Annotated in this window: 57 protein-coding genes and 3 tRNA genes (2 of these 60 only partly in view); 19 read left to right on the forward strand and 41 right to left on the reverse strand. The window is 72.2% G+C overall.

Annotated features, from left to right (window positions below):
- The 4 genes from purF to amcA form a co-directional block, all read left to right on the forward strand.
- A protein-coding gene (gene purF / locus ABNF97_RS05230; RefSeq protein ID WP_130461440.1) for an amidophosphoribosyltransferase crosses the window boundary here: on the forward strand, positions 1–406 show its end. 1,160 nt of this gene lie to the left of the window's left edge; the window shows 406 of its 1,566 coding nt (coding positions 1,161–1,566); the start codon falls outside the window, past its left edge; its stop codon occupies positions 404–406.
- A 148-nt stretch (positions 407–554) separates the two neighbouring features.
- Positions 555–1,700, forward strand: a complete 1,146-nt coding sequence (gene purM / locus ABNF97_RS05235) for a phosphoribosylformylglycinamidine cyclo-ligase (protein ID WP_349337801.1) — start codon at positions 555–557, stop codon at positions 1,698–1,700.
- Between the two features lie 202 nt (positions 1,701–1,902).
- Entirely contained in the window at positions 1,903–3,006 is a 1,104-nt protein-coding gene (amcB, locus tag ABNF97_RS05240) for a cyclophane-forming radical SAM peptide maturase AmcB (protein ID WP_349337854.1), read from the forward strand.
- Entirely contained in the window at positions 2,975–3,214 is a 240-nt protein-coding gene (amcA, locus tag ABNF97_RS05245; protein WP_130461443.1) for a multiple cyclophane-containing RiPP AmcA, read from the forward strand. The genes amcB and amcA overlap by 32 nt, the downstream gene beginning before the upstream one ends.
- Before the next feature lie 290 nt (positions 3,215–3,504).
- On the opposite strand, the gene ABNF97_RS05250 is transcribed toward amcA, so the two are convergent.
- Both ABNF97_RS05250 and ABNF97_RS05255 read right to left on the reverse strand, forming a co-directional pair.
- Complete coding sequence (locus ABNF97_RS05250; RefSeq protein ID WP_130461444.1) at positions 3,505–3,720, reverse strand: DUF3073 family protein; 216 nt, start codon at positions 3,718–3,720, stop codon at positions 3,505–3,507.
- A 344-nt stretch (positions 3,721–4,064) separates the two neighbouring features.
- The gene (locus tag ABNF97_RS05255; protein WP_349337802.1) at positions 4,065–5,147 is read right to left on the reverse strand and encodes a Glu/Leu/Phe/Val family dehydrogenase; all 1,083 of its coding nucleotides are present in this window, start codon (positions 5,145–5,147) and stop codon (positions 4,065–4,067) included.
- A gap of 290 nt (positions 5,148–5,437) precedes the next feature.
- On the opposite strand from ABNF97_RS05255, the gene ABNF97_RS05260 reads away from it, so the two are divergent.
- The gene (locus ABNF97_RS05260) at positions 5,438–6,277 is read left to right on the forward strand and encodes a DUF8083 family protein (RefSeq protein WP_130461446.1); all 840 of its coding nucleotides are present in this window, start codon (positions 5,438–5,440) and stop codon (positions 6,275–6,277) included.
- Positions 6,278–6,542: 265 nt separating this feature from the next.
- Positions 6,543–6,752, forward strand: a complete 210-nt coding sequence (locus ABNF97_RS05265; protein ID WP_007073996.1) for a BldC family transcriptional regulator — start codon at positions 6,543–6,545, stop codon at positions 6,750–6,752.
- An 81-nt stretch (positions 6,753–6,833) separates the two neighbouring features.
- On the opposite strand, the gene ABNF97_RS05270 is transcribed toward ABNF97_RS05265, so the two are convergent.
- The 7 genes from ABNF97_RS05270 to ABNF97_RS05300 form a co-directional block, all read right to left on the reverse strand.
- Positions 6,834–7,547, reverse strand: a complete 714-nt coding sequence (locus tag ABNF97_RS05270) for an ABC transporter ATP-binding protein (protein WP_349337855.1) — start codon at positions 7,545–7,547, stop codon at positions 6,834–6,836.
- A gap of 86 nt (positions 7,548–7,633) precedes the next feature.
- Positions 7,634–8,614 carry an ATP-binding cassette domain-containing protein gene (locus ABNF97_RS05275; RefSeq protein ID WP_130461447.1) on the reverse strand — a complete coding sequence of 327 codons (981 nt, stop codon included), beginning with the start codon at positions 8,612–8,614 and terminating at the stop codon, positions 7,634–7,636.
- Between the two features lie 25 nt (positions 8,615–8,639).
- Positions 8,640–11,399, reverse strand: coding sequence for an FtsX-like permease family protein (locus ABNF97_RS05280; protein WP_349337803.1), 2,760 nt, complete (start codon positions 11,397–11,399; stop codon positions 8,640–8,642).
- A 101-nt stretch (positions 11,400–11,500) separates the two neighbouring features.
- On the reverse strand, positions 11,501–14,710 hold the full coding sequence (locus ABNF97_RS05285; protein WP_349337804.1) for an FtsX-like permease family protein: 3,210 nt from the start codon (positions 14,708–14,710) through the stop codon (positions 11,501–11,503).
- Positions 14,711–14,985: 275 nt separating this feature from the next.
- Positions 14,986–15,234, reverse strand: coding sequence for a hypothetical protein (locus tag ABNF97_RS05290; protein ID WP_349337805.1), 249 nt, complete (start codon positions 15,232–15,234; stop codon positions 14,986–14,988).
- Between the two features lie 171 nt (positions 15,235–15,405).
- Positions 15,406–16,041, reverse strand: a complete 636-nt coding sequence (locus tag ABNF97_RS05295) for a hypothetical protein (RefSeq protein ID WP_349337806.1) — start codon at positions 16,039–16,041, stop codon at positions 15,406–15,408.
- 155 nt (positions 16,042–16,196) lie between these two features.
- Positions 16,197–17,573 (reverse strand): ABC transporter substrate-binding protein, encoded by a 1,377-nt coding sequence (locus tag ABNF97_RS05300; protein ID WP_349337807.1) that lies wholly within the window; start codon positions 17,571–17,573, stop codon positions 16,197–16,199.
- A gap of 170 nt (positions 17,574–17,743) precedes the next feature.
- On the opposite strand from ABNF97_RS05300, the gene ABNF97_RS05305 reads away from it, so the two are divergent.
- Both ABNF97_RS05305 and ABNF97_RS05310 read left to right on the forward strand, forming a co-directional pair.
- The gene (locus ABNF97_RS05305; protein ID WP_349337808.1) at positions 17,744–18,133 is read left to right on the forward strand and encodes a hypothetical protein; all 390 of its coding nucleotides are present in this window, start codon (positions 17,744–17,746) and stop codon (positions 18,131–18,133) included.
- Positions 18,134–18,218: 85 nt separating this feature from the next.
- Positions 18,219–18,929, forward strand: coding sequence for a DUF2786 domain-containing protein (locus tag ABNF97_RS05310; RefSeq protein WP_130461453.1), 711 nt, complete (start codon positions 18,219–18,221; stop codon positions 18,927–18,929).
- Between the two features lie 64 nt (positions 18,930–18,993).
- Here ABNF97_RS05310 and ABNF97_RS05315 read toward each other — a convergent pair whose 3' ends face one another.
- From ABNF97_RS05315 to ABNF97_RS34095, 3 genes are all read right to left on the reverse strand, one after another.
- Positions 18,994–19,515: an SRPBCC domain-containing protein gene (locus tag ABNF97_RS05315; protein ID WP_130461454.1), complete on the reverse strand. Its 522-nt coding sequence runs from the start codon at positions 19,513–19,515 to the stop codon at positions 18,994–18,996.
- A 155-nt stretch (positions 19,516–19,670) separates the two neighbouring features.
- On the reverse strand, positions 19,671–20,348 hold the full coding sequence (locus ABNF97_RS05320) for an excalibur calcium-binding domain-containing protein (RefSeq protein WP_349337809.1): 678 nt from the start codon (positions 20,346–20,348) through the stop codon (positions 19,671–19,673).
- Between the two features lie 268 nt (positions 20,349–20,616).
- The gene (locus ABNF97_RS34095) at positions 20,617–20,865 is read right to left on the reverse strand and encodes a PIN-like domain-containing protein (protein WP_502930443.1); all 249 of its coding nucleotides are present in this window, start codon (positions 20,863–20,865) and stop codon (positions 20,617–20,619) included.
- 138 nt (positions 20,866–21,003) lie between these two features.
- Between ABNF97_RS34095 and ABNF97_RS34100 the strand changes: the two genes are divergently transcribed.
- Positions 21,004–21,423, forward strand: a complete 420-nt coding sequence (locus tag ABNF97_RS34100) for an NUDIX hydrolase (RefSeq protein ID WP_502930453.1) — start codon at positions 21,004–21,006, stop codon at positions 21,421–21,423.
- Positions 21,424–21,557: 134 nt separating this feature from the next.
- On the opposite strand, the gene ABNF97_RS05330 is transcribed toward ABNF97_RS34100, so the two are convergent.
- The 8 genes from ABNF97_RS05330 to crtI form a co-directional block, all read right to left on the reverse strand.
- Complete coding sequence (locus tag ABNF97_RS05330) at positions 21,558–22,007, reverse strand: hypothetical protein (RefSeq protein WP_349337811.1); 450 nt, start codon at positions 22,005–22,007, stop codon at positions 21,558–21,560.
- Positions 22,008–22,547: 540 nt separating this feature from the next.
- A tRNA-Phe gene (locus tag ABNF97_RS05335) sits at positions 22,548–22,621 on the reverse strand.
- A 106-nt stretch (positions 22,622–22,727) separates the two neighbouring features.
- Positions 22,728–22,804, reverse strand: a tRNA-Asp gene (locus ABNF97_RS05340).
- Between the two features lie 38 nt (positions 22,805–22,842).
- Positions 22,843–22,915, reverse strand: a tRNA-Glu gene (locus ABNF97_RS05345).
- A 138-nt stretch (positions 22,916–23,053) separates the two neighbouring features.
- Positions 23,054–23,857, reverse strand: a complete 804-nt coding sequence (locus ABNF97_RS05350; RefSeq protein ID WP_130461456.1) for a polysaccharide deacetylase family protein — start codon at positions 23,855–23,857, stop codon at positions 23,054–23,056.
- 90 nt (positions 23,858–23,947) lie between these two features.
- Positions 23,948–24,871, reverse strand: coding sequence for a MerR family transcriptional regulator (locus tag ABNF97_RS05355; protein ID WP_349337812.1), 924 nt, complete (start codon positions 24,869–24,871; stop codon positions 23,948–23,950).
- On the reverse strand, positions 24,861–25,604 hold the full coding sequence (idi, locus tag ABNF97_RS05360) for an isopentenyl-diphosphate Delta-isomerase (protein WP_502930444.1): 744 nt from the start codon (positions 25,602–25,604) through the stop codon (positions 24,861–24,863). The genes ABNF97_RS05355 and idi overlap by 11 nt, the downstream gene beginning before the upstream one ends.
- Positions 25,601–27,088, reverse strand: a complete 1,488-nt coding sequence (crtI, locus tag ABNF97_RS05365) for a phytoene desaturase family protein (RefSeq protein WP_349337813.1) — start codon at positions 27,086–27,088, stop codon at positions 25,601–25,603. The genes idi and crtI overlap by 4 nt, the downstream gene beginning before the upstream one ends.
- Positions 27,089–27,255: 167 nt before the next feature.
- Here crtI and ABNF97_RS05370 point away from each other — a divergent pair, with 167 nt between their 5' ends.
- Positions 27,256–28,230 (forward strand): phytoene/squalene synthase family protein, encoded by a 975-nt coding sequence (locus tag ABNF97_RS05370; RefSeq protein ID WP_486484530.1) that lies wholly within the window; start codon positions 27,256–27,258, stop codon positions 28,228–28,230.
- Here the strand turns inward: ABNF97_RS05370 and ABNF97_RS05375 are convergent.
- The 3 genes from ABNF97_RS05375 to ABNF97_RS05385 form a co-directional block, all read right to left on the reverse strand.
- Positions 28,220–29,107: an ABC transporter permease subunit gene (locus ABNF97_RS05375; RefSeq protein ID WP_130461460.1), complete on the reverse strand. Its 888-nt coding sequence runs from the start codon at positions 29,105–29,107 to the stop codon at positions 28,220–28,222. The two genes, ABNF97_RS05370 and ABNF97_RS05375, sit on opposite strands and share 11 nt — an antisense overlap.
- Positions 29,108–29,120: 13 nt before the next feature.
- Complete coding sequence (locus tag ABNF97_RS05380; RefSeq protein ID WP_349337814.1) at positions 29,121–30,077, reverse strand: carbohydrate ABC transporter permease; 957 nt, start codon at positions 30,075–30,077, stop codon at positions 29,121–29,123.
- 116 nt (positions 30,078–30,193) lie between these two features.
- Positions 30,194–31,570, reverse strand: coding sequence for an ABC transporter substrate-binding protein (locus ABNF97_RS05385; protein ID WP_349337815.1), 1,377 nt, complete (start codon positions 31,568–31,570; stop codon positions 30,194–30,196).
- 219 nt (positions 31,571–31,789) lie between these two features.
- On the opposite strand from ABNF97_RS05385, the gene ABNF97_RS05390 reads away from it, so the two are divergent.
- The 4 genes from ABNF97_RS05390 (at position 31,790) to ABNF97_RS05405 (ending at position 36,733) form a co-directional block, all read left to right on the forward strand.
- On the forward strand, positions 31,790–33,232 hold the full coding sequence (locus ABNF97_RS05390) for a dihydrolipoyl dehydrogenase family protein (RefSeq protein ID WP_502930445.1): 1,443 nt from the start codon (positions 31,790–31,792) through the stop codon (positions 33,230–33,232).
- Positions 33,233–33,284: 52 nt separating this feature from the next.
- Positions 33,285–34,286 carry a substrate-binding domain-containing protein gene (locus ABNF97_RS05395; RefSeq protein ID WP_130461461.1) on the forward strand — a complete coding sequence of 334 codons (1,002 nt, stop codon included), beginning with the start codon at positions 33,285–33,287 and terminating at the stop codon, positions 34,284–34,286.
- Between the two features lie 130 nt (positions 34,287–34,416).
- Positions 34,417–36,051 (forward strand): alpha-amylase family glycosyl hydrolase, encoded by a 1,635-nt coding sequence (locus ABNF97_RS05400; RefSeq protein WP_130461462.1) that lies wholly within the window; start codon positions 34,417–34,419, stop codon positions 36,049–36,051.
- A 97-nt stretch (positions 36,052–36,148) separates the two neighbouring features.
- Positions 36,149–36,733, forward strand: a complete 585-nt coding sequence (locus ABNF97_RS05405; RefSeq protein WP_130461463.1) for a pyridoxamine 5'-phosphate oxidase family protein — start codon at positions 36,149–36,151, stop codon at positions 36,731–36,733.
- A gap of 91 nt (positions 36,734–36,824) precedes the next feature.
- Here ABNF97_RS05405 and ABNF97_RS05410 read toward each other — a convergent pair whose 3' ends face one another.
- The 4 genes from ABNF97_RS05410 to ABNF97_RS05425 form a co-directional block, all read right to left on the reverse strand.
- Positions 36,825–37,592 carry a crotonase/enoyl-CoA hydratase family protein gene (locus tag ABNF97_RS05410; protein ID WP_130461464.1) on the reverse strand — a complete coding sequence of 256 codons (768 nt, stop codon included), beginning with the start codon at positions 37,590–37,592 and terminating at the stop codon, positions 36,825–36,827.
- A gap of 69 nt (positions 37,593–37,661) precedes the next feature.
- Positions 37,662–38,201: a DUF402 domain-containing protein gene (locus ABNF97_RS05415; RefSeq protein ID WP_130461465.1), complete on the reverse strand. Its 540-nt coding sequence runs from the start codon at positions 38,199–38,201 to the stop codon at positions 37,662–37,664.
- Between the two features lie 75 nt (positions 38,202–38,276).
- Complete coding sequence (locus tag ABNF97_RS05420; RefSeq protein WP_349337816.1) at positions 38,277–38,654, reverse strand: nuclear transport factor 2 family protein; 378 nt, start codon at positions 38,652–38,654, stop codon at positions 38,277–38,279.
- Positions 38,655–38,679: 25 nt separating this feature from the next.
- Positions 38,680–39,648, reverse strand: a complete 969-nt coding sequence (locus ABNF97_RS05425; protein ID WP_349337817.1) for an NAD-dependent epimerase/dehydratase family protein — start codon at positions 39,646–39,648, stop codon at positions 38,680–38,682.
- A gap of 107 nt (positions 39,649–39,755) precedes the next feature.
- On the opposite strand from ABNF97_RS05425, the gene ABNF97_RS05430 reads away from it, so the two are divergent.
- Complete coding sequence (locus ABNF97_RS05430; protein WP_349337818.1) at positions 39,756–40,604, forward strand: Rieske (2Fe-2S) protein; 849 nt, start codon at positions 39,756–39,758, stop codon at positions 40,602–40,604.
- 24 nt (positions 40,605–40,628) lie between these two features.
- On the opposite strand, the gene ABNF97_RS05435 is transcribed toward ABNF97_RS05430, so the two are convergent.
- Both ABNF97_RS05435 and ABNF97_RS05440 read right to left on the reverse strand, forming a co-directional pair.
- Positions 40,629–41,828 (reverse strand): LysM peptidoglycan-binding domain-containing protein, encoded by a 1,200-nt coding sequence (locus ABNF97_RS05435; RefSeq protein ID WP_349337819.1) that lies wholly within the window; start codon positions 41,826–41,828, stop codon positions 40,629–40,631.
- 15 nt (positions 41,829–41,843) lie between these two features.
- The gene (locus tag ABNF97_RS05440; RefSeq protein ID WP_349337820.1) at positions 41,844–42,296 is read right to left on the reverse strand and encodes a pilus assembly protein TadG-related protein; all 453 of its coding nucleotides are present in this window, start codon (positions 42,294–42,296) and stop codon (positions 41,844–41,846) included.
- Between the two features lie 51 nt (positions 42,297–42,347).
- Between ABNF97_RS05440 and ABNF97_RS05445 the strand changes: the two genes are divergently transcribed.
- Entirely contained in the window at positions 42,348–43,139 is a 792-nt protein-coding gene (locus ABNF97_RS05445; protein WP_349337821.1) for a methyltransferase domain-containing protein, read from the forward strand.
- 83 nt (positions 43,140–43,222) lie between these two features.
- Here the strand turns inward: ABNF97_RS05445 and ABNF97_RS05450 are convergent, their stop codons facing one another.
- The 10 genes from ABNF97_RS05450 to ABNF97_RS05495 all read right to left on the reverse strand — a co-directional run bounded on the left by ABNF97_RS05450 (position 43,223) and on the right by ABNF97_RS05495 (position 51,084).
- Complete coding sequence (locus ABNF97_RS05450) at positions 43,223–43,771, reverse strand: TadE/TadG family type IV pilus assembly protein (RefSeq protein ID WP_130461471.1); 549 nt, start codon at positions 43,769–43,771, stop codon at positions 43,223–43,225.
- Entirely contained in the window at positions 43,768–44,184 is a 417-nt protein-coding gene (locus ABNF97_RS05455; RefSeq protein WP_349337822.1) for a TadE family protein, read from the reverse strand. Before ABNF97_RS05455 ends, ABNF97_RS05450 begins: the two co-directional genes overlap by 4 nt.
- A gap of 3 nt (positions 44,185–44,187) precedes the next feature.
- A complete protein-coding gene (locus ABNF97_RS05460; protein WP_130461472.1) occupies positions 44,188–44,436 on the reverse strand; it encodes a hypothetical protein in 249 nt (82 codons plus the stop codon).
- A 36-nt stretch (positions 44,437–44,472) separates the two neighbouring features.
- Positions 44,473–45,345 carry a type II secretion system F family protein gene (locus ABNF97_RS05465; RefSeq protein WP_349337857.1) on the reverse strand — a complete coding sequence of 291 codons (873 nt, stop codon included), beginning with the start codon at positions 45,343–45,345 and terminating at the stop codon, positions 44,473–44,475.
- Between the two features lie 61 nt (positions 45,346–45,406).
- Positions 45,407–46,309 (reverse strand): type II secretion system F family protein, encoded by a 903-nt coding sequence (locus tag ABNF97_RS05470; protein ID WP_486484534.1) that lies wholly within the window; start codon positions 46,307–46,309, stop codon positions 45,407–45,409.
- A 121-nt stretch (positions 46,310–46,430) separates the two neighbouring features.
- Complete coding sequence (locus ABNF97_RS05475) at positions 46,431–48,086, reverse strand: TadA family conjugal transfer-associated ATPase (protein WP_349337823.1); 1,656 nt, start codon at positions 48,084–48,086, stop codon at positions 46,431–46,433.
- On the reverse strand, positions 48,076–48,879 hold the full coding sequence (locus ABNF97_RS05480) for a CpaE/TadZ family protein (RefSeq protein WP_349337824.1): 804 nt from the start codon (positions 48,877–48,879) through the stop codon (positions 48,076–48,078). The genes ABNF97_RS05475 and ABNF97_RS05480 overlap by 11 nt, the downstream gene beginning before the upstream one ends.
- A gap of 2 nt (positions 48,880–48,881) precedes the next feature.
- The gene (locus tag ABNF97_RS05485) at positions 48,882–49,541 is read right to left on the reverse strand and encodes an SAF domain-containing protein (RefSeq protein ID WP_130461474.1); all 660 of its coding nucleotides are present in this window, start codon (positions 49,539–49,541) and stop codon (positions 48,882–48,884) included.
- Entirely contained in the window at positions 49,538–50,452 is a 915-nt protein-coding gene (locus ABNF97_RS05490) for a hypothetical protein (protein ID WP_349337825.1), read from the reverse strand. Before ABNF97_RS05490 ends, ABNF97_RS05485 begins: the two co-directional genes overlap by 4 nt.
- Positions 50,453–50,523: 71 nt before the next feature.
- The gene (locus tag ABNF97_RS05495; RefSeq protein WP_349337826.1) at positions 50,524–51,084 is read right to left on the reverse strand and encodes a hypothetical protein; all 561 of its coding nucleotides are present in this window, start codon (positions 51,082–51,084) and stop codon (positions 50,524–50,526) included.
- 735 nt (positions 51,085–51,819) lie between these two features.
- On the opposite strand from ABNF97_RS05495, the gene ABNF97_RS05500 reads away from it, so the two are divergent.
- The gene (locus tag ABNF97_RS05500; RefSeq protein ID WP_349337858.1) at positions 51,820–52,515 is read left to right on the forward strand and encodes a prepilin peptidase; all 696 of its coding nucleotides are present in this window, start codon (positions 51,820–51,822) and stop codon (positions 52,513–52,515) included.
- A gap of 51 nt (positions 52,516–52,566) precedes the next feature.
- Here the strand turns inward: ABNF97_RS05500 and ABNF97_RS05505 are convergent, their stop codons facing one another.
- Positions 52,567–53,139, reverse strand: a complete 573-nt coding sequence (locus ABNF97_RS05505; RefSeq protein WP_130461477.1) for a CGNR zinc finger domain-containing protein — start codon at positions 53,137–53,139, stop codon at positions 52,567–52,569.
- A 59-nt stretch (positions 53,140–53,198) separates the two neighbouring features.
- Entirely contained in the window at positions 53,199–55,397 is a 2,199-nt protein-coding gene (recD2, locus tag ABNF97_RS05510) for an SF1B family DNA helicase RecD2 (RefSeq protein ID WP_349337859.1), read from the reverse strand.
- Positions 55,398–55,647: 250 nt separating this feature from the next.
- Here recD2 and ABNF97_RS05515 point away from each other — a divergent pair, with 250 nt between their 5' ends.
- On the forward strand, positions 55,648–55,950 hold the full coding sequence (locus tag ABNF97_RS05515; RefSeq protein ID WP_130461478.1) for a hypothetical protein: 303 nt from the start codon (positions 55,648–55,650) through the stop codon (positions 55,948–55,950).
- A gap of 82 nt (positions 55,951–56,032) precedes the next feature.
- On the forward strand, positions 56,033–56,177 hold the 5' end (the start) of the coding sequence (locus ABNF97_RS05520) for an ATP-binding cassette domain-containing protein (RefSeq protein WP_349337827.1). Its footprint extends 731 nt past the window's final position; 145 of the gene's 876 nt are visible here — the first part of the coding sequence; it begins with the start codon at positions 56,033–56,035; its stop codon lies off the right edge, out of view.

The raw sequence follows: 56,177 nt of genomic DNA on the forward strand, positions 1-56,177 counted from the left end.
CGGCGCCCTGGAGGTGCACGTCAGGATCTCCTCACCACCGGTCAGCTGGCCCTGTTTCTACGGAATCGACTTCGCCACCCGGGCGGAGCTGCTCGCCAACGGGCTGGACAACGAGGGCATCCGGCGGTCGATCGGGGCCGACAGCCTCGGCTACGTCTCCCTCGCCGGACTCATCGCCGCCACCGAGCAGCCGAAGACCCGGCTCTGCCGAGCCTGTTTCGACGGGGAGTACCCGATCGAGCTGCCGGCAGGGAACCTGATTGGCAAGCACCTACTCGAAGGGGTTGACCGCCGGGTCGCCGGCGCCGGGGCGGAGGAGGTGGTCTCGACCGGGGCCACCCGCGGTCCGGGCGGTCAACCGTTCGTCAGCAATTCCAGCGGCGGCGAGGTGTCGTCGCACGCGTAGGCACCACGCCGGGCACGGCTGATGGGCACGGCGCCCGGCGGCAGGACCGGCCCGACCGGGTGGCTACATCCGGCCGGGCAGCACGGAGTCGAGCGATCCTCGACCGCTACCGACGCGGCCAGCCGCGAGAACCACTAAGGGGAGAACCGTGACGCACGTGACCGAGCGCAGTGGTGCAGGAAGCGGCCCGAGCGGCACCCATCAGCCCTGGACGGCGGGGATGGGCCGGTCCGGCCGCAAGCGCACCGTGTCGTACGCGGACGCCGGCGTCTCGATCCACGCCGGCGAGCGCGCGGTCGAACTGCTCCGGCCGAAGGTACAGGGCACCCGGCGCCCCGAGGTGATGGGCGACCTCGGCGGCTTTGCCGGCCTGTTCCGGCTGGACACCCAGAAGTACCGCAACCCGATCCTCGCCTCGTCGACCGACGGGGTGGGCACCAAGCTGGTCATCGCGCAGCAGATGGACATCCACGACACCGTCGGCATCGACCTGGTGGCGATGGTCGTGGACGACCTGGTCGCCTGCGGCGCCGAGCCGCTCTTCCTGCTCGACTACATCGCCTGCGGCGAGGTCGTCCCGGACAAGGTCGCCGAGATCGGCGCCGGCATCGCCGACGGCTGCCGGTACGCCGGCTGCGCGCTGCTCGGCGGCGAGACCGCCGAGCACCCCGGCGTGCTCCGCCCGGACGAGTACGACGTCTCGGCCACCGGCGTGGGTGTGGTGGAGGAGAGCGAGATTCTCCGCCCGGAGCGGGTCGAGGTCGGCGACGTCGTGATCGCGATGGGCTCCTCCGGCCTGCACTCCAACGGCTACTCCCTGATCCGGCACGTACTGCTCGGCGCCGGCCGGATGCGGCTGGACACCGTGATCGAGGACTTCGGCAGGCAGCGGACCCTGGGTGAGGAGCTGCTGACCCCGACCAAGATCTACGCGCAGGACTGCCTGAAGCTGATCACCGAGGCCGAGGTTCGCGCCCTGGCGCACGTCACCGGCGGCGGAATTCCCGGCAACCTGGTCCGGGTGCTCCCCGACCACGTCGACGCGGTGGTCAACCGGGCCACCTGGCGACCGCAGCCGATCTTCGACCTGGTGCAGGCCAAGGGCCGGATCGAGGACCAGGACATGGAGTCCACCTTCAACATGGGCGTGGGCATGTTCGCCATCGTGTCGGCCGAGGACGCCGACCGGGCGCTGGCCTGCCTGACCGGCCGGGGTGTCGAGGCCTGGCAGGCGGGTGAGATCATCGAGGGCACCGGCGAGGTGCACATGATCGGCCAGCACACCCGGGGCTGACCCGGACGCGGCCCGGCAAGCCGGGCATGCGACGCTGGGCCGAGTACGAAAAGGCGTCAAAACCCGTATCCGCGATATTGCCCGTGATTCTCGGCATACCTGGTCAGGACTTCACCGGGGTGGCTACCGCCACCTAGCCTGAGGGGCACCTCACAGGCGGGGGAGGAGGGCCATGGCTGTCCGTGGACAGGAGTTTTCCGGCATGCGGGGGATCGCCGCGGTCCCCAGCTACGTGGTTATGCAGCCGACCACGCTGTGCAACCTCGACTGCGCGTACTGCTACCTTCCGCTGCGGGCGACGGACCGTCGGATGACGGTACCGGTGGCGGCCGCGGTAGCCGGCCCGGTCAACGGCTGGGCGCGGCACGGGCGGTTCTCGGTGGTCTGGCACGGGGGCGAGCCACTCGCCGCCGGACGGGAGCACCTCGCGGCGCTGCTGGCGCCCTTCGACCCCGCGGTCGAGCACCACGTGCAAACCAACGCGACGTTGATCGACGACGCCTGGTGCGAGTTCTTCGCCGCACACCGGATCCGGGTCAGCGTCAGCGTCGACGGACCCCGGGACCGCAACCGGGAGCGGGTCGGCCGGGGCGGCCAGCCGTCGTACGACCGGATCATGGCCGGCGTCGAGGCGCTACGCCGGCACGGGATCGGGTACTCGGCGCTCTGCGTGGTGAGCCGGCCGGAGCCCGGTCTCGCCACCGAGCTGTACGACTACTTCCTCGGGCTCGGCTGCGACGTGCTCGGGATCAACATCGAGGAGACGGAGGGGGTCAACACCCGGCGCAACGCCCATCCGGCGGAGCTGGTCGGCGGCTTCTGGGCCGAGCTCGTCACCGCCTGGCGCCGGGATCCCCGGATCCACCTCCGGGAGATCGAGTGGTCGCTTCGGTACGCCGCGGCGGTCCTCGACGGCGCCGAGGACGACGTCCTGCCCCGCCAGCTCGACCCCATCCCGACCATCGGGTACGACGGCTCGGTGGTCCTGCTCTCCCCGGAGCTGGCGGGCTTCTCCGACCCGCACTACGGCGACTTCACCAGCGGGAACGTCCTGGAGACCCCGTTGGGGGACATTCTCGGCAGGGCCGCACAGACGCCGTGGGTGACGGAGTTCCTGACCGGCGTGGAGAGTTGCCGCGCCCGCTGCCCATACTTCGGATTCTGCGGGGGCGGACACGCCGCCAACCGCTACTTCGAGCATGGGCGCTTCGATGGTACGGAGACCGACCACTGCCGCAACAGCAAGATCCGTCTACTAGAGGGAGTGTTGGATCATGCCCGAGACCACGAGCCAACCGCCGCCTGAGCCGGTCGAGGCCGGAGTGCACGATCCGGTGGCCACCCGGGTCCTGGGTGCTCGGGCCGGGCTCACCACCCTGCTGCGGGAGGCGGCGGAGGCGCGACGGCTCCGGGCCGAGGTGCCGGCCGGCGGGGACGGGGCGAGCGCGGTCTGCGCCTGGAACCACTTCGAGAACATTCCGACGTTCTACAACTGGAACAATCGCCCTCGATGAGTCTCGCCCCGGGCGGGCGGGTGGGCGGAAACCGACCTGATGGGCGGGCCGTCCCGTCCGTCCGCCTGGTGCTCGGACGTCCCGCCGTGTCGCTGATGGACGGGCGGGCCTTACCCGACGCCGGAGCGACGACGGGCCACAGCCAGCGGTAAGGACCTGCTGGTGGGCTGGAGACAGACTCCGGCCCGGCAGGTCCTTACCGATTGGCACCCCGACCGGCGGTACGGCCCGCAGGCACTCGGACACGCGTGAGCACGCGGTGTTACCGCGTGCTCAGATGTGACCAGAGATCAGCGGGCTGAGACCCAGTTACCCGGGTCGTCGTCCGCGTCGTGATCCTCGTCATCGTCGTCGACATACTCTTTGTAGTCGTCGTCGAAGTCGTGGTCCGACTTGCGGCTGCCGCCGAGTTCTCGCTGCAAGGCGGCGAGGTCGGTGTTCGGGGAGTGGTACTTCAACTCCCGGGCGACCTTAGTCTGCTTGGCCTTAGCACGGCCGCGCCCCATGGCTCGACCCCCTCGCACAGAATTCGGGGCAGCCCGAAGGCGGGCCCCGATGACGTCAGGCATCTCTCGTGGCTCTTACGGTACATGGGGATGCCCCGGTTCGGCACCTCGGGTTACCACCGCCCATGCCCGCGCGTCGCACCGACATCGACGGGCGGTCCCATCCTACTCAGTAAGGAGCGCCGACCCGGCCCAGTCATGACGCGTTTGTCGTCTCCAGACCCATCAGTCCAGTACAACGTACTTTCTACCTGATTACCCGGCAATCGACCGGACGTCCGTCCGGCCCGGGGCACGGAGCCGGTACCCATCGACTCCGGCCCCGAAGCCGTCGGAGCCGACGCTCAGCCCAGGTGGATCGTGCGCAGCCGACCCACGTCGGCCATCCGGCGCTCGGCGAGCCGGTCGGCGGCGACCGCCGGTGGCACGCCCTCGGCGTCGGCCAGCCGCAGGATCTCCCGGGTGGTGTCGTAGATCCGGGTGGCCCGCAGCTTCGCGCGCTCGAAGTTGAAGCCCTCGATCTCGTCGGCGACCTGGATCACGCCGCCCGCGTTCACCACGTAGTCGGGGGCGTACAGCACGCCCCGGTCGGCGAGCAGTTTCTCGATGCCCGAGTGCGCGAGTTGGTTGTTGGCCGCGCCGACCACCACCGAGGCGCGCAGCGCCGGCACGGTGGTGTCGTCCAGAGCGCCACCGAGGGCGCAGGGGGCGTACACGTCGATGTCGGAGGTGATCAGGGCCTGGGTGTCGGCGACCACCTCGACCTGCGGGTGAGTCTGCCGGACCCAGGAGAGCGCCCTGGGGTTGACGTCCGTCGCCACCACCGCGGCGCCGTCGTCGACCAGGTGGCCGGTCAGGTGCTTGCCGACCTTGCCCAGCCCGGAGATCCCGACCCGGCGCCCGGCCAGGATCGGTGACCCCCAGGTGTGCTCGGCAGCGGCCCGCATCCCCTGGAAGACGCCCCAGGCGGTCAGCACCGACGAGTCCCCGGCGCCGCCGTGCTCGACGCTGCGGCCGGTCACGAAGCGGGTCTCCCGGGCCACCACGTCCATGTCGGTGACGTAGGTGCCGACGTCGCAGGCGGTGTAGTAGCGACCGCCCAGCGACTCGACGAAGCGCCCGTACGCCCGCAGCAGCGGCTCGGTCTTGATCCGCTCCGGGTCGCCCCAGATGACCGCCTTGCCGCCGCCGAGGTCCAGCCCGGCGAGTGCGTTCTTGTACGCCATGCCCCGGGACAGGTCGAGTACGTCGTGCAGCGCCTCGGCCTCGGTCGCGTACGGGTAGAACCGGGTGCCGCCGAGCGCCGGTCCGAGTGCGGTGGAGTAGATGGCGATGATCGCCCTGAGCCCGGTCTGCTTGTCCTGGCAGAACACGACCTGCTCGTGGCCGTCGGAATCCGGCCCGTCGGTACTGGCGAATACGTCCATGTCGCGCTCCTGATCTCCGATGGGCATCCTCGTGGGATGCGGCGGGAAGGGGGGTTCCCGATGTGCCGGCGGGGGATGTTGCCGGCCTGCTCCGAGCCTAATCGTGATCGGCCCGGGTGTGGATCGTGGCCGGCGCGCGCGACATTGATTGAACCTTTTTCAACCTGAACCGCGCGGCGCTCACACACCGCGTCCGACCTTGCGCTCCGACGGACCGCAAGGGGAGGTTGAAGAAGGTTCATCGGAGACGCCGGGGACAGTCGGCTCCCGTTTCGTGGGAGGATCGCGCCGTGCCGTCGCTCTTCGCTTCCTACCTGCGGGTGTACGAGCCGTTGACCGCCTTCGACCGGGACCGGCAGATCTTCTGGCGTCGCTACGTCAAGGAGGGCAGGGCGGTGGCCCCGCTGGAGGGACCGGTACGGCAGCGGACGGCGGTGATCGAGGCGCTCGGTGCCGGCTGGACCCGGCTGCCCGACCTGCCCGAGGAGGCGTACGTCCTGGAGGCCGACGACACGCTGCTGGTCTGCCCCTGGAACCTGCGCGTACGGGTGGCCGAGGCGGCGCTCAGCGCCCGGGACGGCGTACCTCCGGTGCTGGCCGACGCGTTCGTCCCGCCGGTGCTCGCCGGCCAGGCGAAGGCCGTGGTGGAGGACTGGCGCAGCGGGGCCCGGGTGCTGGAGCACGGCGTGCCGAGGCTGCACGAGCAGATCGCCACCTGGGGGGTGCCGCTGCGCTGGTTCGTCTTCGTCGACCCGGAGGAGCGCGAGCTGACCACCCGGCCGGATCGGCGGGTGCTGCGCTACCGCACCGAGATCTCCAAGGCCCGGCGGCGGGCCTCGCGGGGCCTGTCGGTGCTGCGCAAGTCGGTCGGGGACGCGCCGATCACCGAGGCCGTCGAGGAGGGGGCCCGGTGGCTGGAGGAGTTCCATCCCCGGTCGGTCGTGGAGCTGGACTACGGTGGGCTGGTCGACCTGCTTCCGGACGAGGCGCTGGCCGCAGACGACTCGCCGGAGCTGGTCGCGGCCGGATTGGCCGGGCTGTCGAAGGGGGACGCGGAGGCGGCCACCGAGGCGTACGAGAAGCTCGTGGCACGCTGGCGGGCAGTCCAGTTACTGGAGCGTTGCAATTAGCGAATGATGCGGGTCAGGGCTGAATGGGAGCGCGCACAGGTGAATGCCCCTCGTAACATCGACGTCACCAGGGGCAATCGGCCGTCCGGTTAAGTCTTTTTCTGGCATAAAAAAGGACCATATATCGGTCATTGTTCATCCGTCCATCCAGGGACCTTCGGCCGTTCGGCCCATGTCGGACATCGGGGACTAGCCGGACCATGGGAGACGCGTCGGCCGGCGGGACCCCGGCCGATGTCTATAGGCACCTGTGGAGGAGTGACCGATGGCATCGCGTACGCATGAACCTGAGCCGCTACTCACGCCGGCAGAGGTCGCGTCGATGTTCCGTGTCGACCCGAAGACCGTGACCCGGTGGGCTAAGGCGGGGAAGCTCAGCGCGATCAGAACGCTGGGCGGGCACCGCCGTTACCGCGAGTCGGAGGTTCGTGCCCTGCTGCAGGGCCAGATCCCCCAGCAGCGGCAGGGCGACTGAGACTCGAAACCCGCACCTCGGATCAGGGGCGAGGGCTCGTACGGGCGTACGAATCCCCGTCCCTGAATCGTGTCCGGAGAGTCAACTCCCGGCCAGTGCCACGTCTTCCAGAGCCGCCCCGTCCACCAGCCGGCCGTCGCGCAGCGTCAGGACCCGGTCCGCCAGGTCGATCAGGGTCGGGTCGTGTGTGGCCACCAGCGCGGTCATCCCCCGGGCGTGTACCAGCGCGCGGAGCAGATCCATGATCGAACGCCCGGTCTCCGAGTCGAGCTGCCCGGTCGGCTCGTCGGCGATCAGCAGCGCCGGATCGTTCGCCAGCGCCCGGGCCACCGCCACCCGCTGCTGCTGGCCGCCGGAGAGCTCGTACGGGCGCTGCGCCGCCTGAGCACCCAACCCGACAAGTTCGAGCAGCATCGTCACCCGCTCCTCCCGCTCGGCCCGGCGCCGCTTCACCAGCCGCAGCGGCACCCCGACGTTCTCCGCCGCCGAGAGGATCGGGATCAGCCCGAACGACTGGAAGACGAAGCCGATGGTGGAGCGGCGCAGCTCCAGCAGCTCGTCACCGCCGGCAGCGGTGATCTCGTGCCCGGCGACGTGGATTCGTCCGTAGCTCGGCCGGTCCAGACCGCCGATCAGGTTCAGCAGGGTGGTCTTGCCCGCACCGGACCGGCCCCGGATCGCCACCAGCTCGCCCCGGGCGGCGGTGAACGAGACCTCCCGGACCGCGTGCACCACCCGGTCGCCGGCGGCGTAGTCCCGCCCGACCCCCTCGACCCGGACCAGTTCCTCGCCCATCAGCGGCCCTCTCTCGCCGTACCCGCCCGTCTCCGGTCGCCCCGCCCCGCCGGTCATGGCCGCTTCCTGTCGCCCCGCCCCGCCGGTCATGGCCGCTCCCCGTCGTTGCCGGGCCGGACCTGCACGTGATCCGGCTCCAGGTTGAGCCGGACCCGGTCGCGCAGGCTCAGCGCGTCGACGAAGCCCGCCGGCAACTGCATCCGGCCAGACCGGTCCAGCAGCGCGTACTCCTCGGTGACCAGCTCCTCGACGCCGTCCGCGCGCAGCCGCGTGGAGCGGCGTACCTCGGAGGCGGTCCGCCCGTCGCGGATCGCGACCGTCCGGCGGACCTGGGACGAGACCGCGTGGTCGTGCGTCACCACCACGATGGTGACGCCCAGCTCGGCGTTGATGGTGCGCAGCGCGCCGAAGACCTCGGCCGCGGTCGCCTCGTCCAGCTCGCCGGTCGGCTCGTCGGCGAAGAGCACCTCCGGATCGTTGGCCACCGCGACCGCCACCGCACAGCGCTGCTGCTCGCCGCCGCTCATCTGGTCCGGGCGGCGGTCGGCGCAGTAGCCGACCCCGACCATCTCCAGCAGCTCGGTCGCCCGCCTGCGGGCCGCCCGGCCGCGCAGGCCCCGGGCCAGCCGCATCGGCAGCTCCACGTTCTCCCGGGCGGTCAGGTACGGCAGCAGGTTGCGGGCGGTCTGCTGCCAGACGAAGCCGACGGTGTGCCTGCGGTACCGCAGCCGGCGCTTCGGCGACATCGCCAGCAGGTCGAAGTCGGCCACCCGGGCGATCCCGGCGGTCGGCACGTCCAGTCCGGAGAGGATGTTCAGCACCGTCGACTTGCCCGAGCCGGAGGCGCCGACGATGGCGAGCAGCTCACCCCGGTCGACCACCAGGTCCAACCCCTGTAGCGCGACCACCTCCACGCCCTCGGTCTTGAAGATCCGGACCAATCCGTCGCAGACGATGTGCCCACGCAGCCGGTCCTCGCCGCCGGCCCGGGCCGCCGCCCGCTCCGCGGCCCTGCGCTGGAGTACGGCGAGATCGGGCACCGCGGCGGTAGTCGTCGGACTCGCCATCAGTTTTCGTCCCCTCTCCGAGCCATCAGTTCTCCTCTCCGAGCCGGAGCACCTCGCCGAGGCGCATCCGCCGGTTGATCAGATTTTCGAGGCCGAGGGCGACGACCAGCGCCACCGCCACCAGCAGCAGTACGCCGACCATCAGCAGCGGATCCAGGTGGATCCGGGCCGGCAGGCCGCCGGTGAACCCGGACAGCCCCAGCGCCGGCCCGAGCAGCCGGGGCAGGGCCACCCCGACCAGTCCCCCGGCCAGCACCCCGACGCCGACCAGCGGCACCAGTTCGTATACGAGCAGCCCTCGGCCCTGCCGCCCGGAGAGCCCCATCGTGCGCAGCCGGGACAGCATCCGGCCCCGGCCGGGCGCCTCGGCGAGTACGGCGAAACCGACCGCCAGCAGTGCCAACGCGGTCGCCCCGGCCACCCCGGTGCCGAAGGTGAAGCTGAGCAGCCGGTTCACGCCGCTGCGCTCCAGCGCCTGCCGGTGCTGCTGCCAGGTGGTGATGCTGACCGACGTCTGCGGTCGTACCTGCTCGACCGGCTGGCCCAGTACCTTCGCCAGGTACTCCCGCTGGGCGGCGTCGACCGTCGCGATCAGTTCGGCGCTGGCGAAGTCGTCCCCGGCCACCAGGAACTGGTTGGGCCGGATCGGCTGGAACTCCGGCACCGGCATCGCCTGCCAGGGAAGTACGACGAACCGGCGGACCTCGGCCGCCAGCCCCGGGAAGCCGGACGCCACCTGGTCGACCCGGAACTCGTACCGCCGGCCCTGCACCTCGGTGACCGCACCGGCGCCGACCGCCTCGGCCACCTCCGGCGAGACCAGCGCCGGCACCGGGCCGTCGATCCGCCCCGACGCGGCCAGCCCGGCCGGCACGGTGACGTCGACACCGCTGGCCGCCAGTACCCGGGCCAGCGACGGACCGTCCACCACCAGTACCTGGGTCTGGCCGAGGTCACGCCCGCCGAGCCGGTCCGGGGTGGGTGAGCGCAGCGGCTGGCCCACCTCGACGGCCACCGGGCTGACCGCGTCCACTCCGGACAGCGCGTCGAGCCGCTCGGCGGTGGCCTGGTCGGAGTAGGAGCCGAGTATCCGGGCGTCGGCGCCGACCTCCTGGTCGGTCACCCGGTCCCGGGCCTGCGCGACCGTGCTCGTCACGACGCTGGTGAAGACCCCGGTGGCGATCGCGACGACGAGCACCGCCAGCGGCCCGACGGTCACCGGCGCACCCCTTCCGGCCCGGGCCAGGCCGACGAACGGCACCACCGTACGGGCCCGGGCGGCGATCCGGCCCACCTGGCGCAGCGGCCACGGCACCAGGCGCAGCGCCAGCAGGGCGGCGGCCACGGCCAGCAGTACTGGCACCGACACCAGGTACGGGTCGACCCTTTCCTGGCTCAGCCCGCGCCGTTGCAGCAGTACCACGCCGAGCACCGCGAGCAGCAGGACGAAGAGTTCGGCGGTCAGCCGGCGGACCGACGGGCGGTGGCGCACCAGGTCCCGTCGCCGGCCCACGAAGCTCGCCCGGCGCTGGCCGAGCGCCGCCAGCAGTGGAATGGCCAGGGTGGTGCCGACGGCGATCAGCGCGACCCCGAGCGGTTCGGCCCCGGCCGGGCGACCCGGCGCGAGCCGGCCGAGCAGCCAGCCGGCGAGTACCGCGACGGGCAGCACCGCGACGGTCTCCCGCAGCGTACGGGCACCGATCTCCAGGGCCGTCGCTCCTCTGGCCCGGAGCAGGGTGAACTCCTCCCGGCGACGCTGCACCGCCAGGCCGGCGGCCAGGGCGACCAGCCCGAGCAGGGTGGCCAGGATGCCGGCCTGCACCACGGCGAGCAGCGCCTGCACCGCGCGGAGTTGACCGTCGAACCTGGTCAGGCCGCCGTCCAGGCCGGTTGTCAGTACCAGGCCGCTGTCCAGGCCGGTCGACCTCGCCAGGCGGTCGCCCGGCGGTGTCCGCCGGGTCGCCGCGACCGCGGTCAGCACCTGCGGGATGTCGGCGGTGGTCATCCGCTCCTCGTCGACCCGGTAGCGCCACTCGAATCCGATCCCCAACACCCCTGCGGCGGTGGTGACCCCGGCCAGGTCGGTCAGCAGCGCCGCCCGGTGCGTGGTGCCCTCGGTCGGGTTCGGGCAGGCCACCTCGGCGATCCGGATCGCGTCCCAGGTCGGCGCGGTCGGATCGATCGGGTCGTACAGGCCGACGATCCGGACCCGGACGGAGCCCTTGTCGTCACCCGCGTCGCCGAGCACGACGGTGGTGCCGACCCCCAGTCCGAGGATGCCGGCGGCCTCCCGGGACAGTGCCGCCTCGACGCCGCCTCCGGACGCCGGCCAGCGCCCCTGCACGACCCGGAGCTCCCGTTCGATGCCTGCCTGGCCGCGCAGTTGCAGTTCCGGCCGGCAGCTTCCGCGCAGCGACGGCGCGTCACCGGCCACGGCCAGGTCCTTCGGGCCGATCCGGCCGGCGAACCACTGCTGGCCGACCAGTCCCGGCAGCGGCCCGGGTAGCTGCTCCCGGAGCCGGTCGAGCCACCCGGCCGCCACGGCGGCGTCCGGACCCTGGACGGCGCGCATCGAGGCCGTGAACGTCAGGTCCCGGACCTGGTACGGCAGCTCGCGTACGTCGTGCCGCATCCCGTCGTCGGCGAACTCGTTCGCCAGCCGGGGTGCACCGGTCACCAGCAGCGCCGCCACCAGCCCGAGTACGCCGAGCAGCCCCAGATAACCGGCGAAGATCCGGGCCCGGCGCAACGGCCCCGGCAGTCGGGGCCCGACCCGCCTCGTCACCGCTCCTCCACCCCGCACGGCGTGCTGTCCCTGCACCGGTCCCGCGTTCACCGGTCCTCCATGATCCGGAGCGTTCACCGATCCTCCCCGATCCGGAGCGTTCACCGGTCCTCCCCGATCCGCAGTTGGGCCGCGGCCAGCCGTTGCCGCATGGTGGCGGCGGTCAGCCCACTCAGCCCGAGCGCGAGCAGCAGCAGCAGGGCGGCGGTCCCGGCGACCGGCAGCCAGGCGACGTCCAGCAGCGGCGCCGGCACCGGCCGTTGCGCCGATGGGGTGAGGATGACCAGCGGAGCCATGGTGGCCGCCACGGCGATGCCCACCCCGAGCCCGACCAGCACGCCGATGCCGGAGAGGAACGCCTGCTCGACCAGGAGCGACCGGGCCAGCAGCCGGGGACCGGCGCCCAGGGTGTGCAGCACGGCCAGCTCGGTGACCCGGCGCCGGGCGGTGGCCCGGACGTCCACGGTGATGCCGACCGCCGCGAGCAGGATGGCGCCGAGCGCGGCGGCGAACAGGGCGGCCCGGGCGCCGACACCGTACGGGTCGTCGGCCGAGCGGCTGGCCACCTCCACCCGGTCGGCGACCTGCAGCCCGCCGAGTCCGGCCGCCGTCCGGGCCGCCTCGGCGTGCTGGTCGGGGCGGGTGGCCAGCCACCACTCCTCGGTCGCCGAGAGCACACCCAGCCGGTGGTAGAGCGCGGTACTCAGCGACGGCAGGTCGACCAGGAGCGCCGCCGACTCCGGTACGCCGGGCAGCGCGGTCACCGTACCGGTGATCCGGACGTCGACGGTTCCGCCGTTCAGCACCAGCGCCGTCTGCTCGCCGACCCCGAGTCGCAGCGCCGCCAACGCCTCCGGGGTGGCCACCACGGGCACCTGCCCCGGGTCGGGCGCGACGGTCACGGCGAAGGAGACCAGCGAGTTGAGTCCCGCCCAGCCGCCGAACCGGGAGGCCTGGTACTGGGCGGTCAGCCCGGCTGGTCCCGCCGTCGCGGGTCCGGTACTGCCGGAGCGGTGTACCGCCTGCCACTGTCGGCCGTCGGTGAGCGGTACGCCGGTCCCGGCTCCGCCGGCCGGGACGGCACGCAGGTCGGTGAGTTGCCAGTCGACGAGGTACCCGGGAGGTCCGAGGGTGTCCACGACGAAGCCGGCCAGTTTCGGCGGCGTGTCGCCGCCCGCCGGCAGAGGCACGCTGAACCGCAGCGGGGTGTCGTCGTAACTCGCGCCGAGCGGGATCCGCAGGTGCCCGCCGTGCGGCTCGGTGAGGATCGCCGAGGTGCGGACCGGGACGCGGGCCGAACCGCCGGTGCCGGTGGTGGTGATCCGGCCGGTCAGCGCGGTGGTGCCCGGCGGAAGCGGCACGACCGGGGCGGTCACCCGGGCGTCGGCCATCCGGGCGAAGAGTCCGGCGGTGCCGCCGTCCACCTGGTCGTCCCGGACCCGGACGACCCGTTCGGCGCTGGCGACGTCCAGCGCGACCATCCCGGCCGGTACGGCGTCGCCGCCGAGCCGGGGGTTGTCCCGCCAGGCCGGCAGGATCTGTTCGGTGCCGGGCAGCTCGGCGAGCTGCCCGGCACGGGCCGGTGGCGCGACCCCGCTGGACTCGACGAGCCGCAGGTCGGCGCCGACCAGGTGGTCGGCCTGGTCGGTCAGGGACCGTTCCGAGGTGGCGGCCAGGCACCAGGCGAGGGTGCCGACCGCCACCGCCAGGGCGAGCAGCAGCACCGGGCCGGCGTGCGGCCGCCGACCGGCCTGCCACATCCCGAGCATGGTGCCGGTCCAGGACCCGCGGTCGACCCATCGCTGCGCGAGGTTGGCCATCGGTGGCAGGCCGCGCAGCGCGAGTACCGCGCCGGCCAGCACCCCGATCGTGGGGGTCGCGGCCAGCAGCGGGTCGATCCCGAGGGTGCCGTCCGGGCGGGCGCCGGCCAGCGGCGAGGAGTACTGCCGCAGTTGCAGCCAGCCGAGCACCGCCAGGGCGATCAGCGCGACGTCCAGCCCGGCCCGCTGCGCGATCGTCCGCCGGCTCGGCCGGGAGCGGCTGGCCATCTCGCCGACGTAGCTGCCGGCGCGGCGCAGCGCCGGGCCGAGCATCGCCAGCGCGCAGCCGAGCGCGGCCAGCCCGGCGATCAGCCAGGCCCGGGTGTCGAGCCGGGGACTCAGCCGCAGCGCGGCGGCGGCCAGCATCGGGGTACGGTCGGCCAGCCGGACCAGCTCGGTGGCGAGTACCGGCGAGATCACCGCGGCCGGCAGGACGACCAGTAACGCCTCCCGGGCGGCGAGTCCGGCCAACTGCCCCCGCCCGGCACCCCGGGCCCGGAGCAGTGCCGCCTCGCCCCGGCGCTGCTCGGTGAGGAGGAGTGCGACCAGCAGCAGCGCGTACCCGCCGAGGACCACCACCAGCAGCATCGGGGTGACCAGGGCCGACCGGCCGACCAGTCCGGCCCGCTCCAGCCGCTGCGCGAGCTGGTCGAGCTGCGTGGTGACCAGTCCCGAACTGCCGAGCCCGGTTTCCGCGGGCAGGTTGGCGGCGGTCTGCACGGCGGCCTCGCCGAGCCGGCCCAGCGAGTGCGTGGTGGCCCCGGCCAGGTCGGGCTCGACCAGCCAGCCGGCGGAGGCGTTGGCGATGAAGTGGTCGAGGAAGTCGGCCCGGTCGACGACCAGCGGCCCGTAGGTGGCGGACCCCGCCGCGACCCCGTCCGTGACCTCGGGCACGAGCCGCCAGTACGGGTCCCGGACGTCGTGGGGCTGCCAGACGCCGGTGACGGTCACCTCGGTGACCCGGTCGGTGACCCGGTCGGTGATCGGGATCCGGTCGCCGACCCGGGCTCCGAGGATCTTCGCGACCGGCTCGGCGAGCGCGGTCTGTACCGGTTGCCGGCCGGGGCTGGGCCAGGCGCCCTCGGTCAGCCGGGCGTGCCCGGGGAGGTCGTCGAGGAAGACGACCCGGGCGAAGACCAGGCCCTTGGCGTCCGGCACGGCGTTGCCGGTAGGGCCGGCGAACTGCCGCCCGGCGGCGTAACCCGCTCCGGCGATCTCGGCCGGTACTCCGGCGACACCGTCGGCGAACCGGGCCCGTACCGCCTCGTCCCGTTCGGCGAGGCTCGCCGGGCTGCTGCCGGCGGTGCCACGTACCAGGATCGACCGCTCCTCCGGGGTGGCCGACGCGACCGCGCGCTCGGTACCGGAGTCGATCACCTCCCGGCTGTAGCCGGCGAGGGCGGTGAGCATGGCGGTGGCGATCAGGGTCGCTCCGGTCGCCGCGAGGAGCAGACTCTTCGCCGTCCTGGCACGCCGAAACACCAGCCTCATCGTTCTGCTTCTCCCATGGGCGAGGCGGGCGGCGTGACTCGTCGCCCCTCATGGCAGCGAAGCGCCCGAGGACGAGTGAAAGGTTGGCTATGAAGGCGGTGATTTGGCCGACAGGCGACTTTGTGATCCGATCATGACGGAACTGAGATCGAGTCGTTGTGCCCCGCTACTTGTCCGGACGGTACGCACAACCGTGGCGACGGCTCTCCGGATCCGTCGTACCCGGCGAGCCGCCGCCACGGCCTCGGTGCGCTCGGCGCCCCCGGCGCCGCCGTTCAGGCGTGCGGGGGAAGGCCACCGTCCCCGTCCACCACCTCGTCCGGCTTTCCGTCCTCGTCGGTGTCCACCATGGTGATGTCCACCTTGCCGTCGCCGTCGGTGTCGAACTGGAAGAGGTCGGCCTTGCCGTCGCCGTCGGTGTCCACCACCCAGACGTCGGTCTTGCCGTCCTGGTTGGCGTCCGCCCGGAGCAGTTCGATCCGTTCGTCACCGCGGGTGTCGACGGTCTCCTGCGACTCGCTCATCTGTTGCCCTTCCGTCAGCTTGAAGTTCTGGCCACGCCGGAACCCTCGATCCGCGTGCCGCCCGGACACCCACGAGAACTCCCCGACACGACTACCGCACTCTGTCACCTCGCACTACCCCGGCGGGGCCCGGACCATGCCGGCAGGGCACGCCTCCGCCGTGCCGCGCGATCAGTTCGCGACGTACGGGTTGGTCTGCCGGTCCTGGTAGTTGACCTGGTCCACGATGCCGTCGTGGTCGGTGTCCAGCATCAGCCGGTCGGCCTGGCCGTCCTCGTCGGAGTCGATCCGGATCTCGTCCGGCCGCCCGTCGAAGTCGCTGTCGGTCATCCAGGTGTCCGGTCGGCCGTCGAAGTCGGCGTCCGCGACCACCCGGTCGACCACGCCGTCCCGGTTCGTGTCGGTGACCACCGAGTCGATCCGACCGTCCCCGTTGTTGTCCTCCAGCACCTGGTCGACCCGGCCGTCCAGGTCGGAGTCCCGCTCGACGGTGTCCAGCCGACCGTCCCAGTCGGTGTCCTGGTAGCGGACGTCGGCCACCCGGTCGCCGTTCACGTCGAACTCGAGCAACTCCGCGTAGCCGTCGCCGTCGAGGTCGGTGGCGACCGCGGTGACGCCGTTCGCGTAGTGCGTCACGACGGACGTGACCGGCGAAGACTCGTCGCCGACCGCCAGCGCGAGTGGGTCCGACGAGAGCGGGTCCGAGGTGAGGTCCACCGCCGGCCCGAAGCCCTGGTCGTCCTCGCCGGGCAGTTCGTGCTCCGGAAGGGTGTCGTCCAGCATGCTGGGGTCACCGTCGTAGCTCATGTCGTACCTCCCCGGTCTGCCCTGTGTCCGGCGGGACCGCCGGACACAGGGGTAACGCTAGGCCGAGGAGTCTTCCGGCGACTCCCGGAAGTGTGCCACTCCGGTGGCGGTGTACCGGCGCGGTACGGCGACCCCGCCGCCGCGCCCACCGGCGGCTACTGCTGTGGCTGGATGTTCACCCCGGCGGCGGCGAGCGCCTCGATGACCCTCGCCGACTCGCCGTACCCGATCACCAGGATGGCGTCGGCGCCGAACTGTTTGATCTCCTGGGCGCCTTTGCTGAAATCCACCGGCGGCGCGTCCGGCCCGGGCTTCACCTCGTAGTTGAACAGCCGCACCTGGCCCGAGCCGTGCCCGGCCCGCTCCAGCTCGGCCTTCACGTTGCCCTGCAGGCCCTCACCGTAGGAGTCCTGCCGGGCGACCAGGGCGATCCGGTTCGGCCCGTCCCGCAGGATCACGTCGGCGAGCGCCCGGCCCTGCAGGATGTCCGACGGGGCGGTACGGAAGTAGAGCCCCTTGTCGTCCACGGTGCTCAGCCCGGCGTCGGTGTTGCTCGGCGAGAACAGCACCAGCCCGGCGGCGACGACGTCCGGCAGCACCGCCCGGGAGATGCCCGAGCCACCCGCCCCGATGATGACGTGCACCCCGGCCTCGACGTGCTTCGCCACCGTCGCCTTCGCGACCTTCGGGTCGGTGCCGTCGTCACCGTCGACCCAGACCACCGGCTTGCCGAGTACCCCGTCGGCGGCGTTGATCTCGTCGACCGCCAGCGCCGCGGCCGCCGCCATCGGCGGGTAGGCCAGCGCCAGGTCACCGGTGCGCGGCAGCAGGCCACCGAGCTTCAGCGGCGCGCCGCTGCGCTCCTCGACGGCCTTCGTCTGCTTCTTGCCGGCCGGCGGCTTCTTGACGCTGGCCTTGGACTCGTCACCGGCGCCCAGGAACTCGGTCTTGCCGTTGTCCAGCTGGTCGTCACTGCCGAAGTGCAGGGTGGCGTAGGTGGCGGTGGAGGGCTCGCCGATGTCGGTGAAGCCGCCCCGGCTCAGCGAGACGCCCCGGTAGGCGACGTCGGTGCCGTCCCGGGCGAGCCCCAGGCAGGCCTCGATCGAGTCGCAGCGCTCCCCGCCGGTGGTGACCCCGACGATCTGCTCGGCGATCCGGGCCGGCTCGGTCGAGCCGGCGAGCTGCGCCGCGATCGCGCTGATCGCGACGGCGTCGTACGACTCGGCGGCGTAGAGGAAGTCGGAGAGCTTGGGATCCTTCTTGAGCAGCCGGTTCTTGAAATCCTCGGAGAGCGGGGTGAGTGGCGTGGTTCCCTTCATGCCCTTGAGTAGGCCGGTCTGCTGGTCGAACTCCGCTTTGAAGGAGTTCTGCATGTTGCCGTCCGTGCCGTACAGGCGTACCTGACTGGGCCGGGTCGGCTCGGCCCGCCCGGACTCGCCGTCGCCATCCGAACCGCAGCCGCCAGCCAACAGCAGCGCCGCACAGGCCGCGGCGGACAGAGCGGCGCGGCGGGTGCCGCGGAATACGAGCATGGGGTCGTCCTTCCTCCCCGGAGATCCGTTGCGCAGATTAGCGCGCCTGCTTCCGGCGCGCGTCCGCGGTCGACCGGGAACTGCCGGCCGAAGGGCTCTATCATCCTGGATAGGTGGCGTTCATGCCGTTTGTCGGACGCTGCTTGACCTGGCGGCATACCCTTCCGCACGTGACGGACGTTCCGCAGGAGACGCTGGATGACGCCACCGCGGTGTTGAATTCCGCGCTGGCCGGGGACAGCGACGGCGTGGTCGGCACGTTCGACGCGGTGGTCGACCGGTCCGGCGTCGCCGGGGCGTACGAGGTGGCCTGGTGCCTCGCCGCCACGATGGTCGGCGACGGTGTGCCCCTGGGCGCCTGGACCCTCGACTTTCCCGGGATCGAAGAGGCGGGTTACGACGCGCGCTGGGTCGCCCGGTTCGTCAGCGCGTACGCGAACGCCGACGGTGACACGGGTGCGGCGCTCTTCGGCGCCGCACTCGCCGACGGGCAGTTGCCGGAATGCCTGCTCACCCTCGCCGGCTCCGCCATCGCGACGCTGCGGCACCGCGCCGGATAACTCTCTCATCGACGTCCATCTTTGCATGTTCCTCGTGCCGGCTGTCCCGGGGGCACCCGCCGGGGCGGTGTGATAGCTCTGGTGCATGTCCGACGCGATGCTCAGCAAGGTCCGCAAACTGCTGGCCAAGGCGGAGGATCCGGCCTGCACGCCGGCCGAGGCCGAGGCGTTCACCGCCAAGGCGACCGAGCTGATCGCGCGGTACGGGGTCGACCGCGCCCTCCTCGCCGCCCGCGACCCGGGCACCGATCCGGTCGGTGACCGGATCGTCGACATCCCCGCCCCGTACGCCCTGGACAAGGCGGGCCTGCTGGCCGGGGTCGCCGACGCGTTGCGGTGCCGGTCGGTACGCCGACGCGGCGGAAGCGGCTTCGTCATGCACCTGTTCGGCTTCGCCAGCGACCTGGAACGGGTGGAGGTGCTCTTCACCTCGCTGCTGGTCCAGGCCGCGCACGGCATCTCGGTCGCGCCGGTGCCTGCGGGCGACCATCCGGCCGCGTTCCGCCGGTCCTGGCTGGCCGGATTCGCCGCGGCGGTCGCCGGGCGACTGCGCCGGGCCGAGGCGGCGGCGTCCGCGACGGCTCCGCCCGGTGCCCCCTCGATGGCCCTGGTCCTCGCCGACCGGTCGGACCGGGTCGACCGGCGCCTCGCCGAGGCCTACCCACGACTGCGTACGGCCGCACCCCGCCGGCTGCTCGGCGGGGGCCTGGAGCAGGGCGCGGCGGCGGGCCGGCGAGCGGATCTCGGCGGCACCGAACTGCGCCCCGGCCGGTCCACCCCGCTGTCCCCGGCGTGACCGACCGGATGCCGGCCGACCCCGCCTGACCGACCGGATGCCGGCCGGTCGGGCTGCCCGGAGCTCAGCCCCGGCGGTTGGCGTTCTCGACGGCGGTCGCGTAGCGGGAGAGCAGTTCGTGCCAGCCGGCGGTGAGGGCGTCGCGGTAGCCCTCGGCGGCCTCGCCGTGCCGGTCGAAGTCCCGGTGCTCCACCTCTACCAGCGTGGACCCGTCGGCCTGCGGCGCGAACCGCACCTCCACCGCACTCGCCCGGTCCGGGTCCGGCACCGGGGCCCGGTCCGGGCCGATCTGCCAGTTGAAGACCAGGCGCCGGGGCGGCTGCCAGTCCAGTACCCGGCCCCAGTCGGCACGGAACCCGTGCGGGCCGATCTCGTAGAGCATCCCGCCGCTACCAGGCTCGATGCCGAGCTTGGCGAGCTTCTGCGGGCCGGACCAGGTGTATTCCTTGACCCACCAGTCGCCGAGCCCCTCCGTGAAAACAGCGAAGGCCCGGTCCGCCGGGCCCGGGACACGGAAACTGCTGCGCACGGAGTAGGCGCCGGTGTCCTGCTGGATGTCGGAGGCGTTCGTAGTCTCCTGTCCCATACGCCGGGACCATACCGGCTGCTGGTGAGCTGTGCATCTTCTGCATCGGCGGACGGTCGATCCCTGCGCCGAGCGGTAGATCATCAATGGCGGTCGAGCCGACCCGGGTGGCGCCCGGCCAGGCTCGGGCCGGCCGGACGCCAGGTGGTCAGTGGTTACTCACAGCCGACGCCGTCGCCGTCGCGGTCGAGATGGCGGCCGTACCCGGGGTCACCGCGCCGGATCGGGGCGGCTCCGGCGGCCCGGACAGCGGAGCAGTTCTTGTAGTAGACCGACGACCCACCGCCGTGGTCTCCACCGGTGCCGGGTGCCGGACCCTCGGCCGATTCGCAGGCCCGGCCGTCACGGTCCCGGTCCAGCCCCGCGCGGTAGCCGGGCTGGCCCTTGCGCAGCGGCGCCTTCCCGGCGGCCCGGACGGCGGAACAGTTCTTGTAGTAGACCGGCTTCGGCGGGACCCTGCTGGTGGGCTTGGGCGGAGCCTTGCTGGTGGGCATCGGCGAGGTCGACGGCGCGGCGGTGGCGGCTGGCGGGGTCGGCTCGGGTGCGCTGGTCACAACCGCCAGCGGTGGCGTGGTCGGTTGACTGGTGGCCTGGGCCGCCGCCGGCTCCCGACCGGCGTCACCGTCGTCGGGGGAGAGCGCGGAGATGACCGAGGTTCCGCAACAGGCGAGCACGACGAAGCCGAGCGCGGCGACACCGAGCTGCTGCGCGCCGGTGAGCTTGCGGCGTTGTCGCCCCGGCCGGGGCGGTCGTGCTGGGTGCCCCGGCTGGTGACCGGGAACGGTAGATGGCGGTTGCCGGTTCCAGGGGTCCTGCGGTGGTGGATACGACATCGTCGCAGTGTTGCGCCGCGCCTACCCTCCGGATAGCGCTTGATCGGGTCTGACCGGCGGCTGACCGTCCGTCGATGCGTGCGGCATCGGCCGCCTCCGTTGGCCGTCCGTCCGGCGGCGGGATCGTCCTGCCGCCGTCGGCGTTCCGGCCGGCTCCCATGGCTCGCCCGCGGTCCAACCGAGGGCGGCGGGCAGGCTGAGTGTGGACCGGACGTACCGACGGTGGTTGCCTCCGTTCGGCCCACCCGGCGCCTACGCGTAGGACGCCTCAATCCAGTGGCACCCGCCGCAGCGACGTGCGCGAGGCAACATGGATGAACGGCCCCGGCTGGTCGAGGAGGTCGAGAATCCGCCGCCACTGACACATGACGATCTCAAGCTGGTCAAACACGCCATGCGCATGCTCGGTCGCCAACGCGACCATTCGCGCCCGATGCTCTCGCACCTCGGCAAGCTCACTCGGGTGGGACTGAATCTGACCGTCGCGGGTCAGGATCAGCCAGCCACGGGACGACACCGGGCCGATCCACTCTCGATCCTTGGCACCCGGATCCTTGATCGGGCACGGCGGCCGGACCCGCCGTTTGACCTTCGCTCCCGCTGGGATATGGACGAACTACGCAAACAGCTCGGAATCCGCAAGGAAGGCGACCACATGCCCGAGCAGGCCACGAAGCCCGAGCCTCGGCCCGTCGTCGCCGCGATCGTGACTAGTAACCTCGGGGTGCTGGTTGGACGGCGTAATGACGGCAAGCCGCCCTGGACGTTCATCGCGGGAGAGATCGAGCCCGGCGAGTCTGCCGCCGACGCGGTGGTCCGGGAGGTTAAGGAGGAAACCGGTCTATTGGTTCGGGCTGCCGAACGAGAGATCGGGCGTCGGGTTCACCCGAAGACCGGACGGACAATGATCTACCTCGCCTGCTCGCCGGTCAACAAGACGGACATCCTCGTGGGCAATGAGGAAGAGCTAGCCGAAGTCCGCTGGGTCGGCCTCCAGGAGGCTGAAGAACTGCTACCCGGACTGTATGAGCCGGTATTGCTCCACCTGGCACATGAGCTTGGGTCTACTCAGTAGCCCGGACAAGTAGTCCGGGAGGGCCGGCGGCCCGGCATGTCGGGCTCCGCTTGATGTGTTGCGGATCGCTGTCACTTGATTCGTGACACGGCCGGCTAGACGATCTTGGTTTCCTTGTTTCAGACTACTGTTGTTCAGTCCCAGAAGTTGAACAGCAGCTCGCCGACTGTGGTCGGCTTCCAGTAGCCGATCTGGTCGTGCTCGGCGGAGTCGAGGGCGCTCAGGTCGATCTGTGTCAGAGGGGTCTGTAGCTGGTCGATGGTGAGGGCCTGGGCGTCGGTCAGGTTGGTGAGGGCGACGGCGAGGTCTGGGTGGTCGACGAACGTCACCATGACGTCGCCGCCGACGCGGGGGCGGGCGAAGGCGATGAACGGCAGGGTGGTGTGCCGTAGCACCGCGATGTGGTGCTGGGCGTCGGCGATATCGACCGTGTGGAAGTTCGGCGTGACGCCGGCAGGAGTGACGCCGGTGACGGCGGCGTCGATGGCGCGGGCGGCGTGGTGACAGACGGCGGTGAAGGTCCTGAGATCCGCTTGGGTGCCGGGCGGCGGGTTGAAGCAGGTGGCTCCGGGTGGCAGCTTCATGGTCGGGGCGGTGGTGTCGGCGTCTTCGACGGTGAGCGTTTGACCGGCGTGGCCGATGCCGTGGTGGATGCGTTGGCCGGCGATGACGAGGACGCCGCGGCTGCTGACGCGGCGCTCGACCCGTAGTGGCGCTGGGGATGGTTGCGGTGGTGGCCCGGCGGGGCGGGTGTCGCGGATGCGGGCCTGCTCGGTCGGGGTGGGTGGCTGGCGCGGAGGACGGGGAAGCCCGGGGCCGCCGCAGACGGACGAGTATGGCAGTGGTGGGATCCAGCCCCGACTCGTCGCCGACCACCCACGAGCGTCAAGGTTCGGTGGACGTAGCGGGTAGACGGTGTACGGGACGGCAGAGTGCCAGCCGGCGAGGTCAGGCCCGGCAGAATACTTCTGTACAAGCCCATTGCACGATCATAGGTGCGATCGCGAGCGGTTAAGCGGTGGTAGCTAGGGTCAAGCGCCAGCTTCGGCACGTAGCTCTCAACAGCAAGACGCCGACCGGCGTTTCCGCTGGTCGGCGTCGCTGTAGCCCGGCGAAAGGCTATGTGGCCAGGGGCGGGGTCGAACCGCCGACCTTCCGATTTTCAGTCGGACGCTCGTACCAACTGAGCTACCTGGCCCGGGTTGCTCGGCTCATGTTACCCGGACGGCGGCAGCGCTGCCGACCTGGGTAACCTGCTCCGAAACGCAGAACGCCGCGCGTTGCAGACGCGCGGCGAGCGGCGCTGGCGGTCCTGACGGGACTTGAACCCGCGACCTCCGCCTTGACAGGGCGGCGAGCACTCCAACTGCTCCACAGGACCTTGCTCTTGCTGCTGCTGCCCGGTCGCGAGACCGGTCGTGCCCCCAACGGGATTCGAACCCGTGCTACCGCCTTGAAAGGGCGGCGTCCTGGGCCGCTAGACGATGAGGGCGGCCCCGCCATCATTGCACATGACAACTTCAGCGGCTGTGCTCCCATCCGGCCCCGCCGGAGGCTCCGAAAGCATACGTGATGGCCAGCCGCCCGACCAAACCGGTATCGCCGAGCGGACAAACTACCCTAAACCATCTTACCGGAGCCTGGTTATTCCGTACTTCCGCTTCAGCGAGCTGATCACCGTCGGGCAGGCCCCGAGGGTGCGACTTCGGTCACCGCCACCGTCGTGCAGCAGCACGATCGAACCGGGTCGGGCCTGCTTGGCGACCCGCCGGCTGATCTCCGGGGTGCTGGTGTCGTCCCAGTCGGCCGGGTCGACGTCCCAGTGCAGCGGCTTCATGCCGAGAGACTTGGCGACCGCGACGACCGCCGGGGTCCACTTACCGCCGGGCTGCCGGTAGTAGCGCACGCTGGCCCCGGGTACCGCCTGCTGGATCGCCTGGTCGGTCCGGCTCAGGTCGGCCCGGATCTGGGCCGCCTTCCGGGTACCGAGCTTGAGATCGTGCGACCAACTGTGGTTGCAGAGCGTGTGGCCCTCGCGGACGATCCGGCGTACCAGCGACGGATACTTGCGGACCTTCACCCCCACCACGCAGAAGGTGGCCCGGACCTCGGCCTCGCGGAGCTGGTCGAGCAGCTTCGGCGTCCACTGTGGATGCGGTCCGTCGTCGAAGGTCAGCGCCACCGCGCGGGTCCCGGTCAGCCGCTGGGTGTTCAGCGGGCCGACGGTGCCCCGGGGAGCCGGCTTCCGGCTCGGCTTGGCCTTCGGCGTCGGCGTCGGGCTCGGCGTCGGGGTGGGTGCGGCTGTCTCGGTCACCACGGGAATCGGCGGATAGGGCAGCGGTGACCTGGCCGACTGGGGCTTCTCGTTCGCGCACGCGGCGGAGAGCAGCACCAACAGGACGAGGCCGGCGGCGAGCGCCGTACGTCGGGTCATCAGGCGGCTCCCGAGGGGGTTTCGGGTTACGGCTGCCCCACGTTAGCCCAGTCGGTTCGGAAGCGATGTCTCGAATGCTCGGTAGTCGGGTCAGCGCCCGGAAGATCCGGGTACGTCCCGCAGCGTGGTCAGCGCCTCGGCGAGCGTCGCCGGGGTGCGTACCCCGGACGGCAGCCGGTCCGGCCAGCCCGGACCCGCGGCGACCAGCAGCGGCGGCGGCCACTGGACGCCCCGTACCGCGGCCAGCTGGGCCGGGTCGCCGGTCGCCGGCTGGTGCGACCAGATCACCACCGCCCGCGGGGCGGTCCGGGCCACCGCGTCGACCAGGGCCCTGACCGGCACCCGGGCGCCGAACAGCCGGCAGTGCACGCCGACCTCGGCGAGCGCGGCGGCGAGCGCCTCCAGCGGCAGGCTGTGCTGCTCCTCGTCGGCACAGGCGAGCAGGATCCGGGGTGGCGAACCGCCGACCGGCGGTCGGGGCACCGCCGCGAGCGCCTCCGACACGCACCGGGACAGCAGATGCTCCACCTCGATGAACGCCGCGCTGGCGGCGTGCCGCTCGCCGATGCCGACCAGTACCGGCCGGAGCATCCGCTCCCAGGTGGCGACCACCCCGTGGGCGTCGATCGCCGCCCCGATGCCGGCGCGCATGGCCAGCGGATCGAGCCGCATCGCCGCCCGGGCCAGGCCCCGGGCCTCCGGCCCGGCCCGGCCGACCGCGATCACCGTGCCGCCGCCGGCCCGCGCCGCCACCGCTCCGTCCCGGTCCGGCCCCTGTCCGGGTACGGTGCCCCGGCGTGCCCAGTGTGCCGCCTCGGCCGGGGCGATTCCCTCGGCGGTCAGCCGGCGCATCACGTCCAGCCGGTCGAGGTCCTCGACGCTGTACCGCCGGTGCCGACCCGGCACGTGCCGGCTCGGACCGAGCCCGTACCGCTGGTGCCAGCTCCGCAGGGTCGTGACGGCGATGCCGAGCCGCCGCGCGGCGGCCCCGGCGCTCAGCCCGTCACCGACCACCCGACCGCTCCGCCGGGTTCTCCTCCTGATCCGCCGGCTTGCCCTCCTGGCCGGTAGCGGCCGGGGACTGCCCCCACCGGCCGCCGTTGCCCGACCGGCGCCGTGATCCGGACGGCGCTGCCGGCGTGTGCGGTGCCGACGCCGCAGGCGCACCGGCGGGCGCCGACCGTGCCGGTCCGGTCAGCCAACTGAGCACCCCACCCAGCCACGGCGCGTACGCCTCCGGGTCGGCGTCGAGCCCGGCCCGCAGCTCGTCGGGGTGCACCCACCGCAGGTCGGCCACCTCGTCCGGGTCCGGCAGCACTGCCTGGCCAGCGTCGAAGTCGCCCCGGAGCACGTGGTCGTACTCGTACTCCACCCGGCCGGTGCCGGGGTCCTCGGCCCGGTAGAGATAGACCCCGACCTCGGTCAGCGGTACCGCCTCGATGCCGAGTTCCTCGTGCAGCCGCCGACCGGCGGCGCTGGCGGGCGACTGGCCGGGCTCGGGATGCCCGCAGCAGGTGTTGGCCCAGCGCAGCGGAAACCTGGTCTTGGCGGCGGCCCGCCGCTGCAGCAGGATCCGCCCGGCCGGGTCGACCAGCAGGACCGAGAAGGCCCGGTGCAGCTGGCCGGGCGGCCGGTGCGCCTCGTCGACGGTACGGGCACCGAGCGGGACGCCGGCATCGTCGACCAGCTCCACCAGGTGCCGCTCCCGGTCGGTCGGACGGTCCGGCGTGTCGCGGTCGGCTGTCATCGGCCACCTCCAGTCACCCGGGCGGCGGCGAGCTTCCCGGAGATCATCACCATAGGCACGCCCACCCCGGGTTGCGTGCCGGAACCCACGAACACGACGTTGGACAGGCCGCGGTGCAGGTTGCCGGGGCGGAACGGACCGGTCTGCCACAGGTTGTGCGCGGCCGCGAACGGCGTACCGGCGGCCATCCCCGCGTCGGCCCAGTCGGCCGGGGTGACCACCCGGAGTACCTCGACGCTGTCGGCCAGCCCGACGTAACCCCGGCGTTCCAGGGTGGCCAGCAGGTCGTCCGCGTATCGCCGGGGCAGGTCGCCGCGCCAGTCCAGGCCGGCGCCACGGTCGAGGTTCGGCACCGGGGCGAGCACGTAGTAGCCGTGCCGGCCGGCCGGCGCCACCGACGGATCAGTCCGGCTCGGGTTGGTGACCAGCAGCGACGGGTCGGACATCAGCTCGCCGCGCCGGATCACCTCGTCGAAGGTGCGCCGCCAGGCCCGGCCGAAGTGGATGTTGTGGTGGGCGATGTCCCGGTAGCCCTGCCGGGCACCGACGTGCAGTACGACGCAGGACGGGGAGTAGCGCAGCCGGCGCGGCGGAGCCCCGTCGGGGAGCAGGTCACGGTACGCCACAGGAAGGTCCGGGTTCAGCACCACCACGTCGGCGGGGACGAAGGAGCCGTCGGCGGTGCGTACTCCGGTGGCCCGGCCGCCGGCGGTCTCGACCCGGCTGACCGTGCTGCCGTACCGGATCCGTACCCCGTGCTTCTCGGCGGCACCGGCCAGTGCCCGGGAGACCGCGTGGATGCCGCCGCGCGGGAAGTAGACCCCGGCGACCGAGTCGAGGTAGGAGATCACCGTGTAGATGGCGAGCGCGTCGTGCGGGGCGAGGCCGGCGTACATGGCCTGGAAGGAGAAGATCCGGCGGGTACGGGGGTCGGCGAAGAACTGGTCGACCTTGGTCTGCAGCCGCCGGAAGGCACCGGCGGCGACCAGCCGGACCAGGTTGGCCGTGAGCAGGTCGGTCGGGCGGTCCAGGTTGCGGTCGATGAAGTCGGCGCGTTCGAGCTGCCAGAGCCGGCGGGCGTAGTCGACGAACCGCAGGTAGCCGTCGGCCTCGCGCGGGCCGCAGACCCGGGCGACCTCCCCGGCCATCCGCGCGGTGTCGGTGACGACGTCCAGGGTGGATCCGTCCGGGTAGTGCGCCCGGTACGCGGGGTGGAGCGGGACGAGGTCGAGCCAGTCGTCCAGTTCCTCGCCGACCGCCCCGAGCGCCTCCGCGATCAGGTCGGGCATGGTGAGCACGGTCGGCCCGGTGTCGAACTCGTACCCGTCGAGGGTGAGCCGGCCGGCCCGCCCACCCGGCAGGGACTCCCGCTCCAGCACCGTGACCTGGCGCCCGGCGCCGGCCAGGTGCAGGGCGCAGGCGAGGCCACCCAGGCCGGCGCCGACCACCACCACCCGGTCGGTTCGGCCATCCACGGTACGCACCCGATCACCTCCTGAACCGACCATCATCCTGTGTCCACGCTCGCCGAAGGTGGCTTTCCGCTCGATTTGGCACCTGAAAGATCCCTTGTTGACACCTGGGCAATCCGCGAACCGCGCGCGAGAGAGTCGGTCGAGCGTACCCTGGAGCCGACAAGTTGCGTTGATTGATGCGTCGGTTAACCCTGGAGGGTCGGGTGGAGACCAGTCTCGGCCAGTCCTACGAACGCTGTCGTGAGCTGCACAGACGGCATGGTCGGACCTACTATCTCGCGACCCGGCTGCTGCCCGCCTGGAAACGGCGTCACGTGCACGCGCTCTACGGCTTTACCCGGTACGCCGACGAGATTGTGGACCGGACCGAAGAACTTTCGGCCCCGGTCCGGTCCGCCCGGCTCGCCGACTGGTCCGAGCGGTTCCTGGCCGGGCTGGCCGGCGAGCCGGTGACCGACCCGCTGCTGCCGGCGGTGTTGCACACCATCGCCGTCTTCGATCTCGACCGGGCCGACTTCGCGGCGTTCCTGCGCAGCATGGCGATGGACCTGACGGTCACCGGTTACCCCCGTTACGACGACCTGCTCGACTACATGGCGGGCTCGGCGGCGGCGATCGGCACCATGATGCTGCCGATCCTGGGCAGCACCGACCCGGTCGCCGCCCGCGAGCCGGCCCGGCAGCTCGGCTTCGCCTTCCAGCTCACCAACTTCGTCCGGGACGTCGCCGAGGACCTCGACCGGGGCCGGATCTACCTGCCGGCCGAGGACCTGGCGAGGTTCGGGGTCAGCCCGGCCGACCTGGTCACCGCGGCGCGGGAGCGGCGGGCCACGCCGCCGATCCGGCAACTGATCGAGTACGAGGTGGGCCGGGCCCGGGCGCACTACGTCGCCGCGGCCCCCGGGGTGCCGCTGCTCGCTCCCGCCTCGCAGTCCTGCATCCGCACCGCCTACCTGCTGTACGGCGGCATCCTCGACGAGGTGGTCGCCGCCGGGTACGACGTCTTCGCCGGCCGGGCCGTCGTGCCGGGCCGTCGTCGACTGGCGGTCGCCGCCCGGGCCCTGCTGACCCCGGCCGGCAGCCCGGTGGTCGCGCCCGGCGCGCCGCTGCGGGCCGGGCGGGGGATCGCGGAGCCGGTGGCTATCCCTTGATGCTGCCGGTGGTCAGGCCGGACATGATGTTTCGCTGGAAGATCAGGAAGATCACCACGGTCGGGATCGCGGCGATCACCGACGCGGCGATCACGACGTTCATCGGCGTACCGCCGGAGAAGGCGTAGATGCCGACGCTGACCGTGCGGGTCTCCGGCGACGGCATCACCAGCTTCGGCCAGAGGAAGTCCTTCCAGACCGCCGTGACGGCGAAGATGGAGACCACCCCGAGGATGGGGCGTGACATCGGCAGGATGATCGACCAGAGCGTGCGCAGCGGTGTCGCCCCGTCCATCTGGGCGGCCGCCATCAGATCCTCCGGGATCGAGTCGAAGAACCGCTTCAGCAGGAAGATGTTGAAGGCGTTCGCGACCAGGGGCAGCCAGATCGCGAACGGCGAGTCGAGCAGGTTGACGTGCAGGATCGGCAGGTCGATCACGGTCACGTACTGCGGCACGATCAGGACCATCGCCGGGATCATCAGCGTCGCCAGCATCAGACCGAGAATCGCGTTGCCGAAGACCGGCCGCAGCTTCGACAGCGAGTACGCCGCCGCGGTGTCCAGGACGAGCTGGAACAGCAGCGCCCCGATCGCGTAGTAGAACGTGTTGAAGAGCAACTTCGCCAGGTCCAGGTGGTGCCACGCGTCGACGTAGTTGCGCAGCCGCGGATCCTGCGGAAAGAGCGTCGGCGGGGTCTGCGCGATCTCCTGGCCGGACTTGAGCGCGCCGGTCACCATCCAGTAGAGCGGACCGAGAAAGACCAGGGTGAACACCACGACGACGGCGGTGAGCAGCGCCCAGTAGAGGACCCTGCCGGGTCCCCGGCGAAGCTGGGCGGCGGAGATGAGGGTCCGGGTGCCGGAGTCCTGTGCCATGTCCCCGCCCGTCCTAGTCCTGTTTCGCGGTCAGCCGCGCGTAGCCGGCGGAGAAGCCGGCCAGCGCCATGAGCATGATCACACCGAGCGCCGCCGCACCGTTGAGGTCGTTCTGGAAGAACCCGTGCTGGTAGATGAGGTACGCCACCGTGGTCGCCGAGTCCTCCGCGCCCGCACCGTTGGCGAGGATCAGCGGCTCGACGAAGAGCTGCATCGTCGCGACGACCTGGAGCATCGCCAGCAGCAACAGGATCAGCCGGGTCTGCGGGATGGTCACGTTGACGATCCGCCGCCAGATCCCGGCGCCGTCCAGCTCGGCCGCCTCGTAGAGTTCGCCGGGGATGTTCTGCAACGCCGCCAGGTAGATCAGCACCGCGCTGCCCATGTTCATCCAGGTCGACGCGAGCACCATTGCCGGCATCGTCATCCGGGGGGACTGCATCCACTCCGAGGTCGGCAGGTGCAGCGCCGCGAGGATCGCGTTGAAGAGCCCGGCCTCGCTGGGGTCGTAGGCGTAGTACTTGAAGAGGAAGAGCGCCGAGGCCGGCGGCAGCATCACCGGCAGGTAGACCAGGATCCGCAGGTACCCCTTGGCGTGCCGGAACTCGTTGAGCAGGATCGCCACGAAGAACGGCACCGCGTACCCGAGGACGAGTGCCAGTACCGTGAAGTAGACGGTGTTCCGCCAGGCGGGCCAGAAGCTCGGGTCGGCGAGGATCCGGAGGTAGTTGTCCCAGCCCACCCAGGTGGTCTCGCCGCGCCGGGTGCGCTGGAAGCTCATCACGACGCCGCGGATCATCGGGTACCAGGAGAAGACGGCGAAGCAGAGCAACGCCCCGATCAGGAACGCGTGTCCGGTGAGGTTGTCCCGGATCTTCCGGCCGAGTCCGGCGGTCCGCGGTGGCCGTGCCGGGTACCGTCGCGCGGCGCGATCCGGCCTGGTGGTACCGGGGGCGGTGGTGGTCGCCAAGGAAACTCCCGGGAGAAGATCGGTGGCCGTACGGCGCCCCTCGGACGCCGGTCGCCCAGGGCGGAGCGTCGGCGGGCCGGTGGGGACCGGTCGGTCCGGCCCCCACCTCGCCGGGTTCAGCTCTCGGCGGACAGGAGCTGGTTGACCTTCTCCTCGGCCGTCTTGAGCAGCGCGTCGACGTTCGCGTCCGGGTTCGTCAGCACCCCGGACATCGCCGCGTCGAGTACCGCGTAGATCGCCTGCGCGTTGCGGGGCTCACCCTTGATCGGAACGGGGCTCGCCTCGAAGAGCGCGAAGTTCGCGGTGTCGACGTTCGCGTTCGCCTTGCGCAGTTCCAGTTCCCGCTTCTGCGCCTCGCTGCCGTTGGCGAAGAGCAGCGGCTGGGGCAGGCCCACCGGGTAGTTCTGCGGCTTGGCCCGTACGTAGTCGAACTGGCCCTTGCCCGGGGTCAGCTTCTGGTACGCGATCCACTTCAGGCCGGCCCTGACCTGCTCCGGGCTGAGGCCCTTCTTGAAAAAGTAGCCCTCGCCGCCGCCGAGCGTTGCCTTGGCGGGGCCGTCCTGGCCGGGCATCGGGGCCATCGCCCAGTCCTGGAACCTGCCCTGGAACTGGCTGACGATGGCCTGGGTGGAGTCCGGCGCGCCGATGAACATGCCGACCTTGCCGGCGGCGGCGTTGGTCAGCAGGTCGCCCCACTGCAGCAGTTGGCGGGCGCCCATGCTGTTGTCGCCGTACCGCATGTCCTTGAGGTTCTGCAGCACCTGCCGGCCCATCGGGTTGTTGAAGTCGGCCTTCTTCCCGTCCGGGGTCAGGACCTGACCGCCCTGGGAGTAGAGCAGGGCGGTGAAGTGCCAGCCTCCGGTGTTGCCCGCGCTGTATTCGGAGTAGCCGGCGATGCCGTTGTCGAGCGCGGAGATCTTCCTGGCGGCGGCCCGGACGTCGGCCCAGGTCTCGGGCGGCTTGTTCGGGTCCAGCCCGGCCCGCTGGAACAGCACCCTGTTGTAGACCAGCCCCATCGAGTAGTTCTTCACCGGTACGGCGTAGAGCCGGCCGCCGTCGGTGAAGACCTCCTTGAGCGCCGGGTCGATGCTGCCCCAGGTCGGCACGGTGTCGGTGGTGGCGTACTCGGTGATCTCCATGGCCTGGCCCGAGTCCAGCACCTGCGCCAGATCGGTCATGTACCCGTAGAAGACGTCGGTCACGGTGCCGCCGGCGAGCCGCGCCGCGAAGTCCGGCGGGTTGTTGCACTGCTCGCCAACGCTCACGCTCTTGATGACGATGTCGGGGTTCTGCCGCTGGAACTCGGCGACATCGGCGTTCCAGTTCTGCAGCAGCTCCTTCTGGGAGCCGACCGGTTGGCAGTCGACGGTGATGGTGACCTTGCCGTCCGCGATCGAGTCGTCGTCGTTCTTCGTCGAGCATGCCGTGAGGCTGAGTCCCAGGCCGGCCGCGAGCGCCAGCGCGGCGGCCCTCCGGTACTGCGGTACGGACATCTGTCCATCCCTTCGGGAACGGGAGTCTGCGTGACCTGTGTCTGCGTGGAGTGTGTGAGTGCGGTCACTGTAGCGAGATGGACTCTTTCCAGCAAGATTTGAATCGCAGCCTGAAAAGACACGACTTGATTACGGCAGACGTTGACAAGAGGCGGGTGTCGCTGGTTGCCGGCGCGGCCCGACGAGGCGAAGGGCCGGCGGATCGGGAAAGGTGGCGGTATGGCTGAACAGGAGCGGACCCAGATGGAGACCGGTGTGATCGCGTCCAGTGGGGGGCCGGCGGACGTCGACGTGGTGGTGGTCGGGCTGGGCGTGGGCGGTGCGGAGACGGCGAACCGGCTCGCCGCCGCCGGCCTCTCGGTCGTCGGCATCGAGCGCGATCTCGTCGGCGGTGAGTGCCCGTACTGGGGGTGCGTGCCGAGCAAGATCATGATTCGGGCCGCCAACGCGCTCGCCGAGGCACGCCGGGTCGACCACCTGGCCGGGCGGGCCCGGGTCGAGCCGGACTGGAGCGTCGTGGCCAAGCGGATCCGCGAGGAGGCAACCGCCGGCTGGACCGACGACGCCGCGGTCGAGCGGTTCACCTCGGCGGGCGGCCGGTTCGTCCGGGGCTCCGGCCGGCTGGTCGGCCCCGGCCTGGTCCGGGTCGGCGACCGGACGTTCCGGGCCCGGGTCGGCGTCGTGCTGGGTACCGGCACCACCCCGGCCGTCCCGCCGGTGCCGGGGCTGGCCGGCACGCCGTACTGGACCAACCGGGAGGCGATGGAGCTGGCCGAGCTGCCCGGGTCGGTGGTGATCCTCGGCGGTGGGGCGATCGGCGCCGAGGTCGCCCAGGTCCTCGCCCGGTTCGGTGTCCGGGTCGCCATGGTGGAGGCCGGCGAGCGGGTGCTCGCGCGGGAGGAACCGGAGTCGTCCGAGCGGGTCGCCGCGGCGCTGCGCGCCGACGGGGTGGCGGTGCACACCGGGGCCCGGGCGGAGCGGGTCGGGCACGACGACAGCGGCTTCACCGTGCACCTGGCCGACGGGGACCGGCTCCGGGGCGAACGGCTGCTGGTGGCCACCGGCCGGCGGGCCGTACTCGACACGCTCGGCCTGGAGACGGTCGGGCTGGACCCGACGCAGCGGTTCGTGACCACGGACGACCGGATGCGGGCCGGCGACGGGATCTGGGCGGTCGGCGACCTGACCGGGCACGGCGCCTTCACCCACGTGGCGATGTACCAGGCCGGGATCGCGATCGACGACATCCTGCGCCGGGCCGGCGCGGTCGACGGCACGGCCGGCGACGGGTGCCGGGCGGACTACCGGGCGCTGCCCCGGGTGACCTTCACCGATCCGGAGGTGGGTGCGGTCGGGCTGACCGAGCAGCAGGCCCGGGAGCAGGGGTGCAACGTCCGGATCGGCTTCACCCCACTCTCCGAGTCGAGTCGGGGCTGGATCCACCAGGTGGGCGACGAGGGCTTCCTCAAGCTGGTCGCCGACGCCGACCGGGGCGTACTGGTCGGGGCGACCTCGGTCGGTCCCGCCGGTGGCGAGGTGCTGAGCGCTCTGGCGGTGGCGGTGCACGCCGAGGTCCCGGTGAGCACCCTGGCTGGAATGATCTACGCCTACCCGACCTTCCACCGGGCGATCGAGACAGCGGTGCGCGAGTTGCTGCCGTAGCGCGACGAACTGCGGTTCGGTTTTTGCAAGCGCCTGTCGTACCATCGCGGCCGTGACCAGAAGACTCACCGAGGTGGCCCGAAAGGCCGGGGTCAGCGAGGCCACGGTGAGCCGGGTGCTCAACGGACGGGAAGGCGTCTCCGAGAGCACCCGGGTCGCCGTGCTCACCGCGCTGGACGTGCTCGGTTACGAGCGTCCCAGCAAGCTGCGCGGCGAACGGGCCCGGCTGGTCGGGCTCGTTCTGCCGGAGTTGCAGAACCCGATCTTCCCGGCCCTGGCCGAGGTGGTCACCGGATCGCTCGCCCAGCGCGGACTGACCCCGGCGCTCTGCGCCCGGACCATCGGCGGGATCTCCGAGATGGACTACGTGGAGATGCTGCTGGACCACCAGGTCTCCGGGGTGATCTTCGCCGGTGGCTCGTACGCCCTGGCCGACGCCCCACACGACCACTACCGGCGGCTCACCGACCGGGGCCTGCCGGTGGTGCTGGTCAACGCCGGTGTCGACGAGTTGGGCTTTCCGTGTGTGTCGACCGACGACGCGGTGGCGGTCGAGCAGGCGTACGGGCACCTGCGGTCGCTCGGTCACGAGCGGATCGGCCTGGTCCTGGGGCCCGCCGACCACGTGCCGTCCCGCCGGAAGCTCGCGGCGATGGCGAACGTCGCCGGCTGGGCCGACGGCGAGGAGTGCCTGGAGCGGTCCAGCTTCTCCATGGAGGGCGCCCGGGTCGCGGCGAGCAAGCTGATCGAGCGGGGCGTGACCGGGATCATCTGTGCCAGCGACGTGATGGCGCTCGGCACCATCCGGGCCGCCCGCCGGCTGGGGCGGTCGGTCCCGGCCGACATCTCGGTGGTCGGCTTCGACGACTCGGCTCTGATGACCTGCACCGACCCGCCGCTGACCACGGTCCGGCAGCCGATCGAGACGATGGGGCAGGCCGCGGTGGACCTGCTGGTGAACCAGATCGAGGGGGTCGGGGTACTCACCGACGAGCTGCTCTTCGAACCCGAGCTGGTGGTACGCGGATCGACCGCGCCCGCTCCCCGGCACTGACCGGCAGCTGGACTTCAGTCGCCGTCTTTCAGGGTTCTGTCGCGTTATTGCGGTGCGGGAATCGAGTTTGTATCATCGTCGGTACGAAAGACGGCACGCCTCGCCGCCACCGAGCAGGGAGCAGGTACTCGTGTCCACATCGAAGCGCCGCCGGTGGTGGCGAGACGCGGTGATCTACCAGGTCTACCCGCGCAGCTTCGCCGACGACAACGGTGACGGCATCGGCGACATCGCCGGCATCCGGAAACGGCTGGGCTACCTGTCCGGGTTGGGCGTCGACGCCATCTGGTTCGGCCCCTGGTATCCGTCGCCGATGGCCGACGCCGGCTACGACGTCTCCGACTTCCGGGCCGTCGATCCGGTCTTCGGGACACTCGGCGAGGTGGAGGAGTTGATCGCCGAGGCACACGGTCAGGGCCTGCGGATCATCGCGGACCTGGTGCCGAACCACTGCTCGGACCGGCACCCCTGGTTCCAGGCCGCGCTGGCCGGCGGCCCGGGAGCGCCGGAACGGGAGCTGTTCTGGTTCCGCCCCGGTCGCGGCCCGGACGGCGACCGGCCGCCGACCGACTGGGTCGGCGAGTTCGGTGGCCAGACCTGGACCCGGACCACCAATCCGGACGGCACCCCGGGCGACTGGTACCTGCACCTGTTCGCCGCCGAGCAGCCCGACCTCAACTGGGACCACCCGCGGGTACGCGCCGAGTTCGAGGAGATCCTGCGGTTCTGGTTCGACCGTGGCGTGGACGGCATCCGGATCGACTCGGCGGCGCTGCTGCTCAAGGACGCCACCCTGCCCGAGGTGGTGGCGGGCTCACCGCATCCGTTCCACGACCTGGACGGAGTGCACGACATCTACCGGAGCTGGCGGCGGATCGCCGACAGCTACCCCGAGCCGCGCGCACTGATCGGCGAGGTGTGGCTGCCGGACCGGCAGCGGTTCACCAACTACCTGCGCCCGGACGAGCTGCACACCGCGTTCAACTTCGACTTCCTCAGCTGCGCCTGGGACGCGGCGAAGCTGCGGGAGAGCATCGACGGCACGCTCGCCGAGCACGCCCCGATCGGTGCCCCGGCCACCTGGGTGCTCTCCAACCACGACGTGACCCGGGTGGTCACCCGGTACGGCCGGGCCGACACCACGTTCAGCTTCGCGAGCAAGCGCGAGGGGACGTACACCGATCTGGAACTGGGTACGGTGCGGGCCCGGGCCGCCGCGCTGCTCTCGCTCTCCCTGCCCGGTGCCGCCTACGTCTACCAGGGCGAGGAGCTGGGGCTCTGGGAGGTCGAGGACATCCCACCCGCGCTGCGTCAGGACCCGATGTATCCGCGCTCCGGATTCGTCGACCCGGGTCGGGACGGCTGCCGGGTGCCACTGCCGTGGTCCGGTGACACGGCGCCGTTCGGGTTCAGCCCGGAGGGCGCCTCGACCCCGCCCTGGCTGCCGCAGCCTGCCGCCTGGAAGGACCAGACCGTGCAGGCCCAGACCGACGACCCGCACTCGATGCTGGAGCTGTACCGCGCGGCGATCCAAATTCGCCGCCGCCTGCCCGCGCTCGGCGACGGCACGCTGCGCTGGCTGTCGGCGCCGGACGGCGTACTGGCCTTCGCCCGCGATCCGGGGTTCGCCTGCGTGGTGAACCTCTCCCCGGCTGCCGTACCGCTTCCGCCGCACCAGAGCCGCCTGCTGGCCAGCCGCCCGGTGGACGGGGACCTGCTGCCCTCCGACACCGCCGTCTGGCTGCGTACCGCCGAGCCGAGTTGACGGCGCGCCGGCCGGTCGTGCCCGCCACCGCGCCACCACCACCGGTAGGTTGCGCGCCGCTACTAGGGTGTTCCCGAGCTGACGAGGGGGATGTCGGATGGGGAAGACGTACGACCGGATCGACGGCAGGCTCCGGAGCTTCATCGAGGAGCAGAAGGTCTTCTTCGTGGCGACCGCGCCGCTCGCCGCCGACGGGCACGTCAACCTCTCGCCCAAGGGCCGCGCCGGGACGCTCGCGGTGCTCGACGAGCAGACCGTGGCATACCTGGACTTCGGCGGCAGCGGGGCGGAGACCATCGCGCACCTGCGGGAGAACGGGCGGATAACCCTGATGTGGTGCGCCTTCGACGGCCCGCCGAACGTCGTCCGGGTGCACGGCCGGGGCGAGGCGGTGTTCCGGGACGATCCCCGGTGGACGGAGCTGGTCCGCCACTTCCCGGGACAGGCCGACGCGGCCGGACTGCGGGCGATCGTGCTGGTCGAGGCGCGCCGGATCAGCGACACCTGCGGCTATGCGGTCCCGTTCATGGACTACCGGGCGGAGCGGACGCTGCACGCCGACTACTTCGGCCGGAAGACCGACGACGAGTTCGCCGCGTACTGCGAGCGGAAGGAGCACGTCGGCAGCAGCCTCGACGGCCTGCCCGCGCTGCCGCTCCCGCTGCCGCCGCTGCCGGCCTGACCCGCGCCGGCTGCCGGAGCGCCGGAGCCCGCCCAGGCCGTAGCGCCGGTGGGTCCGGGCGGTAGCGCCGGTGCGCGCCCGTCGTCCGGGCTCACGCCCGGCCGAACGACCCGTGCCGGCCCTCACCCGAGGTGAACCGGGCCACCCCGTCGGTGGCGTCGGTGGCGAGCGAGTTCATCCCGTACGCCAGCTCGGTGCGCATCGCCTCCTCCTCCGGCCGGCCGGCGGCGGCCAGCGTGGAGAGTCGGTCGTTGCGTAGGCAGGTCTGTGGGAAACCGGCGATCTCGACCGCCAGCGCCTCGGCGGCGGCCCGCGCCTCGCCCGGCTCGACGAGCCGGTTGACCAGACCCATCTGGTACGCCTCCGGAGCCGGCACGGGCCGGCCGGTCAGGATCAGATCCATCGCCCGGCTCTGCCCGATCAGCCGGGCCAGCCGCACCGTCCCGCCGTCGATCAGCGGTACGCCCCAGCGGCGGCTGAACACCCCGAAGACCGCGTCGGACTCGGCGACCCGCAGGTCGCACCAGAGCGCCAGCTCCAGCCCGCCCGCGACGGCGTACCCGGAGACGGCGGCGATGACCGGCTTGCCCAGGCGCATCCGGGTCGGCCCCATCGGGCCGTCGCCCTCCGGCTCGACCCGGTTGCCGCTGGAGGTGGTGATCGCCTTCAGGTCGGCGCCGGAGCAGAACGTGCCGCCCTCACCCCAGAGCACCGCCACCGAGGCCCGCTCGTCGGCGTCGAAACTCCGGAACGCTGCGGCCAGCTCCCGCGCGGTCGGACCGTCCACCGCGTTCCTGGTCTGCGGCCGGGACAGCACCACCGTCCGAACCGGACCGTTCTCCTCGACTCGTACGCCCACCGGACAAGGATGCCGCCCCGGCCCCCGAATCCACACCCCCTAGGTCGTCGATCCGGGCCGCCCGGCCGGTTACCGCCCGGTGAGCGCGTCGAAGCCGCCGACAGCCAGTTCGGCCAGCTCGTCGAGGGCCTGCCGGGCCCGGGCCGCCGTGGCCGGATCCCGCTCGGGCAGTCCGCTGGCGAGGAACTCGTCCTCGTCGAGCCGGAGCACCTGGCTCAGGTCGGCGGACGCCCACAGGTCGAGGTCCAGGTCCGACACCACGATCACGCCGTCCCGCACGGTCGCCGGCCGGGTCACGTCGCAGTACCAGCCCTTGCGCGTGTCGGCGGCGTCGCGGACCTCCTTGACCGAGTACCACCGGTCGCGCCAGTAGTGCTCGGTCCAGACGTCACCCGGCTCGAACCGGACGAAGCCCATGTCCCGGACCAGGTCGCCGGCCCAGGGCGCCCGGACCGCGAGGTGGACGCCGTCGTCGAAGAGCACCGACGCGGGATAGCGCAGGTCGGGCCGTGGGGCCTTGACCAGGTGGATCGTCACCGGCTGGCCGACCGCGAGGATCTCGTCCCCGGTCGAGCCTCCGCCGCCGGTGTCGCCGTCCCGGACCGTCATGCCGTGCTACCCCCCCGCCGCTGGTGTCGTCGCGGCCGACGGTACCGGACCCCTGGATGGTGGCTCCGGGGCCGGTCAGGAGGGTGGCGAGACGGGCCACTCCTCGAACGCCGCGCACCGGCCGTCCCCGGCGAAGGTCATGATCCAGAGGTCCCGGAACTCCTCGCCCCTGCCGTACCGGACCTCGATCCGGGCCACCCCGACGGCACCGTCGACCGCGACGATCTCGCTGGTCATCTCGAACTCCTCGGCCGGGCCCTCCCGCTCGGCCTCCCACATCTCGGCGATGTTCCGCAGCCCGACCACCGGCTCCCGGTACGGCCCCTGCAGATAGCTCGCGTCGGAGGTGAAGATCGCGGCGAGTGGTTCGGTGCCCGGGGTACGCCAGGCACGCTCGTAGTCGACGATCCAGTCCTGCACCCGGGTCCGGTCCATGGTGTCCCACTGTGCCACCTGAAACCACCGCTGACCCGGCCATTCACCCGAGCAGCTCCCGCAGCGTGTCCCGGGCGTCCCGCCGAGGTCGCCAGCCCAGCTCACGCTCCGCCCGGGAGCAGTCCAGCAGCGGGACCGCCGCACCCAGCTCCAGCCAGCCCTCGTCCACCGGCGCCATCCGGGTCCACCAGGCGGCCCGGGCCAGCAGCCGGAGTAGGGCCAGCGGCAGTGGGGCCGCCCAGCCGCCCAGTACCGCCGCGACCAGCGGTCCGTCCAGCACCGGCTCGGCGGCGATGTTGAACGCGCCGGTCCGGTCACTGCGCAGCGCCCGCAGGTACGCCTCGGCGGCGTCGTCGGCGTGCACTACCTGGACCCGTAGCCGGCGGTGCCTCGGTACCACCGCCAGCCGGCCCGGACGGAGCAGCGCGACCGGCGCGAACCGGCCGAGAACGTACCGGGTGACCTCGGCCCCGGCGTTGTGCTGGAGTACCAGCGCGGTGCGCAGCCGGGTGACCCGGAGTACCGGATAGTCGCGTTCGGCGTCGACGAGCATCGCCTCCACGGCCGCCTTGTCGACGCTGTAGCCGGAGCGCCCGACGCCGGTGACCGGCCAGTTCTCGTCGACCCGCCGGTCCTTCGGCCCGGGCGCGTACGTCCCGATCGAGGAGGCGTACACCAGTTTCGGCACCCCGGCCGCCAGCATCGCGTTGACGACGTGTCGGCTGCCGTTGACATTGGTCTGGCGCAGCCGTCCCCGCTGGTCACTGGGCTGGACCTGCCAGGCCAGGTGCACCACCGCATCCACCCCGGCCAGGCGTTCGGCCAGGGAGTGCAGGCAGCCCGGGTCCCCGAGGTCGGCGGCGTGCCACCGCACGCGGTCGTACGGCGCCCCGGCCTCCGCCGGCGGGCAGCGCCGGGCGATGCCGACCACCTCGACGTCCGGCTCGCGGGCCAGCCGACGCAGCAACGCCGTACCGACGTTCCCGGTGGCTCCGGTGATCGCGACCCGCATGTCGGGCGGTCTACCCGGAGCGGGTCGGGGTAACCCGTCCGGGTGGTATCGGGCCGATCCACGGGGACGCGAGGTTTGTCCGCCGCCGCGCCGGGTAGTCCGGGTCGGTGCGAGCGATCCTGAAACTTGAGCAGGCGACCGGCCTGGACCGGACGGCGGAACGCATGCAGCGGGTGGTCGCTGCGGCGATCCGCCCGCAGTGGCTGCGCGACCTCCTGCACGGGGTGCCGATCGGGCACCCGTTGCACCCGGCGCTGGTCCAGGTGCCGCTCGGCGCCTGGATCAGTACGGCCGTCCTGGACCTGATGCCCGACCAGCGGCGGTCCGCCACCACCCTGGTGGCGGTCGGTACGGCCGTCGCGGTGCCGACCGCGATCTCGGGCTGGAACGACTGGGGGGCGCTCTCCCGGGAGCAGCAGCGGGTGGGTCTGGTGCACGCGCTCGCCAACGGCGTGGCCATCGCGATGTACGCCGGCTCGCTGGGCGCCCGACTCTCCGGACGGCACGGTCTCGGCCGTGCCCTCGGCTACCTGGGCCTGGCCGCCGCAGGCAGCGGCGGGTTCATCGGTGGGCACCTCGCCTACAAGCAGGCGGCCAACGTCAACCAGGGGGTGCCGGACCTGCGCCGGATCGAGGACGGCTGGCACGCGCTGGCCGACATGTCCGCGCTGCCGCAGAAGGAGCTGCTGACCCGCCGGATCGACGACGTCGCGGTCATCGTCTACCGGGACGGCGACGACGTCACGGTGATGCTGGAGCGGTGCGCCCACCAGAGCGGCCCGCTCGGTGCCGGCGAGGTCGTCCGGGAGAACGGGCGCACCTGCGTGAAGTGTCCCTGGCACGGCAGCATGTTCGAGCTGGACGGCGGCGAGGTGGTGCACGGCCCGGCCAGCACCGACCAGCAGATCCTGCCCACCCGGGTGGTCGGCGGCGTCCTACAGACCCGCCTGCCCTGAGGATCGGTGCCCGTCCCGGCTCGCTCAGCCACGTAACCGGTGCCGGCCGTTGCCGAAGCTGGGCCGGCGGCCCGAGCGGTTCCGCAGCCCGAAGACCGCACCCACCTGCGCGCCGACGATGCTGGCCACCGCGATCACCGCCGAGACCGCGAGCGGCCGGTTCAGTTCCTCCGCCGCGCCGGCCCGCGAGGCGGTGACCCGGTAGGCGGTGCCGCCGCCATCACCACCGGACGGCTGCGCCGACGGCGGGTCTGCCGGTGCTTGCGGACCGACCGGTGGTTGCGGCACGTCCGGCTGTCCGGACTCCGACGTTGGATCGACGGGTACGGTCGGCTGCCAACCGCCGGGCGGCGGCGGGATCGCGACCAGCCCGGTGGCATGCGGGCGGGCACCCCGGTCCTCGGCGGACGGGGGCAGGTGCAGTAGTTGGCCCGGCCGGATCCGGTCCGGGTCGCGGATCTCGTTGAGCCGGGCCAGTTCCGGATAGCGGTCGAAGTCGCCGAGGTAGCGGCCGGCGATGTGGCCCAGGTAGTCGCCGCGCTCCACCCGGTACACCGGCTCCGGCTGCTTCTCCGGCTCGCCGGCCAGCCAGTGCGGCGCGGGCCCGGAGGCCGGCTCGCCGGCCAGCCAGTGCGGCGCCGGCCCGGACGCCGGTCCGCCGTCCCCACTGACCGGCCGCCCACCGTTCACCGCCTGCCCGATGCCGGCCGTCCCCGGCTGCCCCACGGCGGGGGGCTCTCCCGCCACACCCGGCTTGGCCGCTGCCATGCCCGGCTGACCTGCCACCATGCCCGGCTGGGCCGCCACCGCCGCGGTGGACCCCAGCACCGTCGCGGCGGCGGTGGCGGCCGGGCTGACCGCCAGGACCAGCGCCACCGAGCCGACCAGGGTGGCGGCCCAGCGTTGCTGGCGGCCGAGTCCGGGCAGCCGGATCGCCGGCCGGCGCAGGATCCGGGCCGGTACCTCGACCAGTACCGAGATGGCGAAGGCGGCCCAGCCGGCCCAACCGACCACCGCGAGTGTCCGGAGGAAAAGTTGACCGTCGTCCCGGCTGGTCAGCGCGGTGCCGATCTCGTCCAGCCCCGGTACGTGGTCCGGCAGCGGATTGCCGGCCAGGGCCAGCAGCGCCAGGGGCGCGCCGACGAGCAGTCCGATCAGGACGGCCAGCGCCCCGAGCCCGGTGCAGAACTGGCCGGCCCGGCGGGTGGCCCGGGATGCAGGCATGGCTATGCCCCCTATTCAGCGGTTCGTCGTGGTGAGGAGTGTCGCGGTGGCCGTACCGGGCACCGTGATGTTGTCGGCGAAACCGAACAGGTCGAGGAAGACGGTGTCGTAGTCGAGTTCGAGGTTGACCGTCAGCGTCGAGTTGTCGCCAGCGACGGCGAAGTCGACGTCCCAGCGCTCGACGCCGTCCACGCTCGCCAGGTAGTTGCCGACGGCGGTACGGGCGGCGGTCTGGTCCAGCAGCGTGCTGCCGTCCAGAAGCAGTTGCCCCAGGTCGATCGCCTGCCCGCCGGCCCGGGCCGCCTCGGCCGCCAGGTTGTCGGCGCGCTGCATCGTGCGGAGCTGACCGGCACCGTCGTACGCCAGCCCGATGATCGCGAGTACGCCGATCAGCGCGACCGCGAGGAAGAGGCTGACCCGCCCCGCGTCCGGGCCGACCCGGTCGGCACCGGGGTGATCTTCACGCAACCACCACAGCATCACCCCCACGTCGGGTGGCGACTGTGGTTTCCTGCTGCCATGCCCCCGCCCAGCAGCACCCTGCACGCCGCCGACCAGATCGCCTACCTCGACCAAGCCGCCGCCAGCGATCCTGGACGCCGATACAAGCAGCAACTCCTCACGGCGCTGGACCTGCGCCCAGGCCACGTGGTGCTCGATGTCGGGTGCGGACCTGGAACAGACCTTCCCACGCTGGCCAAGGCGGTCGGAGAGAGGGGAGCCGTCATCGGTATCGACCACCACCCAGCGATGCTGGCGCAAGCCCAGCAACGAACCGCAGCGCACCCACACATCACGGTTCGAGCCGGCGATGCCCACGCTCTGCCACTCGACGACGCCAGCATCGACCGTGCACGCACCGATCGGGTGCTGCAACACCTCGCCGACCCCCGCCAGGCAGTGGCCGAGCTGCGACGAGTCGTACGTCCCGGCGGCCTGATCGCGCTGGCAGAACCGGACTGGGACACCCTCGCCATCGACGCTACCGACACCGCAACGAGCCGGGCCTACACCCGCTACGTCACCAGCAAGGTGGTTCGCAACGCCGCCATTGGGCGGCAACTCGGCCGGCTCCTCAACGATGTCGGGTTCGAAGTCACCGCCATTGAGGCCACCGTCGCGATGTTCCACGATTATCAAGCTGCGGACGCCATCCTGCGGATGCCCGCCGTCGCCCAGCGCGCGTGGCAGTCCGGCGGCCTCGACGAGAACGCCGCCCGGACCTGGCTCACCAGCTTGACCAACGGTCCGTTCCTGGCTGCGTTCACATTCTTCACCGCTATCGGCCGCGTTCCCACCACAAGCGGCTAGACGGCGGGATTCGCCGTTCCAGCCAGCCTGGCTTACGTCTGCACCATCGCCTGTTCCGGGACTGAAGCACACCCAGACGCACATCAGAGATCACCCACTCTCGGGTTGGTGATCGGAGTAGCTTCAGTAATCCCGAACCCGAGAGCTCTGCCACGGTAGCGGTCCAGCGGGGACGCGAACGTCGCCTCGACGGTGCTGTAGGTCCGTACCCCCGACAGCAGCGGCATCCGCAGGTCCCGGACCGAGACGTCGCAGCTGACCCTGACGACCACCGAGGCGTCGGTGCCGAGGCCGGTGGCGTACACCTCGTCGAAGCCGGCCCGCTGGCCGTCGACCGTGCCGGCGAAGTCCAGCTCGGGCTCGTCGGAGCAGGCGAGCCCTTCCGCGTCGAGCCGGCTCCGCACCGCCGCCCGGGCCGCGTCCCGCCCGTCACCCGCCGTACGCGAGATCGAGGCGGCCCGGGCGGCGTCGTGCGCGGCGGCCTCGATCGCCTCGTGTGCGACGGCGGTCCGGCCGGCGACCCCGGCCAGCGCGACCAGGGCGAGGAAGGCCGGGGTGAGGATCGCGGTCTCCACCGACACCGAACCCCGGTCCCGGCGGCGTGCCCCCCGCCCCGCGCCCGGGCCGGTCACGGCGCGTCCTCGTCGGTGAACCGCTCCACGGTGCCGAAGGCCGTCTCGCGGATCGGCGGCAGCGAGATCAGCGGCATCACCCGGAGCGGTTCGCCGGTGACGGTGGCGTTCACCTGCGTGTCGCCGGGCTCCGGGACGGTGACCGTGACCTCCCAGTCGACCAGCCAGTCGCCGGCCCGCGCCAGGAAGTCCTCGGCGCGCTGCTGCCCCACGCCCGGCTCGGCCTGGTAGGCGCGTTGTGCGCTCACCGCCGACTGGGCGGCGTTCAGCGCGGTGGCCCGGGCGATGAACCAGGCGGCGGCCTGGATCGAGGCGAGCAGCAGGATCAGGATGGCCGGCATCAGCACGGCCAGCTCGACCGGGCTGGCGCCCCGGTCCTGCCACAGGTCGACGCGGGCGCGCGGGCGTGGCACGGATCAGTCCTGCGGCAGTCCGCCGGGATCGAGGCCGGTGTCCGCGCCACCGCCGCCCGGCTCCGGAATCGCGTCCATCCAGTCGGTGACGCTGCGCGACACGGCGACGGTGACCGCCAGGGCCGCGGCCACCAGACCGAAGATGATGACCGCGGTCGGGACCGGGCTGTCACCCCGGTCTCCTTCACCGGTACGGCGCAGCTCGGCGATCCGTACGACGAACGCGATGTGCAGGTAGTTGATGATCGACATTGCGGGTCTCCCTTCGGTGCATCGGTGGGGCAGCGGTCAGATCCGCGCCACGAACGGATAGAGGACGAAGCCGACGAGTACGAAGACCAGCAGCGCGCCCGGCACGTCCAGCCGGCTGGTCACCGCCTCGGCCCGGGCCAGGTTGTCGGTCCGGATCTGGTCGCGCAGCGAGTCCGCCCGGCCCCGCAGCGAGTCGTGCACCTGGGCGCCCTCGGTGCCGGAGGACTGCATGATCGCCCCCACGTCGCCGAGTTCCGGGATGCCGATCTTCTCGGCCAGTTCACGCAACTCGTCCCACGGCGAGTGCATCTGGAGCTGGGCCAGCCGCAGCGCCTCCCGGATCCGCTCGAAGACCCAGCCGTCACAGACCTCGGCCGCCCGCTCCAGCGCCTGCACCGGACCGTGCGCGGCCGACAGTTGCAGGGCGACCAGGTCCAGGTAGGCGCAGACGGCCTGCCGGAACTCGCACCGGGCCCGCTCTGCCTTCACCAGTACGCTGCGGTGCGCCATCAGCACACAGAGCAGCGCGAAGCCGAGCGCGCCGACGGTCGGCACCACGAACGGCAGCCGGATCCCGGCGACGAGGAGGATCGCGGTCGACACCGCCGGGGTGGCCAGCCCGATCAGCCCGGAGAGCAGCAGCGAGAGCGTGTACTGCTCCGGCGACTGCCCGATCAGCGCGAGCTGCCGGTGCGGTGGACGCAGCCAGCGGGCCGCTCCGGCCAGCCAGTCGAGGTCGCGGCGGGAAGAAGGACGGGCCGGCCGGCTCAGCCCGGCCGGCTGGTGCAGCCGACGCAGCGCCGGACCGAGCGCCGGAGTCGCCGGCAACGCCTCCCGGACCAGCAGGAACAGTCCCAGCCCGACGGCGGCGCCGCCCACCACCCCGAACGTCAGGGGCCAGTTCAGAATCACACTGTCCCCCTGCCCGTTCGCGACTGCGGGGCTCGCAACCCCGGCTCACTCCTCGCGCTCACCGGAGCGCCTCCTCCCGGTCGGGCGGGGCGAGGAACCGGGCCGGCCGGGGCGGCAGGCTCATTGCCCGTACCCAGGCCAGCAGGGCGATGAAGGCGGCACCGAGCAGCACCATCACCAACTGCCCGTCCGGCGTGCCGTACGGCTCCATGTAGTCCCGGTTCAGCAGCCCGTACGCCAGGACCAGCAGGGTCATCCCGGTCAGGAAACGCACCGCGAACCGGGGCTGCGCCCGCTTCGCCTCCACCTCCCGCCGGGTCACCACCTCGGCCGCCGCCGCCGAGGCGATCGCCCCGAGCACGTCACCGAGCCGCTCGCCCCGGTCGGTCAGGTGCAGGATCAGCGCCGCCACCACCTGGTCGCAGACCGGATCGCCGATCTCCTCGGCGAACGCCAGCAGGGCGGCCCGGCCCTGCCAGCCGGCGGCCAGCCTGGCGGCGAGCAGGCGGACCTCCTCGTCGATCTGGTCCGGTGCGGTCGAGACCGTACCGATGATCGCCTGCTGGAGACCCTGGCCGGTGCCGGAGACGTCCTTCAGCCGGCGGGCCCACTCCCCGATCGCCTCGATCCGGTTGATCGCCCGCCGCTCGGCCCGACCGGTGCCGAGCAGCCACGGCACGCCCGGCACCGCGACGGCGACCAGCAGCCCGACCACCGGCAGCCCGGTGAGCAGGAACGCCAACGCCCCGGCCACGGTCGCCCCGACCAGCAGCGTCTGGTGCGTCCGCCGCTCCCGGGCACTCGTCCCGGTGCCGAGCCAGAGCCTGCGCAGCACCGGGTCGCGGCGCGGTCCCGCCGGCCGCTTCGTACCCACCAGCGCGACGACCACCAGCACCAGCCCGGTCGCGCAGGCGATCCCGGAGAGTACGGCGATCAGCTCGACGTTCGACGGCAGCGTCACGACGCCACCCCCGCGCCCCGCGCACCCACGCCGACCCAGCCGAGGTGGCCCAGCCCGAGCCAGCCGGGGGAACCCATGCCGGAACAGCCGACGGGACCTACGCCGGGACGGTCCAGGGGGCTCATGCCGGCCGCCCCAGTCGAGTGTGCCGGGGCCGCCGCCACGCACCGGTGCCCGCCTCGATGTAGCGGGTCAGCAGCCGCGCGTCGTACCCGACCCGGAGCAACTGGTCGCGGACCCGTTCCGGCAGATGGCGGGGGACAGCCCGGCCGTCCGGCCCCGGTCCGAAGACGGTGGTCGTGGTGATCCGGTTGCCCTCGCCGACCCCGACGACCTCCTCGACGTGCGAGACGAACCGGTGCTTGCGGCCACCGATCGCGGTCTCGTCCTCGATGGTTACGTAGACGATCAGGTCGAGCGCGTTACCGGCCATCCGCCGGGCCTGCTCGACGGTCATCTCCCGGCCGTGCGACAGTGCCAACTCGATGATCCGCTCGCTGACCCCGGCCGGGGTACGGGCGTGGATGGTGCACATCGAACCCCGGCTGGTGGTCATCGCCTGGAGCATCGGCACGATCTCCCGGGACCGGACCTCCCCGACGATGATCCGGAGTACTCCCATCCGCAGCGCCACCGGGATCAGGTCGGCGATGGTCACCTCACCGGCCGGCCGTCCGTCCGGCCCCCGGTCGCCGTGCCCCTCCCGGGACTCGAAGCTCATCACCGCCCGGTGCTTGCGGCCCCGCCGGGCGGGCAGCAGTTCGCGGCTCTCCTCCAGCAGCACGTACGGCTCGTCGGCCGGGATCTCGTCCATCAGTGCCCGGATCACCGTGGTCTTGCCCGCTCCGGCCAGGCCGGCGACCATGATGTTCAGCCCGGCCCGCATCGCCGCCCGGAGGAAGTCCCGGATCAGCACGTCGATCATCTCGTCCAGGTCGGCCCGGCCGCCGGAGATCTCGTCGAGGGTCACCTCGATGGTGTTGTGCTTCCGGATCACCGCGTACGGGCGGTGGCTGACCAGGAAGACGGCGGCGAGCCGGCTGCCGTCCGGCAGTTGCAGGTCCAGGGTCGGCTTCGAGGTGGAGAGGGAGCGTTCGGTGGCGCCGGCCCGCCGCGCCGCCGCCTGGAGGATCTCCACCATCTCCTCGTCGCTGTCCGCGATCGGTTCGGCCCAGTCCACGCCGCCGCCGCGCCGGGTGATCCGCACCGAGTCGCAGCCGAGGATGTGCACCTCTTCGATCGAGGTGTCGACGAGCAGGGTCTGCAACCGACCCAACCCGACCAGTTCCGCGTTGACCTGGTCGAGCAGCATCCGCTCCTCGGTCGCCGACATCGGGGTACCGGCCCGGCGGGTGGAGTCGGCGTACTCGGCGACGACCGCCACGGCGAGCCGGGCCCGCTCGACGTCCTCCTCCGCGGTGCTGAACTCCCGGCCGCGCTGCCAGAGGGTCAGCCGTTCACTGAGTTCGCGCCGGAGTTCCCGGACCACCGCGAAGTCGACCCGGGGCCGGGGCGGCGGGGAGGGCGGGGTCACCGGCTGCGGCACCAGGGCGTACGACGCCGTCGCACCGTTGTACGAGGGCGTCGCGCCGTTGTACGAGGGCGTCGCACCGTGGTACGACGCGGTCGCACCGTCGCTGTACGAGGGGATCGGGTCGCCGCTCGGCAGCGGTACCGGCCGGTGCCCGTTGTGCGGGACAACCTGCCAGACCGGGGCGGTGGTGGCGGCGTCGGGGTCGTGCGGGCGCGGATCCGAGTAGACCGGCTCAAAGCGCACCAGGCACCCCCTCGATCGCGGCCGGCCAGCCGAGCCGGGCCCGGCGCCGGTCCAGGACCGCCCGGACCGGCACCTCCAGGGCGCTGGCCGCACGCATCAGCGGTCGGCTGGCGCGTACGGTCCCGCCGTGGCTGAGCACCTCGGCGGTACGCGGGTCGTCCGGCAACTGCGCGATCACCGGCAGCCGGAGCGCCTTGCCCACCTCGCCGCGGCCGTGCTCCCCGCCGATCAGCAGCAGTCGGAGCGTGTCGGCCGGTACCCGGTGTTCGGCGAAGTCCCGCTCGATCGCCCGGATGGTGGCCTGGGTGCTGGACAGGTGGGGCAGCCGGGCTGCGGTGACGACCAGTACGAGGTCGGCGGCCCGGAGCAGCGGCCACGGTGGACCGACCACCTGGAGCCGGCCGCAGTCGACCAGCACGTCGTACGCCGGGCGGCCCTTGGCCAGCCCGGTGAAGAAGTCGGCGAACCGCTGCCAGAGCGGTACGACGCTGCCGGCCTGCGCCGGGTCGACCACGCCGGGCAGCAGCAGCCGTTCCCGCCTGGGCGCGTCGAGGTCGACGAGCTGTGACCAGAACGCCTCTTCGAGGTTGCCGTCCCGCAGCTCGCCGACGGCCAGTTCGCCGATGCCGCGGGGTCCGGGCAGCGCCCCGCCGAGGTAGCCGGCCAGTACCGAGCCGCCGGACGGGTCGCACTCGGCCAGCACCACCCGGTGGTGCCAGCTGAGCGTGCAGGCGAGCGCGGTCGTGGTGACCCCGGGCGATCCCTTGGCCGAGACGAGGGCGACGATGGCCACGGTCAGGCTGCCGCGTTCAGTACGACCGCGATCCGGTCGCTGGTGGCCAGCGCCACCACCGCCGGTACGTCCTTGGCGGCGAGCGCGAGGTAGATGACCACCGAGTTGCTGGCCGGGACGGCCATGTCGATGACGGTGGCCTGGAACCGGGTGGCCGGGGCGGCGGCGCCCCGCGCGTCGTCACCGGCGGTGCTGAACAGCAGCACCCGGTCGCCGGGGCGGAGCCGTTTCGCGGGTACCTCGCTGGGGCGCAGCCCGATCGAGATCTGCTGCTGGCCGGGGCCGAGCAGCGGCTTGTCGGTGAGCTGCGCCATGGTCAGCAGGGTGCCCGGGGTCAGCGTCACGGTGGCCCGCTTGCCGACCACCTCGCCGAGCCGGTCGGCGGCGACCGGTTCGAGGCCCTGCCCGCCGGCAACCTGCACCGCCACCAGGTCGTCGGCGGCGAGTGCGGCGCCGACGGGTACGGCCCGGGCGACCGCGAGGTAGCTGCCGGTGGCGCGTACGGAGGTGATCGCGAACGCGGACCCGAGACCGCCGAGCGCGATCAGGAGTACGGCGAGGCCGAGCAGCCCGGGTCGCATCCGGCGCTGCCGGACGATCCGGGGCGGGGTGATCGGCGCGTCGATCGGCGCACCTGTGCTCGGACTGGTCGCCACGGTCACCTCGTCACCACCTGGAGTTCGTCGATTCGGATCGAAGCCGTGTCGGTGCGTTCGGTGGAGAGCGCGTCCTCGTCGCCCTCGCCGGTGCTGCTGCCCCAGGGCACGGTCCAGTGCTTGACCGCCGTGATCTCGTACCGCCCGCCCGGCCTGGTGCTGCTCGCCCGCGGATAACCGGCGTACGCGCACGCCTGGCGGGGTGGCCGGCGCGGGTCGTGGACACCGGCCTTGAACGGGATGCCCGCCGTGCTGCACTCCAGCGACTCGCCGTTGCCCATCCGCCAGACGATCTTCGTCGGGATCGCCTCGATCCAGACCGTCACGCCGCCCTCGGTCGCGGTCTCCCGCTCGGTCTCCCAACTCGACGCGTCGTGCAGCCAGACCGGCACACCGACCAGGCCGGGCGCATCACTCGGCGCGGTACGGATCCGCGGCGGGTCCAGGGTCAGCCTGGCGAAGAGGTCCAGGGCCATCTGCTCGGGGTCCGGCGGCGCGAAACCAGCCGGCGGGTCGGTCAGGTAGACCAGCTCGGAACTTCCCGCCGCGCTGCACGTCCTCAGGTACGCGGTCCTGCCCGGCTCGGCGTCCGGCGGCTGCGGCTCGGCCCGCTTGTAGTAGCAGTCGTCGGCGCTGTTGAACCAGCCCAGCACGTCGTCGTAGCAGGGCACCCTGGTGCCGTCGTCCCTTTCGCACACCCGGTTGCCGCGGCCGGAGCCGCCGCCGTCACCGGAGCCGCCGCCGTCGTCGTCCCCGCCCGGCTCGCCGGGCAGGTGCTCCCAGACGTCGCAGTTGGCCTGCCCGGGCGGGCACTCCGCACCCGGCGCGGCGGCGGCCGGAGTACCGGACACCGTCAGCGCGGCAGCCAGGGCCAGCACGGCCACGGCGCCGGCCGCGAGTGCCCGCCGGCTCGACACGGCCACGGCCTCCCCAGCCGGCCCTCGCCAGGCCCGCACGGCCGACGTTCGCCAGGCCGGCCCCTGCCGGGTCAGCACGGCTGGTCCTGGTACGAGGCGCCGATGTTGATCAGCCAGCGGCCGTCGGGATAGCGGGTGGCGGTCGCGGTGGCGAGGTGCCGGCCGCTGGCCGAGCCCGGGACCACCTTCCGGTCCTTCTTGTAGACCAGCCGGTAGCCGGTGGCGTCGATGCAGTCCTGGATCGAGACGGTGGCCGGGTCGGAGTCAAGATCGATCGCGGTGACCGTCGGATTGGAGACGAGCTTCCCGGTTCGCATCGCGCCATGCTCCTTCGCGTCCCGAATGGTGAGCCGGACCCGGGTCAGTAGTGGATCGGCGAGATATTTCCGCAGTTGCGGGTCGAGCGGATCGCCGGCCTGCTCCGCTTTCCGGACGGCGGCCAGGTAGCCGGCATAGGCGGCGAGTGCGGATTCCTCCGCCTCGGCGACCCGGGCGTCGGCGCTGGCGGCCGGCCCGGGCCCCGTGTCGCGCGGTGCCGCGCTGCCCGGCCGGTTTCCGCAGCCGGTGCCGCCGAGGAGCAGCGCCACCGCGAGCAGGGCGCTACCGAGGTACGCCGGCTGCCGCGTTCGCAACGGTGCCTCCTCCTGCTCCGTCGCCGCCCGCCCGCACCTGGGCGGAGTTGACCGGTTCTTCCCGCAGATCCGATCCGTCGGCCAGAACGTGGGCACGGTCGCTCCGGCCCGAAGGCCCCTGACCGGGCCCGGCGCCGCTGCATCCACATTCGGGTAAGTCGATCTGGATTCTTGGTCCGGTATTACCAATCGATCTTTTTGTTTCCTGATGGTCGACGGTTGTGCGTCGTCCAGATGGCGAGCATAGGCTGACCGCCGACGATACAACAGGGGCTATTCAAGAGAATACGTACGGTTACGATCTCTGTTGTCGATCAGCGCCGCGATCATATGATGTCGATCGATGGTGCTTATATGATCAATAGCAGTTGGACGGTGGAGATCTGCCGCCCCTTCCGCTCTGATTGTGCCGGCTCTGGGGAGCGAAATGCCATGGATGACGATGATCTGACAGCTTCCGTACCGGTGCTCCCCGCAGTGCCGGTCGGGGTTGGGCGGTCCTCGCCGCGGCGCCGCCCCGTCGTCGTCTGGCGGATGGGTGTCGGCTCGCCGAGCCAGCGGAGAACTGGAAACAGCGATCATGAAGTTACTCTGCGTGTTCTGGGTTGCTCCGGATCCGGGCGGACCGGGCCCGCCGCCGACCGGGAGGTCGAGATGTGGAGAACCGCGACACCGCGTACCCCGGTGAAGCCCGCCGGCGCGGCGGCGCGGCGGCCGCTCCGGTGGCTCGCGTTGATGACCGTCGCCCCGGTACTGCGCTGGCTCGTCGCCGCCGAGTCGGTCCCGTACGGCCGGCCGCGCCGCTCTGGCTGTGACCACTGTGGCATCCCGATCGGCCCCGCAGGCTCACTGCGCGCGCTCGCCCCGTCGGCCCGTTGCCCCGGCTGCGGCGGCCGGATCGGCGCCCCGCCGCTGGCCGTCGAGTTCGCCCTGCTCCTCGCGGTGGCGGCGGTGGTCGTGGCCGGACGGTCGCCGGTCGAGTCGATCGCATTCGGCTGGTGGGCCGCGTGCGCGGTGCCGTTGCTCTTCGTCGATCTGGCCGTACACCGGCTGCCTGACCGGCTCAGCTATGCCGCGGCCGGCGGCACCCTGGCCCTGCTCGGCCTGGCCGCGCTGGTGGCCGGCGACCCCACGGCCTGGTGGCGGGCCGTACTGGCCGGGCTCGGTGCGGCCCTGTTCCTCGCCGGCACCACCCTGCTGCTCGGCCGCCGGGGCTTCGGACTCGGCGACGCCAAGCTGGCGCTGAGCGCGGCCGCCGTCCTCGGCTGGCTCGGCTGGCCGGCGGTGCTCCTCGGCACGCTGCTGACCTTCGGCTCCTCGGCGTTGTGCGGGCTGGCCCTGCTCGCCACCCGCCGGATCGGCTGGGGCGGCCACCTGCCGTTCGGCCCGTTCCTCGTCCTCGGCACGCTGGGCACCCTGGCACTGAGCTGACCCGTGCGGCTGGACGACGGCGATGCCGACCCGTGCGGCTGGCCGGCGCGGTCAGCCGGCCGACGGGCCCACCGAACGGCCGGCCCGGTAGACGCGCATCTTCGCCCGGCTGCCGCAGACGCTCATCGTGCACCACCGACCGCGTCCGGCCGGGCTGTGGTCGTAGTAGACCCACTGGCACCGGTGTGCCGCACAGGCCTTCAGCCGGGGCCAGGTTCCGGCGGTGGCGGCGTTCAGGATCGCCGCCGCCACCTCGGCGATCAACGCCGCCGACCCGCCGAGCCCGGTCGCCGGCACCGCCCGGGCCGCACCGGTGGCGTCGATGGTGAGCAGCAGCGGGGACGTCGCGAGGGTGTAGCGCAGCGCGGCCGCGGACGCCGCCGGCACCTCGCTGCCGGCGTGCCCCCGGCAGGCGTCCCGTAACGCCTCCCGGAACCGCCTCGTCTCGGTCACGTCGGAGTCGGTGAAACTGAGTCCGGCCGCGTCGTGCGTGGCGGCGAAGGCGGTGAGTTCGGCGATCGTGCGCAGCCGGTCGCGGCCCGCCTCGATGTCGACGGTGTTCAACAGATCCTGCACCAGCGCCAGCGGTCCGGGTGCGGGGGCACGGTCACCGGGCTGCCTCATGACGTCACCGTACGCAACCGGCGCCGGATACGGAAACGTCTGTCGATATGTTTCGACTATTACGACGAGGCCGGGCCGGTCAGCCGGTGGGTGAGTGCGGTGTGCCGGCGGCCGGTGCCGGCGGTGCGGACCGCGATGGCCAGCGCCTTGCGCGACCCGGTCAGCACCACCAGCTTCCGGGCCCGGGTCACCGCCGTGTAGAGCAGGTTCCGTTGCAGCATCGTGTACGAGCTCATTGTCACCGGTACCACCACCGCCGGATACTCGCTGCCCTGCGACCGGTGCACCGTGATGGCGTACGCGTGTTGCAGTTCGTCGAGTTCGTCGAAGTCGTACCCGATGTCCTCGGCCTCGTCGGTGCGGACGGTGAGCCGGCGGTCCTCCACCGACAGCTCGGTGACCACCCCGACGGTGCCGTTGAAGACCCCGGCGGCGCCCTTGTCGTAGTTGTTCCTGATCTGGATGACCTTGTCGCCGACCCGGAAGACCCGGGCCCCGTGCCGGCGCTCCGGCTGCCCCTCCCGATACGGCGAGATCGCCCGTTGCAGCGCGGTGTTCAGGCTGCCGGCACCGGCCGGACCCCGGTGCATCGGGGTGAGCACCTGGATGTCCCGGGGGCGCAGGCCGAACCTGCGCGGCACCCGGCGGGCGACGATGTCCACCACCAGCTCGGCGGTGGCGTCCGGCTCGTCCACCGGGAAGAGGAAGAAGTCGGGGTACTCGCCGAGCAGCGGCAACCGGCCGGCGTTGATCCGGTGCGCGTTGACCACCACCCCGGACTTCTGCGCCTGCCGGAAGATCTTCGTCAACCGGACCCGGGGGATCGGCTCGGCGCCGAGCACGTCCCGGAGCACCTCCCCGGCCCCGACCGAGGGCAGCTGATCGACATCGCCGACCAGCAGCAGGTGCGCGCCGGGCGCGACGGCCTTGACGAGCTTGTTCGCCAGGATCAGGTCGAGCATCGACGCCTCGTCCACCACCACCAGGTCGGCGTCGATCGGGTTGTCCCGGTCGTGCGTCGGGTCGCCGCCGGGGCGCAGTTGCAGCAGCCGGTGCACGGTCGCGGCCGGATGCCCGGTCAGCTCCGTCATCCGCTTCGCGGCCCGGCCGGTCGGCGCGGCCAGCACGATCTTCGCCCCCTTGGCCGCGGCGAGCGCGATCACCGAGGAGACGGTGAACGACTTCCCGCAGCCGGGCCCGCCGGTCAGCACCGCGACCCTGGAGGTCAGTGCGAGCCGGACCGCGGCCTCCTGCTCCGGGGCAAGGTCGGCACCGGTCCGGGTACGCAGCCAGGCCAGCGCCTTCGCCCAGTCCACAGTGGCGAATGCCGGCATCCGGTCGGTCCGGTGCCGCAGCAGCCGCAGCAGGCTTGCGGCGAGCGCCGACTCGGCCCGGTGGAACGGCACCAGGTAGACCGCCGGGATCGTGCCGCCCCCGGTGCTCGGATTGGGCACCGCCTCCCGGATCACGCCCTCCTCGGCGGCGAGGTCGGTCAGGCAGTCCCGGACCAGCTCCACCGGTACGCCGAGGATCTCGGCCGCGTCCGCCACCAGGTTCGGCTCGGGCAGGTAGCAGTGCCCGGCGTCGGCCGCCTCGGAGAGGGTGTACTGGATGCCGGCCCGGACCCGCTGCGGACTGTCGTGCGGGATCCCGAGACCCTGGGCGATGGTGTCGGCGGTCTTGAAGCCGATCCCCCAGACGTCGGCGGCCAGCCGGTACGGCTCGTTGCGGACGACCGAGATGGACCCGTCGCCGTACTTCTTGTAGATGCGCACGGCCAGCGAGGTGGAGACGCCGACGCCCTGGAGGAAGACCATCACCTCCTTGATGGACTGCTGCTCCACCCAGGCGGCGGCGATCAGCTTCGTCCGCTTCGGGCCGAGCCCGGGGACCTCGACCAGCCGCCCGACCTCCTCCTCGATGACCCGCAGCGTGTCCACGCCGAAGTGCGCGACGATCCGCTCGGCCATCTTCGGGCCGATCCCCTTGATCAGGCCGGAGCCGAGGTACCGCTCGATGCCCTGGACCGTGGCCGGCAGCACGGTGGTGTACGACCGCACCTCGAACTGCCGCCCGTACTTCGGGTGGGTGCTCCACCGCCCGACCAGCCGTACGCTCTCGCCGGGCTGCACCCCGAGCAGCGAGCCGACCACGGTGAGCAGGTCTGGTCCGGTCCGCTCGGTGGCGAACCGGGCGATGGTGTAGCCGGTCTCCTCGTTGGCGTAGGTGATCCGTTCCAGCACCGCCTCCAGCACCACCCCGCCCGGCTGCTGCTCGGCCTGCCGTCCGGCCGTCGCCCCCTGCCGTCCGGCCGTCGCCTGCCGTCCGGTGGCGGTCGCCTGCCGCTCGGCGGTCGTCACCTGCTGTCCGGTCACCCGAGCATCATGGCGCACACCTGCGTCACTGGTTGCTCGGTGCTCGACCGCCACCCCTGACCCGCTGGTCCCGACGGTCGCCGCCTCGGTCGATCCGTGCCCCTCGCGGGGCGGCCGGGCTTAGCGTGAGGCCATGGACGACGGGGAGCGGGCGCTGGTGATCGACGGCGAACTGCACGACCTGCTGGTCATGCTCGCCAACAGCCGCAACGAGACGGTCGGCGAGACGGCGGCCCGACTGATCGAGGCGGAGTTCGACCGGATCAACCCGGGGATGCTGGACGACATCCGCCGACCCGGCGCGGCGATCAAACGTCTCTACGCGGCAACCGGTCGGCCGGTGCCACCGGCCTTCCAGCAGATGGTCGACCGTGAGTTCGGTGGCGCAGCCGGGCTGCGCGAACTCGACGAAACCGGCGAACTGCACCGCATCTAGCGCCCTCCGGTGAACCCGACCGCCGGGTAGCGGGGCGGGTGATGCTCCCGTTGTCGCGGCGGGCCGGGTAAGAATGGCCGCGATGATCGAGGCCATCGAACTGACGAAGCAGTACGGGCGGGTCCGGGCCGTGGACGATGTGACGTTCCGCGCCGTACCGGGCCGGGTGACCGGATTCCTCGGGCTGAACGGCTCGGGCAAGACCACCACCCTGCGGATGCTACTCG

The organism is Plantactinospora sp. B6F1, assembly GCF_040120695.1.
Lineage (GTDB): Bacteria > Actinomycetota > Actinomycetes > Mycobacteriales > Micromonosporaceae > Plantactinospora.

Coding starts and splice junctions, on each gene's coding strand:
- amcB (WP_349337854.1), top strand. CDS start 1,903: ATGCGGGGGATCGCCGCGGTCCCCAGCTACGTGGTTATGCAGCCGACC.
- amcA (WP_130461443.1), top strand. CDS start 2,975: ATGCCCGAGACCACGAGCCAACCGCCGCCTGAGCCGGTCGAGGCCGGA.
- ABNF97_RS05250 (WP_130461444.1), bottom strand. CDS start 3,720: ATGGGGCGCGGCCGTGCTAAGGCCAAGCAGACTAAGGTCGCCCGGGAG.
- ABNF97_RS05255 (WP_349337802.1), bottom strand. CDS start 5,147: ATGGACGTATTCGCCAGTACCGACGGGCCGGATTCCGACGGCCACGAG.
- ABNF97_RS05265 (WP_007073996.1), top strand. CDS start 6,543: ATGGCATCGCGTACGCATGAACCTGAGCCGCTACTCACGCCGGCAGAG.
- ABNF97_RS05270 (WP_349337855.1), bottom strand. CDS start 7,547: ATGGGCGAGGAACTGGTCCGGGTCGAGGGGGTCGGGCGGGACTACGCC.
- ABNF97_RS05275 (WP_130461447.1), bottom strand. CDS start 8,614: ATGGCGAGTCCGACGACTACCGCCGCGGTGCCCGATCTCGCCGTACTC.
- ABNF97_RS05285 (WP_349337804.1), bottom strand. CDS start 14,710: ATGAGGCTGGTGTTTCGGCGTGCCAGGACGGCGAAGAGTCTGCTCCTC.
- ABNF97_RS05290 (WP_349337805.1), bottom strand. CDS start 15,234: ATGAGCGAGTCGCAGGAGACCGTCGACACCCGCGGTGACGAACGGATC.
- ABNF97_RS05295 (WP_349337806.1), bottom strand. CDS start 16,041: ATGAGCTACGACGGTGACCCCAGCATGCTGGACGACACCCTTCCGGAG.
- ABNF97_RS05300 (WP_349337807.1), bottom strand. CDS start 17,573: ATGCTCGTATTCCGCGGCACCCGCCGCGCCGCTCTGTCCGCCGCGGCC.
- ABNF97_RS05310 (WP_130461453.1), top strand. CDS start 18,219: ATGTCCGACGCGATGCTCAGCAAGGTCCGCAAACTGCTGGCCAAGGCG.
- ABNF97_RS05315 (WP_130461454.1), bottom strand. CDS start 19,515: ATGGGACAGGAGACTACGAACGCCTCCGACATCCAGCAGGACACCGGC.
- ABNF97_RS05320 (WP_349337809.1), bottom strand. CDS start 20,348: ATGTCGTATCCACCACCGCAGGACCCCTGGAACCGGCAACCGCCATCT.
- ABNF97_RS34100 (WP_502930453.1), top strand. CDS start 21,004: ATGCCCGAGCAGGCCACGAAGCCCGAGCCTCGGCCCGTCGTCGCCGCG.
- ABNF97_RS05330 (WP_349337811.1), bottom strand. CDS start 22,007: ATGAAGCTGCCACCCGGAGCCACCTGCTTCAACCCGCCGCCCGGCACC.
- ABNF97_RS05350 (WP_130461456.1), bottom strand. CDS start 23,857: ATGACCCGACGTACGGCGCTCGCCGCCGGCCTCGTCCTGTTGGTGCTG.
- idi (WP_502930444.1), bottom strand. CDS start 25,604: ATGACAGCCGACCGCGACACGCCGGACCGTCCGACCGACCGGGAGCGG.
- ABNF97_RS05370 (WP_486484530.1), top strand. CDS start 27,256: ATGCGTCGGTTAACCCTGGAGGGTCGGGTGGAGACCAGTCTCGGCCAG.
- ABNF97_RS05375 (WP_130461460.1), bottom strand. CDS start 29,107: ATGGCACAGGACTCCGGCACCCGGACCCTCATCTCCGCCGCCCAGCTT.
- ABNF97_RS05385 (WP_349337815.1), bottom strand. CDS start 31,570: ATGTCCGTACCGCAGTACCGGAGGGCCGCCGCGCTGGCGCTCGCGGCC.
- ABNF97_RS05390 (WP_502930445.1), top strand. CDS start 31,790: ATGGCTGAACAGGAGCGGACCCAGATGGAGACCGGTGTGATCGCGTCC.
- ABNF97_RS05405 (WP_130461463.1), top strand. CDS start 36,149: ATGGGGAAGACGTACGACCGGATCGACGGCAGGCTCCGGAGCTTCATC.
- ABNF97_RS05415 (WP_130461465.1), bottom strand. CDS start 38,201: ATGACGGTCCGGGACGGCGACACCGGCGGCGGAGGCTCGACCGGGGAC.
- ABNF97_RS05425 (WP_349337817.1), bottom strand. CDS start 39,648: ATGCGGGTCGCGATCACCGGAGCCACCGGGAACGTCGGTACGGCGTTG.
- ABNF97_RS05435 (WP_349337819.1), bottom strand. CDS start 41,828: ATGCCTGCATCCCGGGCCACCCGCCGGGCCGGCCAGTTCTGCACCGGG.
- ABNF97_RS05445 (WP_349337821.1), top strand. CDS start 42,348: ATGCCCCCGCCCAGCAGCACCCTGCACGCCGCCGACCAGATCGCCTAC.
- ABNF97_RS05460 (WP_130461472.1), bottom strand. CDS start 44,436: ATGTCGATCATCAACTACCTGCACATCGCGTTCGTCGTACGGATCGCC.
- ABNF97_RS05500 (WP_349337858.1), top strand. CDS start 51,820: ATGACCGTCGCCCCGGTACTGCGCTGGCTCGTCGCCGCCGAGTCGGTC.
- ABNF97_RS05505 (WP_130461477.1), bottom strand. CDS start 53,139: ATGAGGCAGCCCGGTGACCGTGCCCCCGCACCCGGACCGCTGGCGCTG.
- ABNF97_RS05515 (WP_130461478.1), top strand. CDS start 55,648: ATGGACGACGGGGAGCGGGCGCTGGTGATCGACGGCGAACTGCACGAC.